General features: G+C 44.2%; 59 protein-coding genes, 1 tRNA gene and 1 pseudogene (1 of these 61 running past the window's edge). 19 read left to right on the forward strand and 42 right to left on the reverse strand.

Going from position 1 to position 57,671, the window contains the following annotated elements; genetic code table 11:
- Positions 1–7,289: 7,289 nt before the first annotated feature.
- The 10 genes from HMPREF9447_RS08270 to HMPREF9447_RS08315 all read right to left on the reverse strand — a co-directional run bounded on the left by HMPREF9447_RS08270 (position 7,290) and on the right by HMPREF9447_RS08315 (position 20,818).
- The gene (locus HMPREF9447_RS08270; RefSeq protein ID WP_009129251.1) at positions 7,290–8,396 is read right to left on the reverse strand and encodes a DUF2971 domain-containing protein; all 1,107 of its coding nucleotides are present in this window, start codon (positions 8,394–8,396) and stop codon (positions 7,290–7,292) included.
- A 110-nt stretch (positions 8,397–8,506) separates the two neighbouring features.
- Positions 8,507–9,700: a metallophosphoesterase family protein gene (locus HMPREF9447_RS08275; RefSeq protein WP_009129252.1), complete on the reverse strand. Its 1,194-nt coding sequence runs from the start codon at positions 9,698–9,700 to the stop codon at positions 8,507–8,509.
- Between the two features lie 2 nt (positions 9,701–9,702).
- Positions 9,703–10,734, reverse strand: coding sequence for a hypothetical protein (locus tag HMPREF9447_RS08280; RefSeq protein ID WP_009129253.1), 1,032 nt, complete (start codon positions 10,732–10,734; stop codon positions 9,703–9,705).
- 11 nt (positions 10,735–10,745) lie between these two features.
- Entirely contained in the window at positions 10,746–11,453 is a 708-nt protein-coding gene (locus tag HMPREF9447_RS08285) for a hypothetical protein (protein WP_009129254.1), read from the reverse strand.
- A gap of 3 nt (positions 11,454–11,456) precedes the next feature.
- Positions 11,457–11,666, reverse strand: a complete 210-nt coding sequence (locus HMPREF9447_RS08290) for a hypothetical protein (protein WP_009129255.1) — start codon at positions 11,664–11,666, stop codon at positions 11,457–11,459.
- Positions 11,666–11,941, reverse strand: coding sequence for a hypothetical protein (locus HMPREF9447_RS08295; RefSeq protein ID WP_009129256.1), 276 nt, complete (start codon positions 11,939–11,941; stop codon positions 11,666–11,668). The genes HMPREF9447_RS08290 and HMPREF9447_RS08295 overlap by 1 nt, the downstream gene beginning before the upstream one ends.
- Before the next feature lie 11 nt (positions 11,942–11,952).
- Positions 11,953–14,421, reverse strand: a complete 2,469-nt coding sequence (locus HMPREF9447_RS08300) for a hypothetical protein (protein WP_009129257.1) — start codon at positions 14,419–14,421, stop codon at positions 11,953–11,955.
- Between the two features lies 1 nt (position 14,422).
- Positions 14,423–15,334: a hypothetical protein gene (locus HMPREF9447_RS08305; RefSeq protein WP_009129258.1), complete on the reverse strand. Its 912-nt coding sequence runs from the start codon at positions 15,332–15,334 to the stop codon at positions 14,423–14,425.
- Positions 15,318–17,561, reverse strand: a complete 2,244-nt coding sequence (locus tag HMPREF9447_RS08310) for a hypothetical protein (RefSeq protein WP_009129259.1) — start codon at positions 17,559–17,561, stop codon at positions 15,318–15,320. Before HMPREF9447_RS08310 ends, HMPREF9447_RS08305 begins: the two co-directional genes overlap by 17 nt.
- A complete protein-coding gene (locus tag HMPREF9447_RS08315) occupies positions 17,558–20,818 on the reverse strand; it encodes a phage tail tape measure protein (RefSeq protein WP_009129260.1) in 3,261 nt (1,086 codons plus the stop codon). The genes HMPREF9447_RS08310 and HMPREF9447_RS08315 overlap by 4 nt, the downstream gene beginning before the upstream one ends.
- A gap of 37 nt (positions 20,819–20,855) precedes the next feature.
- Here HMPREF9447_RS08315 and HMPREF9447_RS28420 point away from each other — a divergent pair, with 37 nt between their 5' ends.
- Positions 20,856–21,023 carry a hypothetical protein gene (locus HMPREF9447_RS28420; protein ID WP_009129261.1) on the forward strand — a complete coding sequence of 56 codons (168 nt, stop codon included), beginning with the start codon at positions 20,856–20,858 and terminating at the stop codon, positions 21,021–21,023.
- 11 nt (positions 21,024–21,034) lie between these two features.
- On the opposite strand, the gene HMPREF9447_RS08320 is transcribed toward HMPREF9447_RS28420, so the two are convergent.
- The 9 genes and pseudogenes from HMPREF9447_RS08320 to HMPREF9447_RS08355 all read right to left on the reverse strand — a co-directional run bounded on the left by HMPREF9447_RS08320 (position 21,035) and on the right by HMPREF9447_RS08355 (position 25,448).
- A complete protein-coding gene (locus HMPREF9447_RS08320; RefSeq protein ID WP_052315179.1) occupies positions 21,035–21,298 on the reverse strand; it encodes a hypothetical protein in 264 nt (87 codons plus the stop codon).
- A 26-nt stretch (positions 21,299–21,324) separates the two neighbouring features.
- Complete coding sequence (locus tag HMPREF9447_RS08325; RefSeq protein ID WP_044137919.1) at positions 21,325–21,633, reverse strand: hypothetical protein; 309 nt, start codon at positions 21,631–21,633, stop codon at positions 21,325–21,327.
- A gap of 4 nt (positions 21,634–21,637) precedes the next feature.
- Positions 21,638–22,102 carry a phage tail tube protein gene (locus HMPREF9447_RS08330; protein ID WP_009129263.1) on the reverse strand — a complete coding sequence of 155 codons (465 nt, stop codon included), beginning with the start codon at positions 22,100–22,102 and terminating at the stop codon, positions 21,638–21,640.
- Positions 22,103–22,116: 14 nt separating this feature from the next.
- Positions 22,117–22,431, reverse strand: coding sequence for a hypothetical protein (locus HMPREF9447_RS08335; protein WP_244267594.1), 315 nt, complete (start codon positions 22,429–22,431; stop codon positions 22,117–22,119).
- Positions 22,391–22,837 carry a hypothetical protein gene (locus HMPREF9447_RS08340; RefSeq protein WP_009129264.1) on the reverse strand — a complete coding sequence of 149 codons (447 nt, stop codon included), beginning with the start codon at positions 22,835–22,837 and terminating at the stop codon, positions 22,391–22,393. The genes HMPREF9447_RS08335 and HMPREF9447_RS08340 overlap by 41 nt, the downstream gene beginning before the upstream one ends.
- Positions 22,838–22,877: 40 nt before the next feature.
- Complete coding sequence (locus HMPREF9447_RS08345; protein WP_009129265.1) at positions 22,878–23,273, reverse strand: hypothetical protein; 396 nt, start codon at positions 23,271–23,273, stop codon at positions 22,878–22,880.
- Positions 23,274–23,284: 11 nt separating this feature from the next.
- Positions 23,285–24,232: pseudogene (locus HMPREF9447_RS08350) on the reverse strand (hypothetical protein); the annotation flags it as partial.
- A gap of 47 nt (positions 24,233–24,279) precedes the next feature.
- Entirely contained in the window at positions 24,280–24,411 is a 132-nt protein-coding gene (locus HMPREF9447_RS29240; protein WP_262482423.1) for a hypothetical protein, read from the reverse strand.
- A gap of 5 nt (positions 24,412–24,416) precedes the next feature.
- On the reverse strand, positions 24,417–25,448 hold the full coding sequence (locus tag HMPREF9447_RS08355) for a head maturation protease, ClpP-related (protein WP_009129268.1): 1,032 nt from the start codon (positions 25,446–25,448) through the stop codon (positions 24,417–24,419).
- 178 nt (positions 25,449–25,626) lie between these two features.
- Here HMPREF9447_RS08355 and HMPREF9447_RS08360 point away from each other — a divergent pair, with 178 nt between their 5' ends.
- Genes HMPREF9447_RS08360 through HMPREF9447_RS08390 form a run of 7 tightly spaced genes read left to right on the forward strand, consistent with a single transcriptional unit; the run spans position 25,627 to position 31,326 of the window.
- A complete protein-coding gene (locus HMPREF9447_RS08360) occupies positions 25,627–26,070 on the forward strand; it encodes a YfeC-like transcriptional regulator (RefSeq protein ID WP_009129269.1) in 444 nt (147 codons plus the stop codon).
- Positions 26,067–27,596 (forward strand): hypothetical protein, encoded by a 1,530-nt coding sequence (locus HMPREF9447_RS08365; protein ID WP_009129270.1) that lies wholly within the window; start codon positions 26,067–26,069, stop codon positions 27,594–27,596. Before HMPREF9447_RS08360 ends, HMPREF9447_RS08365 begins: the two co-directional genes overlap by 4 nt.
- 34 nt (positions 27,597–27,630) lie before the next feature.
- Positions 27,631–28,056 (forward strand): DUF1320 domain-containing protein, encoded by a 426-nt coding sequence (locus HMPREF9447_RS08370; RefSeq protein WP_009129271.1) that lies wholly within the window; start codon positions 27,631–27,633, stop codon positions 28,054–28,056.
- On the forward strand, positions 28,053–29,414 hold the full coding sequence (locus tag HMPREF9447_RS08375; protein WP_009129272.1) for a phage portal protein family protein: 1,362 nt from the start codon (positions 28,053–28,055) through the stop codon (positions 29,412–29,414). Before HMPREF9447_RS08370 ends, HMPREF9447_RS08375 begins: the two co-directional genes overlap by 4 nt.
- Positions 29,415–29,470: 56 nt before the next feature.
- Positions 29,471–30,283 carry a phage head morphogenesis protein gene (locus HMPREF9447_RS08380; RefSeq protein ID WP_009129273.1) on the forward strand — a complete coding sequence of 271 codons (813 nt, stop codon included), beginning with the start codon at positions 29,471–29,473 and terminating at the stop codon, positions 30,281–30,283.
- On the forward strand, positions 30,280–30,849 hold the full coding sequence (locus HMPREF9447_RS08385; RefSeq protein WP_009129274.1) for a phage virion morphogenesis protein: 570 nt from the start codon (positions 30,280–30,282) through the stop codon (positions 30,847–30,849). Before HMPREF9447_RS08380 ends, HMPREF9447_RS08385 begins: the two co-directional genes overlap by 4 nt.
- A gap of 18 nt (positions 30,850–30,867) precedes the next feature.
- On the forward strand, positions 30,868–31,326 hold the full coding sequence (locus HMPREF9447_RS08390) for a hypothetical protein (protein WP_009129275.1): 459 nt from the start codon (positions 30,868–30,870) through the stop codon (positions 31,324–31,326).
- Here HMPREF9447_RS08390 and HMPREF9447_RS08395 read toward each other — a convergent pair.
- Entirely contained in the window at positions 31,308–31,547 is a 240-nt protein-coding gene (locus tag HMPREF9447_RS08395; protein WP_009129276.1) for a hypothetical protein, read from the reverse strand. The genes HMPREF9447_RS08390 and HMPREF9447_RS08395 overlap by 19 nt on opposite strands.
- 173 nt (positions 31,548–31,720) lie before the next feature.
- Between HMPREF9447_RS08395 and HMPREF9447_RS08400 the strand changes: the two genes are divergently transcribed.
- The 4 genes from HMPREF9447_RS08400 (at position 31,721) to HMPREF9447_RS29245 (ending at position 33,126) form a co-directional block, all read left to right on the forward strand.
- Positions 31,721–32,209 carry an HU family DNA-binding protein gene (locus HMPREF9447_RS08400; RefSeq protein ID WP_009129277.1) on the forward strand — a complete coding sequence of 163 codons (489 nt, stop codon included), beginning with the start codon at positions 31,721–31,723 and terminating at the stop codon, positions 32,207–32,209.
- A gap of 121 nt (positions 32,210–32,330) precedes the next feature.
- Positions 32,331–32,561: a DUF4248 domain-containing protein gene (locus HMPREF9447_RS08405; protein ID WP_044137923.1), complete on the forward strand. Its 231-nt coding sequence runs from the start codon at positions 32,331–32,333 to the stop codon at positions 32,559–32,561.
- A 186-nt stretch (positions 32,562–32,747) separates the two neighbouring features.
- Positions 32,748–32,903 (forward strand): hypothetical protein, encoded by a 156-nt coding sequence (locus tag HMPREF9447_RS28425; RefSeq protein WP_009129279.1) that lies wholly within the window; start codon positions 32,748–32,750, stop codon positions 32,901–32,903.
- 88 nt (positions 32,904–32,991) lie between these two features.
- Complete coding sequence (locus HMPREF9447_RS29245; protein WP_009129280.1) at positions 32,992–33,126, forward strand: hypothetical protein; 135 nt, start codon at positions 32,992–32,994, stop codon at positions 33,124–33,126.
- A gap of 87 nt (positions 33,127–33,213) precedes the next feature.
- On the opposite strand, the gene HMPREF9447_RS08410 is transcribed toward HMPREF9447_RS29245, so the two are convergent.
- From HMPREF9447_RS08410 to HMPREF9447_RS08490, 17 genes are all read right to left on the reverse strand, one after another.
- Positions 33,214–33,636 (reverse strand): hypothetical protein, encoded by a 423-nt coding sequence (locus HMPREF9447_RS08410; protein ID WP_009129281.1) that lies wholly within the window; start codon positions 33,634–33,636, stop codon positions 33,214–33,216.
- 264 nt (positions 33,637–33,900) lie between these two features.
- Positions 33,901–34,818, reverse strand: coding sequence for a radical SAM protein (locus HMPREF9447_RS08415; protein WP_009129282.1), 918 nt, complete (start codon positions 34,816–34,818; stop codon positions 33,901–33,903).
- A 22-nt stretch (positions 34,819–34,840) separates the two neighbouring features.
- A complete protein-coding gene (locus HMPREF9447_RS08420) occupies positions 34,841–36,904 on the reverse strand; it encodes a DNA cytosine methyltransferase (RefSeq protein WP_009129283.1) in 2,064 nt (687 codons plus the stop codon).
- 284 nt (positions 36,905–37,188) lie between these two features.
- Complete coding sequence (locus tag HMPREF9447_RS08425; protein WP_009129284.1) at positions 37,189–37,455, reverse strand: hypothetical protein; 267 nt, start codon at positions 37,453–37,455, stop codon at positions 37,189–37,191.
- Positions 37,452–37,712 (reverse strand): hypothetical protein, encoded by a 261-nt coding sequence (locus HMPREF9447_RS08430; RefSeq protein WP_009129285.1) that lies wholly within the window; start codon positions 37,710–37,712, stop codon positions 37,452–37,454. The genes HMPREF9447_RS08425 and HMPREF9447_RS08430 overlap by 4 nt, the downstream gene beginning before the upstream one ends.
- Positions 37,709–37,915, reverse strand: a complete 207-nt coding sequence (locus HMPREF9447_RS08435; RefSeq protein ID WP_244267595.1) for a hypothetical protein — start codon at positions 37,913–37,915, stop codon at positions 37,709–37,711. Before HMPREF9447_RS08435 ends, HMPREF9447_RS08430 begins: the two co-directional genes overlap by 4 nt.
- 1 nt (position 37,916) lies before the next feature.
- The gene (locus HMPREF9447_RS08440; protein ID WP_009129287.1) at positions 37,917–38,441 is read right to left on the reverse strand and encodes a host-nuclease inhibitor Gam family protein; all 525 of its coding nucleotides are present in this window, start codon (positions 38,439–38,441) and stop codon (positions 37,917–37,919) included.
- A gap of 20 nt (positions 38,442–38,461) precedes the next feature.
- Positions 38,462–38,758: a hypothetical protein gene (locus HMPREF9447_RS08445; RefSeq protein WP_044138091.1), complete on the reverse strand. Its 297-nt coding sequence runs from the start codon at positions 38,756–38,758 to the stop codon at positions 38,462–38,464.
- A gap of 14 nt (positions 38,759–38,772) precedes the next feature.
- Complete coding sequence (locus tag HMPREF9447_RS08450; RefSeq protein ID WP_009129289.1) at positions 38,773–39,360, reverse strand: helix-turn-helix domain-containing protein; 588 nt, start codon at positions 39,358–39,360, stop codon at positions 38,773–38,775.
- Between the two features lie 7 nt (positions 39,361–39,367).
- Entirely contained in the window at positions 39,368–39,832 is a 465-nt protein-coding gene (locus tag HMPREF9447_RS08455; protein ID WP_009129290.1) for a hypothetical protein, read from the reverse strand.
- Between the two features lie 23 nt (positions 39,833–39,855).
- Positions 39,856–40,515, reverse strand: coding sequence for a hypothetical protein (locus HMPREF9447_RS08460; protein WP_009129291.1), 660 nt, complete (start codon positions 40,513–40,515; stop codon positions 39,856–39,858).
- Positions 40,512–41,405 (reverse strand): AAA family ATPase, encoded by an 894-nt coding sequence (locus tag HMPREF9447_RS08465; RefSeq protein WP_009129292.1) that lies wholly within the window; start codon positions 41,403–41,405, stop codon positions 40,512–40,514. The genes HMPREF9447_RS08460 and HMPREF9447_RS08465 overlap by 4 nt, the downstream gene beginning before the upstream one ends.
- A gap of 36 nt (positions 41,406–41,441) precedes the next feature.
- A complete protein-coding gene (locus tag HMPREF9447_RS08470) occupies positions 41,442–43,565 on the reverse strand; it encodes a hypothetical protein (RefSeq protein WP_009129293.1) in 2,124 nt (707 codons plus the stop codon).
- Between the two features lie 117 nt (positions 43,566–43,682).
- Positions 43,683–43,868, reverse strand: a complete 186-nt coding sequence (locus HMPREF9447_RS08475) for a hypothetical protein (protein WP_009129294.1) — start codon at positions 43,866–43,868, stop codon at positions 43,683–43,685.
- Positions 43,869–43,881: 13 nt separating this feature from the next.
- Positions 43,882–44,088 carry a hypothetical protein gene (locus tag HMPREF9447_RS08480; protein WP_009129295.1) on the reverse strand — a complete coding sequence of 69 codons (207 nt, stop codon included), beginning with the start codon at positions 44,086–44,088 and terminating at the stop codon, positions 43,882–43,884.
- Between the two features lie 54 nt (positions 44,089–44,142).
- Positions 44,143–44,322 (reverse strand): hypothetical protein, encoded by a 180-nt coding sequence (locus HMPREF9447_RS08485; RefSeq protein ID WP_009129296.1) that lies wholly within the window; start codon positions 44,320–44,322, stop codon positions 44,143–44,145.
- Positions 44,323–44,333: 11 nt separating this feature from the next.
- The gene (locus HMPREF9447_RS08490; protein ID WP_009129297.1) at positions 44,334–44,552 is read right to left on the reverse strand and encodes a hypothetical protein; all 219 of its coding nucleotides are present in this window, start codon (positions 44,550–44,552) and stop codon (positions 44,334–44,336) included.
- Between the two features lie 133 nt (positions 44,553–44,685).
- On the opposite strand from HMPREF9447_RS08490, the gene HMPREF9447_RS08495 reads away from it, so the two are divergent.
- The gene (locus HMPREF9447_RS08495; RefSeq protein ID WP_009129298.1) at positions 44,686–45,495 is read left to right on the forward strand and encodes a S24 family peptidase; all 810 of its coding nucleotides are present in this window, start codon (positions 44,686–44,688) and stop codon (positions 45,493–45,495) included.
- 115 nt (positions 45,496–45,610) lie between these two features.
- Positions 45,611–46,174, forward strand: coding sequence for a hypothetical protein (locus tag HMPREF9447_RS08500; RefSeq protein ID WP_009129299.1), 564 nt, complete (start codon positions 45,611–45,613; stop codon positions 46,172–46,174).
- On the opposite strand, the gene HMPREF9447_RS08505 is transcribed toward HMPREF9447_RS08500, so the two are convergent.
- Both HMPREF9447_RS08505 and HMPREF9447_RS08510 read right to left on the reverse strand, forming a co-directional pair.
- Positions 46,171–46,443 carry a hypothetical protein gene (locus HMPREF9447_RS08505; RefSeq protein WP_009129300.1) on the reverse strand — a complete coding sequence of 91 codons (273 nt, stop codon included), beginning with the start codon at positions 46,441–46,443 and terminating at the stop codon, positions 46,171–46,173. The genes HMPREF9447_RS08500 and HMPREF9447_RS08505 overlap by 4 nt on opposite strands.
- 150 nt (positions 46,444–46,593) lie before the next feature.
- Positions 46,594–46,666: transfer RNA gene (locus HMPREF9447_RS08510), tRNA-Met, on the reverse strand.
- Positions 46,667–47,138: 472 nt separating this feature from the next.
- On the opposite strand from HMPREF9447_RS08510, the gene HMPREF9447_RS08515 reads away from it, so the two are divergent.
- The 3 genes from HMPREF9447_RS08515 to HMPREF9447_RS08520 all read left to right on the forward strand — a co-directional run bounded on the left by HMPREF9447_RS08515 (position 47,139) and on the right by HMPREF9447_RS08520 (position 48,563).
- On the forward strand, positions 47,139–47,348 hold the full coding sequence (locus HMPREF9447_RS08515; protein WP_009129301.1) for a hypothetical protein: 210 nt from the start codon (positions 47,139–47,141) through the stop codon (positions 47,346–47,348).
- 430 nt (positions 47,349–47,778) lie between these two features.
- Complete coding sequence (locus tag HMPREF9447_RS29250) at positions 47,779–47,904, forward strand: hypothetical protein (RefSeq protein WP_009129302.1); 126 nt, start codon at positions 47,779–47,781, stop codon at positions 47,902–47,904.
- Complete coding sequence (locus HMPREF9447_RS08520; RefSeq protein ID WP_009129303.1) at positions 47,892–48,563, forward strand: DUF6266 family protein; 672 nt, start codon at positions 47,892–47,894, stop codon at positions 48,561–48,563. The genes HMPREF9447_RS29250 and HMPREF9447_RS08520 overlap by 13 nt, the downstream gene beginning before the upstream one ends.
- A 141-nt stretch (positions 48,564–48,704) precedes the next feature.
- On the opposite strand, the gene HMPREF9447_RS08525 is transcribed toward HMPREF9447_RS08520, so the two are convergent.
- From HMPREF9447_RS08525 to HMPREF9447_RS08535, 3 genes are all read right to left on the reverse strand, one after another.
- Positions 48,705–50,069, reverse strand: coding sequence for an efflux transporter outer membrane subunit (locus tag HMPREF9447_RS08525; RefSeq protein WP_009129304.1), 1,365 nt, complete (start codon positions 50,067–50,069; stop codon positions 48,705–48,707).
- 135 nt (positions 50,070–50,204) lie between these two features.
- Complete coding sequence (locus tag HMPREF9447_RS08530; RefSeq protein ID WP_009129306.1) at positions 50,205–53,384, reverse strand: efflux RND transporter permease subunit; 3,180 nt, start codon at positions 53,382–53,384, stop codon at positions 50,205–50,207.
- Between the two features lie 14 nt (positions 53,385–53,398).
- Positions 53,399–54,505, reverse strand: a complete 1,107-nt coding sequence (locus HMPREF9447_RS08535) for an efflux RND transporter periplasmic adaptor subunit (RefSeq protein WP_009129307.1) — start codon at positions 54,503–54,505, stop codon at positions 53,399–53,401.
- A 223-nt stretch (positions 54,506–54,728) separates the two neighbouring features.
- Between HMPREF9447_RS08535 and HMPREF9447_RS08540 the strand changes: the two genes are divergently transcribed.
- On the forward strand, positions 54,729–55,640 hold the full coding sequence (locus HMPREF9447_RS08540; RefSeq protein ID WP_009129308.1) for a helix-turn-helix domain-containing protein: 912 nt from the start codon (positions 54,729–54,731) through the stop codon (positions 55,638–55,640).
- 85 nt (positions 55,641–55,725) lie between these two features.
- On the forward strand, positions 55,726–57,671 hold the 5' portion of the coding sequence (locus HMPREF9447_RS08545) for a patatin-like phospholipase family protein (protein WP_009129309.1). It continues 91 nt past the right edge of the window; only the first 1,946 of its 2,037 coding nucleotides appear in the window; the start codon lies at positions 55,726–55,728; the stop codon falls past the right edge of the window.

Raw genomic sequence — 57,671 nt, forward strand, 5'->3', positions numbered from 1 at the left:
TTTTTTTATACCCAAGATTAATCATTTGACTGAGTAATCTTGCTCTTGTACTACTTGTATTGTTTATGTAAATTATTCAAAGATCGCTTCTTTTGGAATTGCTTTTCTTTTCAGAAAGCGGATGCAAAGGTAAGAACTTTTAAGTATATCCTCCAAATATTTTCGGAAGTTTTTTTCTTTTTTCTTTTGCTCGTCGTCTCTCTTTGCGAAAGGGAGGTAAAAGGAAAAGAGAAAGGAGTTCTTAACAGCACCGGTTTCTTAATCAAAAAGTCAATCATCGATTGCAGTCCTTTCGGAAAGCGGGTGCAAAGGTAAGAACTTTATTGCATAACTTCCAAATGTTTCCGGAAGTTTTTTTTCTTTTTTCTTTTCCGAAAGCGTAACTCTTGGTTAAAAGAGCAGCAAAAGGAAAGAAAAACGTTAGAGTTCTTACGCCGTTTCTGTCAGAATGTCAATTGCAAGGCTTACCATCTCTTGGAAAGCGGATGCAAAAGTAGTCGATATTATGATTCGCTCCAAATATATCTACCATTTTTTCACTATATTTCGGAAACTAATTTGTAATACGCTGAGTGATAAGGATGTTGTAGAACATAATTTTAAGGAGGAACGTGGGCGGGCACAAGACACTACACATTATATATATACATGCGCGCGTAGAAAATTAAAACCGCAAAACATTCTGCACCACTTCTACAAATCAAATTGCAGGAATTTTGCACGGGTTAACACAAAACGAAATGTGATTTTTCATTCATTTTTAAGTAATCTCTAAACAGTATTCAAAAGGCTTAAAACCGCAAAACATTCTGCACCACTTCTACAAATCAAATTGCAGGAATTTTGCACGGGTTAACACAAAACGAAATGTGATTTTTCATTCATTTTTAAGTAATCTCTAAACAGTATTCAAAAGGCTTAAAACCGCAAAACATTCTGCACCACTTCTACAAATCAAATTGCAGGAATTTTGCACGGGTTAACACAAAACGAAATGTGATTTTTCATTCATTTTTAAGTAATCTCTAAACAGTATTCAAAAGGCTTAAAACCGCAAAACATTCTGCACCACTTCTACAAATCAAATTGCAGGAATTTTGCACGGGTTAACACAAAACGAAATGTGATTTTTCATTCATTTTTAAGTAATCTCTAAACAGTATTCAAAAGGCTTAAAACCGCAAAACATTCTGCACCACTTCTACAAATCAAATTGCAGGAATTTTGCACGGGTTAACACAAAACGAAATGTGATTTTTCATTCATTTTTAAGTAATCTCTAAACAGTATTCAAAAGGCTTAAAACCGCAAAACATTCTGCACCACTTCTACAAATCAAATTGCAGGAATTTTGCACGGGTTAACACAAAACGAAATGTGATTTTTCATTCATTTTTAAGTAATCTCTAAACAGTATTCAAAAGGCTTAAAACCGCAAAACATTCTGCACCACTTCTACAAATCAAATTGCAGGAATTTTGCACGGGTTAACACAAAACGAAATGTGATTTTTCATTCATTTTTAAGTAATCTCTAAACAGTATTCAAAAGGCTTAAAACCGCAAAACATTCTGCACCACTTCTACAAATCAAATTGCAGGAATTTTGCACGGGTTAACACAAAACGAAATGTGATTTTTCATTCATTTTTAAGTAATCTCTAAACAGTATTCAAAAGGCTTAAAACCGCAAAACATTCTGCACCACTTCTACAAATCAAATTGCAGGAATTTTGCACGGGTTAACACAAAACGAAATGTGATTTTTCATTCATTTTTAAGTAATCTCTAAACAGTATTCAAAAGGCTTAAAACCGCAAAACATTCTGCACCACTTCTACAAATCAAATTGCAGGAATTTTGCACGGGTTAACACAAAACGAAATGTGATTTTTCATTCATTTTTAAGTAATCTCTAAACAGTATTCAAAAGGCTTAAAACCGCAAAACATTCTGCACCACTTCTACAAATCAAATTGCAGGAATTTTGCACGGGTTAACACAAAACGAAATGTGATTTTTCATTCATTTTTAAGTAATCTCTAAACAGTATTCAAAAGGCTTAAAACCGCAAAACATTCTGCACCACTTCTACAAATCAAATTGCAGGAATTTTGCACGGGTTAACACAAAACGAAATGTGATTTTTCATTCATTTTTAAGTAATCTCTAAACAGTATTCAAAAGGCTTAAAACCGCAAAACATTCTGCACCACTTCTACAAATCAAATTGCAGGAATTTTGCACGGGTTAACACAAAACGAAATGTGATTTTTCATTCATTTTTAAGTAATCTCTAAACAGTATTCAAAAGGCTTAAAACCGCAAAACATTCTGCACCACTTCTACAAATCAAATTGCAGGAATTTTGCACGGGTTAACACAAAACGAAATGTGATTTTTCATTCATTTTTAAGTAATCTCTAAACAGTATTCAAAAGGCTTAAAACCGCAAAACATTCTGCACCACTTCTACAAATCAAATTGCAGGAATTTTGCACGGGTTAACACAAAACGAAATGTGATTTTTCATTCATTTTTAAGTAATCTCTAAACAGTATTCAAAAGGCTTAAAACCGCAAAACATTCTGCACCACTTCTACAAATCAAATTGCAGGAATTTTGCACGGGTTAACACAAAACGAAATGTGATTTTTCATTCATTTTTAAGTAATCTCTAAACAGTATTCAAAAGGCTTAAAACCGCAAAACATTCTGCACCACTTCTACAAATCAAATTGCAGGAATTTTGCACGGGTTAACACAAAACGAAATGTGATTTTTCATTCATTTTTAAGTAATCTCTAAACAGTATTCAAAAGGCTTAAAACCGCAAAACATTCTGCACCACTTCTACAAATCAAATTGCAGGAATTTTGCACGGGTTAACACAAAACGAAATGTGATTTTTCATTCATTTTTAAGTAATCTCTAAACAGTATTCAAAAGGCTTAAAACCGCAAAACATTCTGCACCACTTCTACAAATCAAATTGCAGGAATTTTGCACGGGTTAACACAAAACGAAATGTGATTTTTCATTCATTTTTAAGTAATCTCTAAACAGTATTCAAAAGGCTTAAAACCGCAAAACATTCTGCACCACTTCTACAAATCAAATTGCAGGAATTTTGCACGGGTTAACACAAAACGAAATGTGATTTTTCATTCATTTTTAAGTAATCTCTAAACAGTATTCAAAAGGCTTAAAACCGCAAAACATTCTGCACCACTTCTACAAATCAAATTGCAGGAATTTTGCACGGGTTAACACAAAACGAAATGTGATTTTTCATTCATTTTTAAGTAATCTCTAAACAGTATTCAAAAGGCTTAAAACCGCAAAACATTCTGCACCACTTCTACAAATCAAATTGCAGGAATTTTGCACGGGTTAACACAAAACGAAATGTGATTTTTCATTCATTTTTAAGTAATCTCTAAACAGTATTCAAAAGGCTTAAAACCGCAAAACATTCTGCACCACTTCTACAAATCAAATTGCAGGAATTTTGCACGGGTTAACACAAAACGAAATGTGATTTTTCATTCATTTTTAAGTAATCTCTAAACAGTATTCAAAAGGCTTAAAACCGCAAAACATTCTGCACCACTTCTACAAATCAAATTGCAGGAATTTTGCACGGGTTAACACAAAACGAAATGTGATTTTTCATTCATTTTTAAGTAATCTCTAAACAGTATTCAAAAGGCTTAAAACCGCAAAACATTCTGCACCACTTCTACAAATCAAATTGCAGGAATTTTGCACGGGTTAACACAAAACGAAATGTGATTTTTCATTCATTTTTAAGTAATCTCTAAACAGTATTCAAAAGGCTTAAAACCGCAAAACATTCTGCACCACTTCTACAAATCAAATTGCAGGAATTTTGCACGGGTTAACACAAAACGAAATGTGATTTTTCATTCATTTTTAAGTAATCTCTAAACAGTATTCAAAAGGCTTAAAACCGCAAAACATTCTGCACCACTTCTACAAATCAAATTGCAGGAATTTTGCACGGGTTAACACAAAACGAAATGTGATTTTTCATTCATTTTTAAGTAATCTCTAAACAGTATTCAAAAGGCTTAAAACCGCAAAACATTCTGCACCACTTCTACAAATCAAATTGCAGGAATTTTGCACGGGTTAACACAAAACGAAATGTGATTTTTCATTCATTTTTAAGTAATCTCTAAACAGTATTCAAAAGGCTTAAAACCGCAAAACATTCTGCACCACTTCTACAAATCAAATTGCAGGAATTTTGCACGGGTTAACACAAAACGAAATGTGATTTTTCATTCATTTTTAAGTAATCTCTAAACAGTATTCAAAAGGCTTAAAACCGCAAAACATTCTGCACCACTTCTACAAATCAAATTGCAGGAATTTTGCACGGGTTAACACAAAACGAAATGTGATTTTTCATTCATTTTTAAGTAATCTCTAAACAGTATTCAAAAGGCTTAAAACCGCAAAACATTCTGCACCACTTCTACAAATCAAATTGCAGGAATTTTGCACGGGTTAACACAAAACGAAATGTGATTTTTCATTCATTTTTAAGTAATCTCTAAACAGTATTCAAAAGGCTTAAAACCGCAAAACATTCTGCACCACTTCTACAAATCAAATTGCAGGAATTTTGCACGGGTTAACACAAAACGAAATGTGATTTTTCATTCATTTTTAAGTAATCTCTAAACAGTATTCAAAAGGCTTAAAACCGCAAAACATTCTGCACCACTTCTACAAATCAAATTGCAGGAATTTTGCACGGGTTAACACAAAACGAAATGTGATTTTTCATTCATTTTTAAGTAATCTCTAAACAGTATTCAAAAGGCTTAAAACCGCAAAACATTCTGCACCACTTCTACAAATCAAATTGCAGGAATTTTGCACGGGTTAACACAAAACGAAATGTGATTTTTCATTCATTTTTAAGTAATCTCTAAACAGTATTCAAAAGGCTTAAAACCGCAAAACATTCTGCACCACTTCTACAAATCAAATTGCAGGAATTTTGCACGGGTTAACACAAAACGAAATGTGATTTTTCATTCATTTTTAAGTAATCTCTAAACAGTATTCAAAAGGCTTAAAACCGCAAAACATTCTGCACCACTTCTACAAATCAAATTGCAGGAATTTTGCACGGGTTAACACAAAACGAAATGTGATTTTTCATTCATTTTTAAGTAATCTCTAAACAGTATTCAAAAGGCTTAAAACCGCAAAACATTCTGCACCACTTCTACAAATCAAATTGCAGGAATTTTGCACGGGTTAACACAAAACGAAATGTGATTTTTCATTCATTTTTAAGTAATCTCTAAACAGTATTCAAAAGGCTTAAAACCGCAAAACATTCTGCACCACTTCTACAAATCAAATTGCAGGAATTTTGCACGGGTTAACACAAAACGAAATGTGATTTTTCATTCATTTTTAAGTAATCTCTAAACAGTATTCAAAAGGCTTAAAACCGCAAAACATTCTGCACCACTTCTACAAATCAAATTGCAGGAATTTTGCACGGGTTAACACAAAACGAAATGTGATTTTTCATTCATTTTTAAGTAATCTCTAAACAGTATTCAAAAGGCTTAAAACCGCAAAACATTCTGCACCACTTCTACAAATCAAATTGCAGGAATTTTGCACGGGTTAACACAAAACGAAATGTGATTTTTCATTCATTTTTAAGTAATCTCTAAACAGTATTCAAAAGGCTTAAAACCGCAAAACATTCTGCACCACTTCTACAAATCAAATTGCAGGAATTTTGCACGGGTTAACACAAAACGAAATGTGATTTTTCATTCATTTTTAAGTAATCTCTAAACAGTATTCAAAAGGCTTAAAACCGCAAAACATTCTGCACCACTTCTACAAATCAAATTGCAGGAATTTTGCACGGGTTAACACAAAACGAAATGTGATTTTTCATTCATTTTTAAGTAATCTCTAAACAGTATTCAAAAGGCTTAAAACCGCAAAACATTCTGCACCACTTCTACAAATCAAATTGCAGGAATTTTGCACGGGTTAACACAAAACGAAATGTGATTTTTCATTCATTTTTAAGTAATCTCTAAACAGTATTCAAAAGGCTTAAAACCGCAAAACATTCTGCACCACTTCTACAAATCAAATTGCAGGAATTTTGCACGGGTTAACACAAAACGAAATGTGATTTTTCATTCATTTTTAAGTAATCTCTAAACAGTATTCAAAAGGCTTAAAACCGCAAAACATTCTGCACCACTTCTACAAATCAAATTGCAGGAATTTTGCACGGGTTAACACAAAACGAAATGTGATTTTTCATTCATTTTTAAGTAATCTCTAAACAGTATTCAAAAGGCTTAAAACCGCAAAACATTCTGCACCACTTCTACAAATCAAATTGCAGGAATTTTGCACGGGTTAACACAAAACGAAATGTGATTTTTCATTCATTTTTAAGTAATCTCTAAACAGTATTCAAAAGGCTTAAAACCGCAAAACATTCTGCACCACTTCTACAAATCAAATTGCAGGAATTTTGCACGGGTTAACACAAAACGAAATGTGATTTTTCATTCATTTTTAAGTAATCTCTAAACAGTATTCAAAAGGCTTAAAACCGCAAAACATTCTGCACCACTTCTACAAATCAAATTGCAGGAATTTTGCACGGGTTAACACAAAACGAAATGTGATTTTTCATTCATTTTTAAGTAATCTCTAAACAGTATTCAAAAGGCTTAAAACCGCAAAACATTCTGCACCACTTCTACAAATCAAATTGCAGGAATTTTGCACGGGTTAACACAAAACGAAATGTGATTTTTCATTCATTTTTAAGTAATCTCTAAACAGTATTCAAAAGGCTTAAAACCGCAAAACATTCTGCACCACTTCTACAAATCAAATTGCAGGAATTTTGCACGGGTTAACACAAAACGAAATGTGATTTTTCATTCATTTTTAAGTAATCTCTAAACAGTATTCAAAAGGCTTAAAACCGCAAAACATTCTGCACCACTTCTACAAATCAAATTGCAGGAATTTTGCACGGGTTAACACAAAACGAAATGTGATTTTTCATTCATTTTTAAGTAATCTCTAAACAGTATTCAAAAGGCTTTTAAAACTGTCCTATTTAATACAGAATTTCTAACTTTGTATAAATCTTAGGAGTATTTTGTACACAATAAGAAGGTATCAGATAATAATTTCTGTTTAATAGAGTATTACTCTTCCATTCCTATACTTGTTATACACCATCTTTTACTATTTATTAGAAGGATTATACTGAATCTTTTTAATAATCATTGAATATACATTTTTAGAATTGAGAACCATTTTATAATAATCTACTTTTTCTCCCACAATACTCATTATGTTTCTTTGGTCACTATCAGAGCATCTATATCCAAAATAGATGGCTTCTATTTTCGAACAGTCATCTAATTTAAGCTGAAGAAAATCTCCGTTATGGGAACTATCATAACTAACTAACCTAATTTCATGTTCTCCTGACCATTGATTTGATTTAGTGGTGAAAAGCTCGTTAGTAGTCATATTTGAACGATTCACACTCACTATTTCTTTTTGAGGAACATAGCATATTCTTCTTAAATAATGATGTTTGAATGTTCCATCGTCTGACTTTTTAATAAAGTGTTTAGACAATCTGTATTTAATACAATATCCTTTATGGTCATCAGCATAATGAGACCACATAATAATATTACGAACCAGCTTATTATCTGAAGTGAGCATATTATTTCCAACGAATGAGCGTATTCTATAAAAATTGAAGGACTCAGAAAATGTAGGTATATGACTTTCTCCTTTACATGTGTTTTTCAAATTTTCTTCCGATGCCCATAGCGTAAATAAGCTATCAAATGGGTCATTCATTTGTGATGGATGAGTAACTGTAATAGAGTTTGCTATAAGATCAGATAGGGCATATACGCTTACACGCCGAAAGGAGTAAACAATTCCTCCATTCTCTATATTATTAAATCCAGAGCTAAGCTGAGATAAATAATATTGGCTCTTTTGATAATACAATAAAGACTTGTCATAATCTTTACATTTAGCATATATTTCTCCAGCCAATCTATACATGTGAGAAATTTCCGAATGGCCTAATAGACCGTCATCATTCAATAAATCTTCAGCCGAATTAATACATTGCTTACGAGTTTCGAAACGAGAAATAGCTTTATCTATATGTACCTGTGCATTATTAAAATCTCCTTCTAAATTTGATTTTTCAGCCTTTTGGAATGCTAAAGCAAAAGAATCTTCAGATTCTTTTGCACTCACTTTTCCATTTTTACAAGCATTCTCATACTTACTTTCTCCAGGTAACTGTGTATTTGTCATAAGTTAAATGATTAGTATCGCTTCAAATTTACACACAAATACATTCAATCTACTATAATTTTGGAAATAATCTTCATTATTTAGGTTCACCACAGTAATAGTAGAACGTTTTACTTCACAAACGGATATTCAATCACATTTCTATCCGTACCAGAATCGGTAATATGCGCACCGATACGTTCAACAACAGTCTTTTTATTTTCAAAATCAACCATTACCTTATTTATACAGTAAGCCGTTTCATCGGCTTCACTTCGCGGTAAGTCCGACCGGACATATTGAGCCGGTCGGTCCTCATCAATGATGAGCTGCAATTGACTCGGATAAAGTGGTAAATACTCACACACATCCCAATGTGTATGCCCCCCAATATGAAATAGGAACTTGCAGGGAGATATTCCAGAGAAATCCACATCCAGTGTCATCTTTGTGCCAAGAGTATCACCGCAATAATATTCTCCTGAAACAGTACCGCCATTCAAATAGGCATCAAGTATCATTGGCAACAAATGCGGCAGACAAGCAAATTCTGGTATAGCAGTTAAAGCACCTTCATGTTCATACCAATTAGGCGCTTTTTCCGAAATAAATTTTCCGGTTCCATTATTACGAAAAGCAGATGCCGGTTGATGGTGCGCAAGAATAAGATAGTAGCTTGGCGGAGTACTCTTTAGCAAATCAACAAACCAATCTATCTGCTGCTGTGAATATACAACCGAATACCGCGATGTGGCCGGAGAGCCAACAGTCACGTACTCGTATTCGTCAAATGCTATTATTCGAATGGTAGCATACGGCATCGTTACATCCTTATACCAATAGCTTGAGGTCTGCGAACCCATAGTCACATACTTTTCGCAGAATGGAGCAATATATGTATTCCTGGCACCAATCTGGTCACCCCCGAAGTCATCAGCTACATCATGATTACCCAGCATCAGCAAGAAGGGTTTATCACTCGCAAGAATGGTAGATTTCATTTCACCGGTAAGCTGCAAGTCGCCGGTTATAATAGTAAAGGGAATATCGGCATCCTGGCCCATCAATTCGATACACTTAGTTATTCCAGGGTTGAACTTATGCGTATCTGATATATGCAGAAAGGTAAATGTACCACCACTACCATACGCTTGATTAATAAATTGAGTTAACGTCATGCCGTTCACATCCGCATTTGCCGGAATCATCCCCACAGCTTCACGTAACGGACCTACATTCGCCAGATAAACAGCATCCGACACCGTCACAGGCAGTGGCATGATGCTGTTCTTCTCATCCTTTAATTGCACTATCTTCTTGTTCATAATTACCCAGCTATACAGAGTTTAAAACCATTGTAAATCTTAAGAAAGCTCCTGTCGCTAATGCCGACATTCCAATAGTCAATACCTTCCTGTTTCGTTGAAATAATATCCTTATCGTCTACAATCAGTTTCGTCACATAATCCACATTATCCATGTAGACAGTACCATCCACCTCGATCAACAGCTTAGACACCTTAGATACCGGGAATGATTTACAGCACGATTTTTTAACGCTATATTGCACACTGATGTAGTTGCTCATAAAGAATATAACTGGTACGATAGGCGAATAATTAGCTTTCAAAAGATTTCCTACAAAAACAGATTCCTTTCCTCCATACTGTACTACATTTCCTTCGTAGTACATCTTCGTTAATGTAAGATTTCCGCCCTGCGCTAAATTAGAAGAATAATTTAGTACTCCGGCAACTTCAGTCGTTATAACGCCATTCTGCACTATGACGTTCGTCAAGTTATCACAGTCAAACATTTCATCAAGCGAATATAATTTAGCCACCACTCCGCCGTCACCTAATTTATATCCCAAGAAATCCAATTTCGGGGTAGTGCCCAACAAAGCAACGTGAGCATCGTATTCATCTTGGGTGGCCGAAGCAGTACCCTTCAATATAACACCGCCATCAGCAACCACCCTGTCGCAATACTCCTGAATAACACGTGACACACCACCGGAATAATATGTTGCAGAAACGGTAATTTCAGCAAAAACAGATGTGTCATAGGTTGAAGTTGCACGAATGACAATCGGAGACTGATTTGCATTTTCCTTTATACTCAGAATACCGGCAGTACTGATATCTGCATACTCATTACCGGACTGGATACTCCACGTCACATCCCTCTGAGTTGTGGAGACTGGCAGATAAGTAACAGTGTAAACGGAGGATATGCCATAAGGCGTAAGATCACCATTAATATTAAGACCTACCACTCCGACTGTTTCAATCGGTGTAGGCTTTACGGATAAATGCTCACCCAAATTGGACGACGCGTAGATTGCTATACCAGACATATTATTTAGCTTTAAAAGTTATATACATTATCATTTATTACATCATATTCAAGACTGCCGGTTACTCCTGCCTGATTCAATACCTGGACGAAGTGGTCGGAAACTTTAGCGACATCAAACCCGTCGGTTGTGTAATTCATCACATCATCGCCAGTTGAATCGGGAAAGTGAAATCCATCCTCTTCTACTGAGATAAGACTTGCTATCTTGTTGACTATTTCACTGGCCAACATGTTGGTTGTTACAGAACCGTTCTTCAGAATAAGAGAAACAAAATGCTTTGAGACTTGTGCTGCATCCAGCCCTGAGGATGTGTAATTCATCACATCCTTTCCGGTCAAGTCCGGGAAATGATATCCATCTTCCTCGACAGAGACAAGAGTAGAAATCTTTCCTACAATATCCTTAGCCAACACATCAACAGTAACAGAACCGGCACTCAAAATGAGAGAAACCAGATGCCGGGAAACCTTGGCAGCATCCAAGCCCTCAGCAGTATAATTCATCACATCCTTTCCAGTTGAATCGGAAAAATGAAAACCACCTTCTTCGACAGATGTCACCATCCCGGCAAGAAGTCCGAAAAAAGTCTTCAATGTTTTACTCTCGCCAATCAATTGCTGGATGACGCTAACCATCTGGTTAAACTCTTTCGCCGACAAACGTCCTTGGGAGTTCTTACCTTCATTCTCAACTTTAGTGCCTATATTCAGTTCCATAGTTTATTCTCCAAATATTAAAGAAAACGCATAAGGGAATCCCTTACTTTCCTGTTCAACCTTTCCACCTGGAGCGGAAAGCGCGTGCATTATCAAGTTTGTTTCAAGCATACTTGTATCAGCCATATCACTTTCGATACGGCTGATAACAGCGCGAGTAGTATTACCTTGCTCATCCGTTGTACGGCTCAAAACAAACTTGATATACCCCATTAGTTACAATTCAACTGATTAATAATTTCACGCTTCACAGCAGCTATAAGCCGCGAGTTCTTCACTACAAGTTCAAGAGCCTTGCAGTAGCGTTCCGGAACTTCCACTGCATCTTCCGAATAGTAGATAGTTTTTGCTAAGTCTTCAAACCCAATATCCAGAAGGATGCTGCCGTTGTACATCATTTCATTGCCGACTGTTTCGGCTGCATCAAAAGTTTGCTTTCCACCTTCGAATGAAGTCTGAGCTTCGATTTGTCTAAAATTGATTTTCATATTCTTATAAATTATGTTGCTGAATAACTTTTCGTTAAAACCCCGTTATAATAAAATTTAATTCCATCCGGAGATATTTCCACGGACTTCGGGGGAGCCTCCATGTCTTGTGAAGTAATAAATATATGTTCATATCCAATACTTATCTCCGATTTTATACCGCGAACATTTCCCTTTAATACCATTACGCCTCCCCATGTGTTACTTACAAATTCTGCTCTAAGGTTTAATAAAGCTCCTAACGATTCATTTTTTCCTATTTCAATTTCGCGAGGAGTAATACTCGTAGATAGCACATATTCCCCATCGGTAAACTGCGCTGATAATTCCGAAAATGTACCACTGACACCACTCAATGTTCCATTGAATACACCATTAGTGGCGGTAATCTTATTTAGCGTCAGGTTGCCCTCAGTATCCACCACAAACGTATCATTCGCAACAATATTACCATTGAACCGAATCTGGTCAGCATTTATGACCGCATTACTTTGAAAACTCTTATCCGGAAGCTGTGTCACGAACAAATCTATATAGGCTTTCCTCACATAACCATTATTGTCAGCCAAACTTGAAAACATCTCTGTTAAGCCATCCTTTGTGATAATACCGGACATCTTTGTCATGTCTACATGCCCATCTTTATCATACACGATTTCCTTTCCGTACAATGCCGAGAAGTCTGCTGTGGTTATTAATCCGGAGGTATTGATATTAGTGATTTTTTCACCAGATGCATCAAAATGTATTCCTTGAGCCAATAAGGTTAGAGATTCCTTCGTCGCCTGAATGACTGTCGTATTCTCAGTTGCCGCACTCTTAGCACCCTGTGCAATACCCAATGCTTCCGCTGCTGATTTAGCTGCATTAGAAGCATCATTTATACCCTGTTGCGCAAGGTCTTTTGCCTTTTTTATTCCCTCATTAGAGTCGGTTACGGCTATTACAATCTGATCGCCCAAGTTCTCAAGATAAGCCGTCGTGGCACTCGATGAAGGCCCCCAATGAGAAATACTGAATGCCGCTCCCTTAGCCTTAGCCGTCTTGCAGACAAGAGAATCATTCTTATAAATGGTGGTACCATCGTTATAAGTGGCATTTACCCAGAGGTCACCGATATCATATTCCGAATCTTTTGTCGGTCGCTCCACAAATACCCGGCGTTTCCCGTCTGCTGTATCCTGGGCCTTGGCTGCATCTTCCAGAGCTTTCAACGTCAGGTGGTCAGTAATTTCATTCCAGGCGCCTGATTCAAACCTATATCCCTTACCGGTAAGACGATTATAAAACATATCCTGGTCATGCATAGCCTTTAACTCAGGTGTATTCCATTCCGAGGCCGGTATATTACTTAGCGTCGGAGCATAATCGAAAAACCACAAGGTATATTCCTTATCCGTCTGCTCTTTAACAAGATTAATACGATCTTGCATATCCTCCAATACCGTATCAATGTCCTTGCCTGTTGCTATGGAGATAAGTTTCGCCTTGATGATACTTTCTTCCGGATTCAGGTCTATATTAGGCTGCGGCAGATGATAATCGCTGATTCCTTCGTATACTCGTATATAAGGGCCTCCGGTGGTTATGGCATCACTACAGATGGCGCCCTGTCTACTTTTGTCAGACTTGTTGCCCAGGTGTACAATCTCGTCACCGGCCAGAGGAGCATCACTACCAGCACCACAATTGGACTTGCTCAAATCAATATAATCCGTTCCTACGCCTACTACAAGTCTCCAATAGTAGTGATTTCCTAATACTCCTCCGACTTTTTTATCAAGATTGAAAGTCTCGCAGATCGCTCGGTCATCTGCTTGGAATAAACATTTCACTTCACGACCGTCCGCGTCTGTCGACTTGAAATGGCATCGGTATGCAGAACCAATATCTTCCACCGATGTACAATAGATTCCGCCACCCGGTGTTACCCACTGCTTGCCTCCCACATAGTAAGAGCGTTGTACTTGTATCTCGTCGGCTGTCAACTTGCGGCGAATGTTTACGAAGTCAATATCCAGATGATAATTTCCGGCTTCATCTTTATAGATGCCGAAGCCGGTGGAACCCTTTGCAAAATTCTGAGACACTATATCACGTAGCAGGGTAATTTCTTCAAGCGTAGCCATTCCTTTAACGTTGATACCTTCGAGGAAGGTCATCAACTTTTCAACCGTTTCAGCCACATCTCGAAGGAGATATCGCTTATCGAGCGTTGAAGTACCGCCAAGCTCATCCAGTTTACAATGATAGATTTCATTGGCACTTTCGTCAGGCATATCGGGATCGACTTTCAGAATGTACGCCTTTCCTTCTGTTGCTATTATCTGCCCCGGATATGGCACATCTTCGCCCTTGGCATTTGCAGCGTACACCTTTGCGTTTTCGTATAAATCTATTGCACTGGATGAGTCCAGAGGCTTAGGATTTGTCCGTTTGATTGACCCGGTATACGGGCTTCCTGTATTGATTACTCCCATATCAAGATATAGTTATAGTTCCGTTATTAGTTACATCGTTCACAATTGCCGACTTGATATACCACACATTATATTTTTTTGCTGTACTTCCATTAGCTCCTTTAACCATTACGGGGTCCGCAGCTTTCAACGTACCATCTCCCGGTATCAGATCGGCAATATATCCTTCTATTTTAATCCTTGAAAGATTAGCACCCTCCGGGAAACAGATTGCAAGAAGCTTCCAGTCGGTAGCCTCGAAGCTATAATTTCCGGCGCCAGTGTAAAGACCACTGTATTTCAATGCCCGTACTTGTTCTGACGTTGTGGGTATTGCACTAACCACTCCTGCAAACCATTTACGGTATACATCCACAGTAAGAGAGTTTTTTAATGTCGTTTCCGGGATTGACTCGTCATCACTCGCCGCATAGACAACAGTAGCCTGATAGGTCTCTGTTTGTGTATAATTACCAGTTAGCTTGCGGACAGCCGTTTGCACGCCATTCGCCTCTGCGGAGAATTCAAGAGGCTTTTTTTCGTCGTTCTCAAAAAATGCCTTTATCATTGCTCCATTTCCGTTCCTGGTTGCAGTGTAGGTCAATTGCCCCTTCGTTGTGCCATATTCCACTTTATTGCCGGTGGACGATTGCCCTTCAAATGTTGCTGGGACAGGCTTAAACAACAACGTTTTGACAAACTGAGTAAATGTCATGCCCATAGGCAACCGTTGTCCGGTTTCGATGTGTCCGGTCTTGGCGGCATTGGACGTTATATTTGTTTCCAGAACCGCACTACCAGTAACACCAGTAGAACCACCACCTCCCAAAACACTAATAACCGTGCCGGAAGAAGACTGCCCGGATTCGCGCAAACGCTTGCTTCTCGCTACGCTTTTCCGTTCTGTTACAACTACGTTATACTGTTTCTTCATACTCTACTCCTTCATAATTATCAGGTTCCACTTCCACCATCTTCATCTCGCTTTCCCCAGCTATTAAGTTTTGTACATCACTCAGTAAGACATAAGTACCCGGTTCGCTGCGATCCGTATAAGTGCTTATGTCTGACAACAGTTTCACAGTACCGGACAGCACATTCATACGGCGATGGTAATTACTGTATATCGTTCCAATCAGCAACTTTTCCAGAGACATTGTCGTATCTTGCCGGGTGAACTCATATACAGGTGCAAGCGTGGAACTCCGCAGTAACACGCCAAGCCCCCTGTCATTGGTTTCTCGGAGACCGCATCCGATTACCGTATTCAGCTCCAGTTTTTCACGCGCCGAACGGTTCAACCAGGATGTATAACTGATGTCTTTCGAATCAATGTTGTTTTTATACCCATCCAGAAGTTCAATTTCCGGCATCTGGTAAAGCAACCAACGGGCATGCCGCTCGTCTTCAGCAGACAGCGGAGAATAATCGTCTTTTAAGCCCAGTGAGCCTACCCCCGCGTCTTTATATATTCCCGACTTGATTTTTATTTCCAGCGTGTGACCGAATAAATTAGGAGGAAGATCCATATACATGGCGCCTGTCTTTGTTGCCGTCATTATATTCTCCAAGTGTATGTCACCTGTCACTCCCATAGTCATTACTGCGTCATGTGTACAACAATCTTTCCAGCCTCCATCCCAGCCTTGCGTTGCATCGCCTGTATTTAAAAAAGAGATTACACACCTCCCGGGCTTTCCTGTAACTTCATTCACACCATAGTCTTCTTTCCACCAATTTCCTCCGCAAGGATTGGTTCCCCAGACATTGACATAAGAATATGCGATTTTTCCATCCCGGTCCAACAAGCGTATTTCCACAGGCACATACAAAGCACGTACATTATTCTGCCAGTATTCATATTCTTCCTTGCTATTATAGGTTCCGGCATCCTTAAACGGGTTGTAGCGTCCATCCAACATTAATGACAGCTTTATTTTCAATGACAAATTGGAACGGTAGTTCATTGATGGCACTGCAATCCCGCAAGTGGTTGGTATCAGTATCTTTATCTTTTTGCTAAAAGTCATCAGATCGGTTCCTATGCCCAAACCGTTTTGCAAGATACAGACACTCTCTTCTTTCGTATCGGTCTGGGCACGCCAGGCAATCCCCAGACTTTCATCTCCGGAAGCCAAGGGATTTATCTTATAAATCCTGGCATTAGCATTTAAGGTAAGCCCAGAAGCGACTTCATTATTCGTATAAAGTCCAAAGCTAAAACTTAAATCCGGTCCGAATAAAGCGTCATAAGTGCTCTCATACACCACTCCGGTGGATTCCTTTGTAAACGATCTGATATCTATGTCCTTTTTAAACAAGTCAGTACGCTCATAAGGGCTGAAACTCACGTCTACATTCTTATATACATTATCCACGCCCAAAACCGCATCTGTTCCCTGCCACTCTATTAATTGAGGTTCAAACACTGTTTGAAAAGCATTCAAATCATACAGATAGAGACCGCCACAACGCTGTAACAATCGCAGAGCGAACGGGCGTAATATTTCATCCAGCACTTCACGTTGCGTCATGGGTTCCTCTTCCTCATCGTAGAAATTATCACTATAAAGACACAGTTCCCTGAAGGTATTGCTGTCTGACGGAATATCAGGCATCGACGTTGAAACGTAACAAGATATGCCTCCGGTCATGTAAGCCGCAGAAAGACGGGCACTTTTTATACAATCTGTCAGCAAGTCTTCCAGCGTGCGGGCGCCTGTTCCTGAAAAGTTGATGCGTTCCAGCATGGCGAAATCGCTGAAGGTCATGCTCACTTCATATTCCTTTTCATAAGAGAAAGGTTCTTCGTATAATTCGGTATCCATGGTACCGCACCAGTACAATACCCCGTTGCGATACACTTCAAGCAGTACACTGCCCACTTCCATGGTATACAGGTCTATATATTGCCGGTCAACTTTGCTCACCACCGTCAGTGTAGCACAACTCGCCTGTACGGGTTCCTGTTTATCCACTTCCTTCCACTCTATCACCAACGGTTTTTCCGCAGGAAAATGGAACTCACCCACCGCAGGATAGGGCATATCTGTTTCCTGCAATAACCGGACTTTCCAACGCACACCGTCACGGCTGAGAAATTCGCCTTGATATCGAAGAGCACGCGTTTCCTGAACGCTTTTCTGTATACCTATTTTCATCTTGTACGACTGTTAAAGTTATCCACTTTATTCAATATTCCCTTCAATGTACGGCCATCGATGACAAACTCTACACGTCCACCACTCATCCCATCGACAGGTTGTATCAGTTGCTTCAGTTTGTTAAGTGGCGCCACCACTTCCGGATTGTTGCTCGCTCCGGCGTATTCGCCGAACAGACCTAATGTGGGACCATAGGCAAGACCGCCATTGGCGAATTTGGGAATGCTGGCCAGTGCTGCCAAGACGCTCGCCACGGCAGCAATAGCTAATACAGGACCTACAATAGGAATGCTCGATACAGCTGCTGCCGCACCAGTAGCTGCCACAGCTGTATTAGTAGTTGCTTGTCCTGCTTGTGTACCAATCAATGCCATGATTTGGGGAATGGCTGTTGCAATGGCCTGCATGCAATTGGCTCCCCATTCCAACCATTGTCCGGCTGCACCTCCTACCGCATTACCCAAAGCCCCCATTGCACCACCCATTGCACTCAGTGATTCAATAGTCGCAGCATTCTTTTGCCGGGCAGTATCCAAGGCGTTATTCCAAGCCTCCATATCCGAAAGAGGCTTATTCATGTCCATTTTCGGAATTTTAAATCCGTCCATCGCACCACCTTTTCCGATGGATGATTTCATAGCATCCTGTATAGGTGATGTGGCAGCTCCTCCTGCCTCCACCGGTTTCAGTGTATAGCGTGCCTCGAAGTTTGCATGTTTCAGGCGTTCCTTGATTTCGGAAATCTGGTCTTCCAATGCAACGATATCGGAAGTGAACGTCAACTGTTTCTCAATCGGAGCTTTTTCTTGCCGCTCCTTCAGTTCACTCAGTTGTTGTTCCAAAGCTTTCAGGCTTCCTGAAGAAATAGCGATATCGTTTTTGGTATCTCCTCCCTTACCGCCGCCGTTCCCCAGCCCCAGTGATTTTCCTAACGCATCCTTGCGTGCTTTCAATTGTTTGTTATATTCCGACAGACGATTGATTTCAGCCGTTTCTGTTGAAGCCAGTGATTTTAGTTTACTTTCTGCTTCTTCGATGGCAGCACCCAACTCGTTATATGACATTTTAGCTATATCCATAGCTTTAGCCACATGGCCTGTGGAGGAACTGCCGCTTCCGACCGCACTGCTTCCGCCATCTGCCGGCAAAACTCCTTTACCGCCGCCGAACATGGTCTGTGCATCCGCTATTTCTTTTTTATAGTCATCGTTTGCCCGGCGTACTTCACGCACCTGCCGATAAATGTATTCGGCGATGGGGCTCATGGTGTGGGAACCGAACTGGTCGCGATAGATGGTATCGGTCTGTTTCATTATCTCCCGTGCTTCCTGCGGGATGTCTTTGCCGCTGCGTACGGCGGCACGTATCTGCGCCCATGCTTTACCGGCCTGGGCGGCGGTAATCTTTCCGGCACCTTCGCCAATGCCGCCGTACAGGCGTTCGCGGATGTTCTTCAGTGCTTCCCCTTCGGTGCCGGCATAGGTTTCGGCTGCGCCGGAGGTGGCTTTCTCCATGGCACGGGCGCGGGCGGTGTTCAGTATGGCTTCGCTCAGCTTGTTGTAGGCTACCTGCGCTGTTTCTACACTGTTGATTTCTACCCCTATTTGTTTCAGGTAAGTACCATATTTTGCGAGGATGTCATTCTTTGCCTTTTGCCATTCTTCCGAACCGGCCTTAGCACGGTTCAGAGGTTCAAACAAAGCATCCAACGACAGGCGCTCTTTGGCTACTTCGGTATTCATCTCACCCAGCGTGTCATTCAGACGCTTCTGTGATTCGGCAGCCTTACCGGAAGATGAGAATATTTTGTATAATCCTACAGCCAATGCGGCTGCGGCAGAAGCAGCTATCAGATACGGACTGGCGGCAATGGCGATATTAAGCAAACGGGCAGCACCAGTCGTACTGCTTATGGCGGCACGAGCCGTCAACACTTGCATCTGGTAGATGTAGAGTGACCGGCGAGCAGTGGTGAGAGAGGTGCTGAAAGCCATAGTAGTGGCAGAGGCTGCTCGGCTGACGAACGTACACTTCAGGATACTGTCCTTCATGACCTTCATTGTCTGGTAAAACCGGATGCCGTTTGTTGTAGCAATACCCATATCTGCCGCTAAAGAGACGAAGGGACCCGCGCTGCTGGCCACACCTCCGGCAAGGTCGGTAAATGAGGCCATCAGGTTACGAAGTCTCTGGTTTGTGGCGTCTCCCGAGCTGTTCATCTCTCCAAATGCCTGCTCTATGGTACCGGTGCTGTCGGCCATTTCTCTGATATTCTGGCTGAACTTCTCTTTTTGCTCTCCCGTCAGTGAAGTAAGCAGGCGCAATGCTTCGGCACTGCCGAAGAGGTTGCCATAGATGGTTTCTTTCAGTTGCCCTGTACGTGCGGAGTATTCTGTGATGGTAGTGTCGAGCGTACGAAGAAAGTTTTCCAGTCCGCCTGCCTGCTTGATGCTGGCGGCATTGAAACTGATTCCCATGGCTTCGGCTGCTTTGCCGGCTTCGCTGCTGGGCTTGATGAGTGATGTAAGTACGGCAGCAAGCTGGGTACTTACTTCGGCGGTATTACCGGTTACGCCGGTTGTGGTGGCAAATACGGCCATCAGTTCGTCAATGCTGATGCCCAATTGAGAAGCACTGCCGCTGACGCGGGGAAGAGCTGCGGCCAGTTGTTCAAACGAGGTCACACCATTTTTGGCTGTTTTCTGTATTTTGTCCTGAATGTCTCCGGCAGTTTCCCACTCCAGACCATAGTTCTTGATAATGGTGGAGGTGACGGTGACAGTCTGCCCCAGGTCAGCAAGGCCACCCACAGCAGCTTTGCTGCTCTGTTCCAGGAAAGCTATCCAATTATCTTCGGGCACACCGTTGGATATGACTTGGTAGAGACCTCCGGCAAGCTCTTCGCGCGCCAGGGGGATGACCATACTCAGTTCTTTCACCTGGGCGGTTAGCTCCCTGAAGCCGGCCTCGTCTTGCCCGGCCATGGTGTTGACTGCACGCATGGATTTGTTGAAGCTGTCATAACGGCCGGCCAATCCTTGAATACCGTTGCTGAGCTGTTCAATGCCGTTGACCAGCATATCCCAGTTCAAATTTTGCATGGCCATCTTCTGTATTTCGTCCGATGCTTCTTTGGCGGTTTGCGTCACACGCTTCACCGCATCGTCAAATGTCTGAGCGTCGACCGTCAGATTATGGAACGTATCTTTACCGTCAGTCGTTATTTTTAACTTAAACTCTACCTCGTTTGCCATTTTTTTTATATCTTTGCATTAAGAAATCATCACTTGCATGAAAAGAGATTTTATCCGTTTTTTAATCGCAGCTATCCTATCTTTCCTGATTTTCTATCAGGGAGAAAATGCATGGTTCATAATCAGGCTCCTTGGAGGATTCTGTTTCTGGATTGCCCTATATTATGGAGGTAAGCTGGTTATGCGTCCTTTAGGAGTCATATAATCTCTGTCTGTTTACTTCAGCCCTGCCCTGTTTTTCAGTTCCTCAAACCTCTCCCTCGTACTTTCCGCCGCCGATACCGTAGCTTTCCGCTCTGCATCCCATTCAAACCTGCACACATCCGTCACCTTCAATGTCTTCTTGCTATACGGCTGCAATACGCAGCACGCCAGGAACCGGGTACGTTCCCAAGGTTCACGCATCTGCGTACGTTCCCAGTTGCGGTATATACTATAAAATTCGTGGGGAGTACAGTGGCAGAAATCCGTCAGACTCATCCCTATACTCCCCACGGCTATACCCGTCAGTTCGTTGATGTCCGCGGGGCTACCTTCTTTTTTTTTGAGTCTCCGGCATCCTGCTGCATGGTTTCTACGAAATCCGTCAGTTTATCCATTTCCAAACCGTCGGCAAACTTGTCGATGTCCAGGTCGAAAGGGATATTGTCTGCATTGCAGGCGCTCGCCACGCAACAGTACAGGAAGACCACCATCAGGCTTACTTCTGTAGTCATCTCGCTTACCTCCATGCCCGTTTCTTGCTTGAAGCGGCGCATAGCCCCCATGGTCATGCGCATGGGGTACTCTTTGTTATATACGGTAATCTTCTTCATCGCGTCAGCCCTCCACAGTTGAACCGTCCACTTTGTCTTCGGTGATAGTCACTGCTCCGGTATTATCAAAAGTCACACTGTAAGTGGTGTCATCTCCTGCCGGGGCGGATTCTTCCAATGAAGAAATAATGAAGTTACCACTCATGTAAGGTGCAGCATCACCGCCACGGGCAAAGCCTTTCAGCTCTACTGTTCCGCCTACTTTCCATTTGGCGAGCAGGTCTTTCATACCGCTCTCCTCTTCGCCGTAAAAGCGGAGTCCTTCACACTTAACCTGGACACTGAGTCCGGTCACGGTCTTTTCCTTGAACAATCCGGCATTAGCAGCCGATTCGGTTGAAACGGGCTTCACCGCACGATCTTTTGTCTCACTATTATAAGTTGTGGTGTGACTGGTACAATGTCCGCACGCCTTGCCGGTAATTGACATCAACAGGTCACTACCGTTTACATATCCTTGTTTTGCCATAATCTCTATATTATTTAAGTACGTTTTAATCGCCGTTTAATTACTATTAGAATAAGGGTGGCAACGGCCAGCCGTCCTATCCATATTTGAAACCATTGCCATCCGGTGGGCTCATGCACCACCTGCGGAGGAGGTTCTTCCACTTCTTCACCTGTTTCGTTGCGGATGCGGGTCAGTTCTTCCGTTAGCGATATCACTTGCCGTGCCAGGCTGTCGCAGGTGGAAGTGATTATCAATGTATCTCCCTTTCCACGCATCACGCTTGCGGTGGCTTGTCCGCTGCTGGCGCTATATCCCGCGCCCTCCGGCAGTGCGGCCAGTTGAGCCATCGGCAACTTCGTCCGCGCTTCGCTGGCCGGAACCGGGAGGAGGGTCAGAACGGATCGCCGGACGTTTTGCAGGCTGTCGTTTAGAAAACGGGTGGTTGTCACCGTCGGCACCGGACTTTTGCAACTCGTTACGGATAGGGCAATCGTTCCAGTGACGACAAGTAGTAGCGCGAGCCACCGTGCGATCAAGTCGGGCGATAGCCCTGTAGAGTTTTCTGTTTTCATTGATAGAATTTAATAGGTCCGAACGGAGGTTCTGAATGTTATCCATGTAGGCAGCATCAATATCTCCACCGTTGCGGGCTTTTGAAAGTCGGCGATTGAAGAACCAACCGACGGCTGTTCCAATTGCTGCACCCAGTCCTGCTGGAAAGAGGCTGCCTAATATCTGCATCAAAAAGTCCATTCGTCTTTTAATTATTAACTATTAATTATTAATTTGCCTGTCAAAGCAGATTCCAGCCTGCGACTACGTCCTCCATGACGGCAGGTTCTCCGTTTTCTACTTGGGAGATGGCGGCTGCAAAAGCGCACATCGTGGCCTTTTCCCTGACGTCAGGAACATGGTTGGTGGGTACTTGCATTTCCGTACATACCCGCCGGATATATCCTGACGTGTTGTTCTCAATAGGTGGTGCCCAACGATTGATGAAGTCGGCAATCGTACGGCATCCGTTTACCCTGCGGTAATTCTGTAGCAGCTTTATCAAAGCCCGATAGCCATAGGCCATAGTTTTGAACTGACAGAATGATTTATCCTGCGAGGGGCGGACCTCCCCCTGCCACAAGGTACGTGACAGGCGGATGTTGCCCGGATTGTTATTTATCAGTCCCCGGCTCATTATCCTTCCACTACCGATTTGAACGCACCGTCAGCACGCCAATCCAGCGCGATGAACTCTTCGCCGAAACCAATCTGTGTATCTGCTTTCATCAGCATTTTGAAGAAGTAGAGTTCACTGGCGTTCGCCCACTTGTCAATCTGGATCACATTTTCGTCATTCTGAAGGTTGACGGCGGCAAACAGGTTGCCGTTCATGCCACTGTCGCAGAGGGTAGCCACAATCAAGCCTTGCGGCCATTGGGTCAGCACCTCGAACGGAATGCCTTTATATCGTTCCTGGTTGATGTCCGTAGGGGCAGCTCCCTTGTTGGCGAGCTGCGTCAATTCGTCATCATACTGGTCAAAGTCTTCCACGCTCATCAAGATGCGCAGGTTCGCATTGTTACGCATAGTCACGGGGATTTGTGTGCGCAGTTCCTTCAGACGTTGCAGCATGGTGGTGCCGACGGTTTTCACTTTCACCACGTCCGGATTCTTGGCGGCTTGCGTCAGGATACCGTTCATAAGGTAAGCGTCATCCGAACCTTCCTTGTATTCGCCGTTGATGTACTGGTAACCCAGTTCGTTTCCCACTTGCTTCAGCAGTTCATCCAGCAACAAGTTCTGGATGTTCGGAGGGAGCTGGCGGAACACAAGGTCGTCCGTAGGCTGGTAAACCCTCCAGATGTGCTCAAAAGCACGGGGGTTGAAGAGGGTGAAAGCCATCATGTCTTTTGGAACAAGCGTCTGTTCGCTGTAGGTAAAGTCACCCTTACTGTCTTCCTTGGTAGGGTCTTCCTTTCGTTTTTGCAACATACTGCCCGTCTTCACACGGGGAATGCTGGTGGAACTGTTGATGCCGGGGATGACCATGATAAGCCCTCTGCCTACCAGTTCGTTGCCGGTAGTGGCGATGGTTAATACATGTTCCTGTACTTCGCCACCATATTTGGTGGTATTCAATCCTAAAAGTGCCATTGTCTTTTAATTCTTTAATTGTTAAATATTAATTTGCGCACCGCGCACTACATTTTAATCTTCTGCCGTCCGCGTATCTGCGGGGCACTGCCTGCACTGCGCACGCTGCTTCCTACATTCTTGCCGAAGTAGGAAGAACCGCCCAGTTTGGCGTTCTTGGGATTTTTCACCGGTACCATACGCATTACTTTTTACGGTTCTCGCGGATTTCACGCTGTCTTTTCTCCCATTCACTTTCACCGCTTTGCGGTTCCGGTTTGCCCAATTTGTCCTTCAGCAGCACCTTTGGTTTTAGTGCTTTCAAGGCGCTCATTCCGTCTGTAAAATTTGCTTTCAGAATGTTCTTGTAGGTGTCCTTCTGGTCGGCACCGATACGTCCATCCGTCACGGCATCCGATACGGTGGCTTCAATCCGTTCTTCCTCCTGCTGTTGCAATTGCTGTTTCAACTCGCTGTTCTCCTTTTCCAGGTCATCGGCTTTGTCGGCTTTCCCGGCTGTTTCGCCAAGCATGGCCATCACCGCCGCCTCGTCGGCACAGTTGGCGAAGCGGGGAATCTTTTTAAAATCTTCCAGTTTCATTTTATCAGGGTTTTGTGGCTGTTGCTCCAGCTCCAGCCGATTAGTAAATATGCGGTATATATCGTCCGTGGTGCTCTCTGCGGGCACGGCTTCCACATCATAGATAGCGTTAATAAGTCCCAGCCCGAGGGCTTCGTCGGCTTTCAGCCAATGGTCCGTGCCGTCGAAATAGGCACTCTTCACCTCTTCCTTGTCCTTGCCACAGCGTTCGCTGATGATTTCGGCAATGGTGTCTTCAAGGCTTTCGATGGTGGATATCATGTCCTGCAAGTCCTTCTTGTTGCCGTAGCAACCGCCGGAGACATTGTGCAGCATCATGCGGGCATACCGGCTCATTTCCACACGCCGACCACACAAGGCTATGACACCGGCTATGCTGGCGGCGATGCCGTCAATATAGATAGTGACATTGCTCTTGCATTGGCGGATGGCGTTGAAGATGGCAATGCCGGGATAAACATCGCCGCCAATGGAATTGATGCGGATATTCAGGTTCTCATAGGCGCCATCCAGGTACATCAGTTCGTTCACGATGTCCCGGCTGGCTATCTTGCCCTCGCCACCTTCGTCACTGATTTCTCCGTAGAGCAGCAGGCAGGCGGTCTGTTCGTTCAGTATGGATTTAAAAACAGTCATGCGGTTTCTTGCTTTATTTGCCGCAAAGCTATGTCTATAAGGATAGCCACACAAAAAAGTGTGTAACCCTTACGGACAAGTGTATAGAGGCTGTGCCGTTCTTGGTAAGCACTCCGCGATTTTTTCCCGGTCACACACGGGATGATGAACTTTGCGTAAATTCTAATTACTGATAGTTATGGCAGATTTAACCACGCAACAGAAAAAAGACTACGCCCGTACGCTCTATTTGAAAGATAACCTGACGCAACAGGAAATAGCGGACAAAGTAGGTGTAGCCCGCAAAACCGTTAACCGCTGGATTGCTGCGGAGAAATGGGAAGAGATGAAGGTGGGCATGACGCTGACTCGCGAACAACAGGTAGCCAGCCTGCACCGGCAGGTGGCGGAAATCAACCGCGTCATCAGTGAACGCCCGGAAGGCCAGCGCTATGCCACGGCTGCCGAGGCAGACACCCTGAACAAACTGGCAACAGCCATTAAAAAAATGGAAACGGATATCGGTATTGCGGATATCATTAGCGTAGGCATGAAGTTCATCAACTGGCTGCGCCCGTTCGACCTGGATAAAAGCAAAGAGTTTCTTCGTTTGTGGGACGCTTTTATAAAGGATAGCTTATGACACAGACACAGAAAGACAGGGACGCGCTCCGCGAATGGGCGGTGTTCTATGAAGCCGGACTTCGCCGCCAGAATTCGGACGTGAACCTGACGCAGGCGCAGATAGCAAAAGACCGTGCACGCTTGGAAGCCGATCCGATAGAATGGATAAAGTTCTTCTTTTCGGATTACTGCAAGTTCGAGTTTGCTGACTTCCATATAAAGGCCATTCGCCGTTGTATTAAGCACGAGGAATGGTTTGAGGTACTTTCGTGGGCACGTGGTTTGGCAAAGAGCACAACGGTAATGTTCATCATCATGTACCTGGCACTCACAAAAAAGAAGTTCAACGTGATGATGGCTTCTGCCACGCAGGACAGTGCCACACGCCTGCTCGACCCATACAAGAAGCAATTCGAGGAAAATGCCTTAATACGTGCCTATTACGGAGTTCAGGTCAACCTGGGTAACTGGTGTGCCGAGGAATTCATAGCCAAATGTGGCTGCTCGTTTCGTGCCGTGGGGGCGGGTAATGCGCCCCGTGGTAGCAGGAACGGCGCCATTCGTCCGGACGTGTTGCTAGTGGATGACTTCGACACGGACGAAGCCGTGCGCAATCCGGACACTATAGACAAGAACTGGAGATGGTGGGAAAGTGCATTGTACGGAACACGTGATACGGCGGTTAAGACACTTGTCATATTCTGCGGCAACATCATTGCACGTGATTGTTGTGTAGTACGTGCCGGGCAGATGGCAAAGCACTGGGATATAGTGAACATACGCGATGAAAACGGGCATAGCACTTGGCCCTCAAAGAATACGGAGGAACTTATTGATATCGCTTTAAGTAATATCAGCACCGCCGCCCAGCAGACGGAATATTTCAATAACCCGGTGACGGAAGGGGAAGTCTTCAAGGAACTGACCTACGGCAAAGTACCTGACCTGAAGAAATTTCAGTTTCTCGTGATTTACGGAGACCCTGCCCCCGGTGAAAGCAAGAATAAAAACAGCAGCACAAAAAGCTGTATCCTCATGGGATTAATCGGGCAGAAAGTTTATGTCATTAATGTTCGCCTGGATCATGGTCTGAATGCTGACTTCATTGATTGGTATGTGCAGTTGCTGGAGTATGTGGGCGGCAAAGTACCCGTGTATTGCTACATGGAAAACAACAAGTTGCAAGACCCATTCTTCCAACAGGTATTCAAGCCTCTGGTAGGCAAAGTACGCCGCGAACGAAATATCCAGCTGTATATCCAGCCCGACGAAGCCCGCAAAACGGATAAAGGCACCCGCATAGAAGCCAACCTCGAACCACTGAACCGGGAAGGCAATCTTATCCTCAACGAAGCCGAGAAAAACAATCCGCACATGAAGCGTCTGGACGACCAGTTCCGGCTCTTCACCCTGCGTCTGAAATTCCCCGCCGACGGGCCGGACTGTGTGGAAGGCGGCCTGCGTATCCTGAAAAAGAAAGTACAACAACTGGAACCGGTGACCGTGATGCACTACAATGCTCGCCGGAACCCTAAACGACTGTGACAAGCAAATTAATAATTAAAAATTAATAATTAAAATGAGCCAGTTTATTCAATCCGAAGATTACGACGCCAGCATTCACAGCGAGATACTGGGCAGGCTGACCCGTGACGACGATGCCGTTGTCGAAATCTGTGAAGACCGTGCCATCGCCGAGATGCGCGGATATCTCAGTGCCCGATACGATGTGGACGCTATATTCTCTGCCGAAGGCAAAGAGCGAAACCAGCTTATCCTGATGATGGCGATAGATATTGCCGTATATCACCTGTTCTGCATCCACAATCCGCAGAAGATGTCGCAGATACGTAAAGACCGCTACGACAGGGCGGTGGAATGGCTGAAACAAGTAGCGGCTTTCAAGGTCACCATAGACGGCGCACCGAAACTGCCGGAAGATATACAGAAGCAAAACAGCCCCTGGCTGATGAGTAGTAACCCTAAACGCACCAATCACTTATGAGTATATTCAGTAAGTTCCCTTCATTCAGGAACAAAGCCTCCAAAGGCAAGCAGCGTATCACCGAAGGCAGCAATGTTACCCGTCCGGGTGCAACCATCATACTGACCCAGGCCCAACGTTTCGGCATCGGACTGGACGATTACATGCAAGGCATCCGGAGCATGGAGAACGTAGACTTCACCCAGCGTGTTAAAATCTACGACATCTACAGCGAGAGTCTGATGGACCCGCACCTGTTCTCAGTGGTGCAGAAACGAAAAAGCGGCGTACTGGGCCGCAAGATTGAATTCAGGCGTAACGGCATACCCGACGACAAGGTGAACGAACAGATTTCCTCACCCTGGTTCCTCCGCTTCCTCGGCGACGCACTGGATGCCGAATACTGGGGTTTCACGTTGGTACAGTTCTATATCAATAAGAAAGGTTGGATAGATTATTATCTCGTACCCCGCAAACATGTAGACCCTGTGCTGCGCATTATCAAAACCCGTCAGAACGACATTAACGGCGAAAACTTTGATGAATATCCCGACCTGTTGATGATACAGGGCAAGGAGCCGCTGGGTATCCTGGCACGCACTGCGCCCTACGTCATCTACAAGCGTGGCACCATAGGAGACTGGGCGCAATTCTCTGAGATATTCGGTATGCCGGTACGTAAATACATCTACGATGCTGCCGACCCGGAAGCACTGACTGCCACGATGGACGCTGCCAGGAATCAAGGAGGCGGCTCCACCTATTTCTGCCCTGAAGGTTCCAACCTGGACTTTGTGGAAACCGGAAACACAACCGGAAGCAGTGAATTATACAGCACTTTCGTAGACCGTTGCAACGCAGAATTGAGCAAGGCCGTACTGGGCAACACCCTTACCACCGAAGCCAGCGAAACAGGTACGCAAGCACTGGGCACCGTACATAATAAAGTAGAACAGGAGCTTGTAGAACAAGACGCACTCGGCATCCTGAACTTGCTGAACTATGACATGACCGACCAGTTCGCAGCATTGGGTGTAAACACCCAAGGGGGAGAATTCGTCTATGTGGAAGAAGCGGACCTGGAACAGGTAAAGGTAAAAGCGGAACTGCTGGAGAAAGCCGTCAATGTATTCAACCTTCCGCTGGATGACGACTACCTGTACGAACAACTGAACATCGAACGTCCTGACAACTACGAGCAACTGAAGGCGGAAATGGAAGAGAAAAAGAAAGCGGATAATCCATTCGCTCAAATGATGCAATCTTCTACCGGTAAGGATGTTCCATTTGACAAAGGCAAGGACCCGCAGCAACCTCAGAACCGTGCCAACTCTTTTTTCGCGGACGCCCCGCACAACAACGGGGCTTTAGACTGGTAGTCAACAATCTCTATTATGAAAACCAGCAGCTCCCTGATCCGGATGAGATTGATTACATGTCCGGTACCGCCACACCCTTGCAATGCAAAGCCGACGACAATGACAGCATCTCCGCCCTCATCTTTGATGACAAAGCCCTGCAACGAGCCTTGAAGCACATCTATGAGAAAGATTTCCACCCCATGACGGAGATTGAAGAAAACCTTTTCAACGAGACTTTCCGCATTTTCAGCGAAGCCACCGACGAAGGTATCAGCACATCATCCGCCGAAATCCCCGTAGAGTTCCGCCGGAAGATAGACCAGAGCAACGCCGTCTTCTCCGCTTTCAAGGTGCATCGCATGCAGAACGATATCGCCACCCGGATGTATGATTCAAACGGTGATTTAAAACCGTTTAAACAGTGGAAAGAAGACGTGCACCCGATGCTGGACCACCACGTGGGGCACTGGCTGAAAACAGAATACGACACCGCCGTCATCCGTGCACGCCAGGCGGCCGACTGGCAACGTTTCGAGCAATACGCCGACATCCTGCCAAATCTGGAATGGATGCCCAGCACCAGTGCCAATCCCGGCCTTGACCACATCGATTTCTGGGGAACCATTCTGCCGATAAACCACCCCTTCTGGAGTGTCCACCGCCCGGGTGACCGCTGGAACTGCAAATGTTCCCTCTCCGCCACCGACGAACCGCCCACAGGGGCACCGCAAAGAAGTACCGCCCCGAAAGACCAACCAGCGCCGGGACTGGATAATAATCCGGGAGTGGACGGCAAACTGTTCAGTGATACACATCCGTATATAGCCAATGCGTATGAGGATGCAAAGGACGCAGTGAAACTGTTTTTTAAAGATAAGAAGCCATGAACATTCAGGAATTTAACCGTATCATCTTGAAAAAGCAGAAGCAACTGTCCGACCTGATGCACCGCAAGATGCCCGTACTGGCAGGCAACCTCGCCAAACGGCATATAGAAGAAGACTTCCGTAAGGGCGGATTCACCCACAACGGATTCCACAAATGGCAGGAAACCAAGAGGCAGAAAAGCGGAGGAAAGGGTGCCGGTTCCCGATATGGCCCGCTGCTCTCTGGCAGGAAATATCTTTCCGGAAGCATTGAATATGCACCGGGAGATGCGCAAGTCACTGTCTTCACCCGGGTTCCTTATGCGGCAATACACAACCGGGGCGGCGTATTGCATCCCTCTGTCACACCAAAGATGAGAAAATTCGCCTGGGCACAGCATTATCGGGAAGCCGGAAAAGACAAGAAGAAAGATACCTTTTGGAAACGCCTGGCGTTAACGAAGAAGGAGAAACTCACCGTCACCATCCCGCAACGCCAGTTCATGCCCGCCACGCCCGGACCTGAGCTCACAAAGAAAGTAAGTGGCAAGTTTGAACAGGAAATAGGAAAGATTATCAATTCATAAATCAATAATTAAACGAATATGGAACAACTATTTAACGACATCCAGAAGCAAATCGCCGAAAAAATGGGCGACACCGTCTCCCTCACCGACGAAGACTACGGCCAATTGGAAGCGCTCATCAACGGCGAAGACCAGTATCCGGTAACTTTCCCTTGTGTCCTTATCAGTATCCCCGAAACCATCTGGGAGAACCTGAAGGGTAATCTCCAGCATGGCAAGACCACCGTCACCGTCCGCCTTGCCTTCGACTGTTACGACGACACCCACTACGGCAGCACCCAGGAACAGCATGCCGCCGAACGCATGCATCTGGCCGCACGCCTGAACAGAGCGTTGCACGGATGGCAGTTCGATGGCTGCGCCACCGTATTAGTACGCCGTGCCAGCCGCCAGTTCTCTCTGCCGGGTGGCATCAAAGTCTACGAAATGGAATATACGACTACCGAAGCCGATGAAAGTCAGAACAACGAAAGTTGACGCTTCAGGTCTTCCTGTTGCCGGATGACGCGCGGATCGGCCGAGGCGTTGATAATGTTATAGAAAGTCTTTTCGCAGATGGGATATACGGGCCAGATGTACCGGCGAAGTATCTCCCGGTTGCTGAGTCCGCTGCGCTCATGCTCTTCATAAATGCGGAGTATTTCGCCAACCTTATGCGCATAACTCCGACCTACTATTTTTATTCGATTCTTTTTCATACCCCTGAAAACTGATTGATTACCCTGATACAAAAGTAATCGTAATAACATATTAATGCAACAAATAACATCAAAAAGCGTGTACTACCACAGCGGATAACGAGTTTACACCACCTTTGCCCCCGTCTTTTTCGCGAAACGACGCAGTAATTTTAATTTTAAATTCACGAAGTATGAGTGTAAACTATTCCCTGGCTCACATGAGCTCCAAACCGGGCGACGATGCCGCCCCGAAACTATTCTACGCCAAGGCACAAGCCAGCGGCGAAGTCACCATGGACGAAATGGCGGAGGAAATCTCCTATGCCACTTCATTGACGGACGGTGATGTGCTGAATGCCATCCGCGCCCTGATTAAACAGGTGAACAAAAATCTGGCGGCGGGCAAGATTGTCCGTCTGGAAACTTTCGGCAGTTTCCAGATACAGCTATGTAGCGAAGGTGCCGAAACGGTGAAAGGCTTTACCGCCTCCAACATCACCGGTGCCACCATCCAGTTCCGACCGGGCAAACCCATCAAGGCGGCGACCCGTGCGGGCGACGGAGGGCTGACGTTTAAACGCGTCGCCAAGAAAGGCGAAGCGCCGTTGCCTGCCGATCCGGACGACAATGGTGGTTCGGGCAGTGGAGAGGGCGGTCTGGAAGAAGACCCGCTGGGCTAAAAAACTACCTATAGGTAGTTAGCCCTCTACCCAGTAGTAGTGAATGAACCACCCGGTAGTAGTTATAAAATTACTACCGGGTATTTTTTTTGACCATTAAAAGAAGAAAGGAAAATGCACAATGAATGAAGAAAAGAAACATCCCGGAGTAATCTACCTGAGCGACCTGGCACAGCAATACTTTCCGGACAGTACGCCGCGAAGTGCGGTGAGCCAGTTGCACCGCTGGATTGCGCTGAATACGGAACTGACCAGACGGCTGGAAGAACTTTATTATAAACCTCGGCAAAGGGCGTTGACACCGCTGCAACATGAGGCGGTGATTGATTGCCTGGGAGAGCCGGGGGAATGACCGGATCGTTTTCCTGATGCCGGGAAGACGATAAGGAGATATTCATAAGACACACCCCAATACAAAAGCCACTGTACAACCACTGTACAGCGGCTTTTGCCATTCATTACTTATGTTAATTCAAGAGCAAACGTTGTTTCACTTAACATGATTATTTATCTTTATGTAAATAAATAACAAACTATTATGGAAAATTTGGATTTTATAGCTTCAGTAAGTGCCATCATTGGGGGAATAGATGCTCTAATAAATATTCTCAAAATCATATATAATCGCTTTCGCTCAAAAAAAAAACACTACCGTGTTAAAATCCCCAAAAATAAACAACTTTTTCACCCATAAAAAATACTAATAAAAACGGGACACATTTTTATTTTGACATTAATAATATTAGTATATTTGTCAATCATAAACTTAAAAAAAATATATTATGGCAACAAATGAACAAAAAGAGAGAAATGGTTCAAATCCTGAACCAAATCCGAAACCTATTCCTCAACCCAAACCTACTAAACCACTTCTTCCTGACACTCAACCTAAACCAGGGAAACCTCTCAATGATTAAAAAATAAGGCATTCCATGATGGAATGCCTTATTTTTTAATCACCGCTATTCATTATTACTTAATTTCTTTTTTAAGTTGCTTTCTGCCTATTCAATACATACAGATAATTTTTTAAATTCTTCTGAATCTATTGAGATAGCGTCTCCATTCATTATATATTTATCAGCTTCAATCACATATATTTTCCGCAAATTGGTTATTTCTCTAATGTAATCAAAGTATGTCTCTATCTGGTATTTTATTGATGATACTTTGGTGTTTTTCTTAGGAGTCATTACATAAATCAATATTCCGAAGTTGCTTCCTGTCAGGAAATGAGCTGCTTTTAGCATACCTCCAATAAATGTTTTTCTACTTGTTGCGTTTTCCGATTCCAATATTATATATTCATTGTCTCTTTTGAGCACATAATCTGGACGATATCCACTCTCTGCATCTTCTCCCTGCAAGAAAACATCATATCCCTTGCATTCATGTTTTAGTAATTTAAAATCTTGATCGCTGATCATAATTCGTTCAATTCGTAAATAATTCCCAAATGTAACAATTAATTCTAAGTTAGCACATTTATGATTAATTTTTTTATTTGTTATAAGGGTTTATACTTTCTAATTATCTCGCCTTTGACAAATTCATACTTATGACTTATCCAATCGCTAATTCTATCAAATAGGTAAGTGATGAAAATGATAGGAAGCACGGGTATAGTGCAGATTAAATATATAGAAAACAGTATATGATATTTATATCTTTTCTTCATGTCTTCATAGTTATTAATAAAAATACTCACTACAAACAAACCCTTTTCGCGGGGTAAAGTCTCTAAATTCACAACTTCTAAAAATCCACTTCTTATCAGCCCATCCGGCTAAATCCTTTTGCCATTGAGGGACAATTTGATGCGGATTATTTAAATCCCGGTAAGGCTGGCAATGTGGCAAGAACCGCCCGCCTTTTATTCTCCAATGATTGACACGCTCGAATGATTCTTTAAAGTCATTCAATAGAATACAATAAAAGAAGTATTCGCCCTTATAACCATGCTTATCAATCAAAGCCGTAGCCCGTTCACATTCTGCGATTTGTCCCGGTGTATCACAACCGAATCGTATGCGCTTTATCCATTTCACCTTTGCAAGCAACAGGGCTATATCATCCGTTACCAGCCGGGCGTCTAATCCCTGATTAAAGTCAACCCGCACGCCCATGGAGATTATTTTTTCAATCTGCTGTAACCCGTACTCGGATGCAAGTACGTTGTTATCCATCAGGATAATGTTTTTTCTTCCGTCGATGGCTACCTCTTCAATGTCCATGTAAGGAGCAATTGGTCCTTCCTTTTTTGGAACCACACACCATTTACATTTATTGGGGCATCCACGAGTGAGAAAGCCGTAAGCCGTCTTGTCATCAAGATTGTAAAGCGAATAGTCGGGCTGTAACCGGTCTATCTCAATAGGGAGTGTTTTATCTACATCGATGCCGGTTCCTCCTGTCTCCAGTTCGTCAGTATTGATGTAATATCCGTAATTAGAAGTGAAGCTAAATACTTTGGCAGCATAGACTTTATTGTAATGGCACAACGGATTATACCATTCCACATTGTCATCTCTTTCCTTATGATAGCTACTTATCTTCATTAATGCCAGATTAGGATAATTGCTGTCAACTGCTAATATTCCAATGTTCATTTCTTTCTTGTATTACTCTAATTTATGCTGCCACTTTTCTTAATTCACGTAGCTTTCTGCTGACAGCTTCGCAGAGAACTCGTGCCATTGTCACTTCTACTGCATTCCCTATGAACTTCTTCTGGTCCGCTTGTGTACCGATTAACTTGTAATCTTCTGGGAACCCCATGATTCGCTTCAGTTCGACTATCTTTAACATCCGCATCAGTACGTCTGTTATCTGATAGATGGCCATGAACTCCTTTATCTTTTTAGTCATTGGGCTATCCGTTTCGTACACCTCAATATATATGTTTCCATATGGGTCAATCACCAAGAAATCAGGTGGTGTATTGAGGCTGATAATCGTGTTCAAGCTCACGATGCTTGGCGGACGTTTATCCATTCGGGCAATAAGGGTGAAACATGGATCATTAACCGAACTACCCGAAGAAGTAAACTGCGGGTTCATTAGGTAGTGCCACTTCCGATTAGCGGTGATTACTGGAGCAGGTTCTTCAACATGGCTACCAATATTTCCAAAGTTAGTGTTCATGACCCACGGACGACAACTAACAAGGTTATATTTCGGGTTAGAAGTCAATGCACTTAAAGGTCGGTTCATTCCTGCGGGTCTACTCTGCCCAAACTGCTGATCCATAAATTGGCAGGAAACAAGACGCTGTTTGGGATTAGCCAGTATAGCCGGTGCAGGATTATTTATATCTGAATGTTGCCCACCACCAGAATAGTAATTCATAAAGAATGGACTGACAAGTGATAATCTATCCTTGGTTAATAATGTCGGGCATGGAGCTTCTATATCCTTCCCTGCATCGTTGAAATTATACGAGCAAAGAAACTTCGGATTCACGTAATTAAACCTGTCTTTCGTTGGCACTGTTGGGCATGGCTTATCTACCTGACTCACATTGTCACCATTCCCGTAATATGCAGCGAGGAACTTTGCATTTACTAAAGAGTGATTATCCTTGCATTTGATAGTATGTGCCGGACCATCAACAGGAATATTCTTACTTTCCGGATGTCCACTGAAATACTTAGAGATAAATCGGCAGCCAACTTTTGCAAATCGGTTATTGGTAGTAAGTACTCCACATGGATCATCCATTGACTTACAAGTATCTTCTGGCCGACAAGTATTATATCTCGAAAGGAAGTTTGCCTGTACCATGCCTAACCGACCTTGGCAGCTAACTGTTGGACAGGGGGCATCAATTCCAGGAGGAATATGTTTTCCAGTCTTTCCGTTTATGGAGTTATATTTCAGCAGCCATTTATCTTTACCACCTGCAACAAACTTAATTAGCCCGGCATATATACGTTCAAGCGTCTTTTCGGAAAGAGGTTTCTTTCGAGTGAAGATACTTGTACCTTCATCCTCAAAGTCCAGCACATCTTTTACAGGTTTCCACTTTAGAAGACTCCCGAACATGTCTTGCTTACCTTCTTTGCAATGGGTAGGTTCAGGAAATACAATTGGAAGGCCCTGCTTGGCAAAGATGCCGAAAAATCGTTTACGAGAGGTGTAGGCTCCATAGTCAGCAGCATTCAATATGCGGTGTTCGAAGTCATAACCATAAGATTTCACGCTGCGTGTCCAACGGGTATAATCTTCTCCTTTATGCATGGAAATAGGTTTTCCGTTTTCATCCATTGGTCCCCATGACATAAATTCCTCAACGTTTTCAATCTGAATGTAATCAGGGCAAATAGCCTCAATATACCGGAAAAGATGTTCAGCCAGCGTCCGGCTGTCGGCATCCCTTGACTGACCGCCTTTTGCCTTCGAGAAGTTAGTACACTCCAACGATGCCCAGAGAACTATAAGTGCATCTGGGTATTGCTTCTTGCATTTACCAATATGCGCCACAAGCCCAGAAAGTTCCAGAGTGCGTATATCTTCTGTGAAGTGTAGTGCATCCGGGTGATTGGCTGCATGGCTGGCGATGGCATTTGCATCGTGGTTAACACAGGCAATTACTTTGGCGCATTGTTCTCCGTTTATTTTTGCAGATTCTACGCCGGTAGATGTTCCCCCGGCTCCACAGAATAAGTCAATATATAATAGGTTTATTTCACTCATTTCTGTTTAGTTTTAAGCAAAACGGTGGCGGCTTCTTGCATTCAATCTTTCTGTATCAAGACTGGAATACGTCCTGCCACAATGACCGCCTAATACAGATTGCTACCGTTTGCTATTTATTTTGAGTATTATAAATGCCGGTCTTTCCCGGCTGTCATCCTTTGGTTTTGTGAAAACCTTAACACTGGTGCAGGCACACAAGGTATCCTCTTAATGCGGGCAATGACACCGTTTAACCCGCCCCGTTTCTTTCTCATTAAAGTTTTGGCTTCTCATATTAAAGGTTAAAACAAAAATACATCCTCCACCGTCAGCGGTTTATTCGTCTTCTGCTCGTACATCCGGGCTTTCAGCCGTTCGCACAAAATGTAGACAAATGATCCGGCATCGGGATTATTCATACTGACCAATATGGCAGTCAGCCCCATTGTCTTGGCACCGATTTCGGTAAGTTCACACGGCTTGCCGTAATAGGTCCAATAGTATTGCACTTGCCCCAGATAACTGTCTTCCACCTGTATTATCAAGGCTTTCGGTTCGCGGTATATCATGGCTGCACATCCTCCCTGAAATAAGGTTTAACTTCGCCATCAGGCACCCATTCCACGGTGACAATCCCTTTCACTTGTCCGGTTCCCCCACATTTTGGACAAGGCATTTTCACCCGTTCATTAATAATATCCGGATCAAGATAATACCCGTTACCCTTGCAATATCCACAAGCATATCCGGTGTAATACCCAACCGTCTCTTTTCCTGTTCCGAATTGGGGTGCCATAATTTGCACCCCGTTCCATTTCTCACTCATACTTTCTTCTCCCTATAAGTCCAACCATTCAACCTGTACACTTCTCGCCGTGCCTCTTCCCGGGTCTGGTACTCGCAGACTTTGGTACCGATGGTTGATAGCTTTGGGGGATAGCTGTCGCCTTGACGGTACATGGTTTCGTGATACACCGCCCAGCGCCATCTTAGCGGACGGTAAGTGTACTGCTGGTGTATCGCTTTCATGTCACTGCGCAACTGCATCGCTTTCTTTTTTCGGCTCCACGAAAAAGGACTCTTCCTGCACCACTTGTACGCCAATCTTCGGGAACATGCCTGCAACGTCTTCATTGTCACGATCGGCCAGCAGTCCCTGCTTGTCCAGTTCTTCCGATGTGCGGATATACGAAGGGAGAAGTTCTTTGCAAAGGTTGGTTACCGCCGCCCAGGTGAAGCCCTTCAGGTTCTTCAACTTCGGTGTGCCGGTGCGGAAACCGAACACGCCATGGGCACTCTCTACGCTCTTCTTCTTAGAGAATAGTTCATCCTTGTTCTCCACCGCATACGCCTGCATCAGGTCGAAAGCCTCGCTCTTCTTTGTCTCCAGTTCCGCCAATTGCTCGGCATACTTTTCACGGATACGCGTCATCTCAATATCCATCTTTGAGGTAAGGTTCTGTACTTTGGCATCGGCTGCCGCAAAGTCTGCGAATGCCTGTTCTGCCTGTTCGCGGTTGATGCCGCTGACTACTGTTTTCTTGGTTCTTGCCATAATTCCTTTTAATTTATTGGTTAATAATTAATCTTCTCTCTGTTTTCCCTGTTTTGGCGCTGCTGCATCTCCTTGTACCTTTTCGCTTTCTTCGGTTCTTCCAGCGTTTCCATCTCCCGGTCCAGACGGTCATAGCGCACCAGTTCCGCCCGGTAGGCATCCAGCAGACGGTCGTATTCGGCAGGTTTCAGCTTGTCGGTACCGTCCATCAGGCGTTCCTGAAGGTCGCAGATACGGTCGGCACTGGCTTCCAGTTGGCTGGCAAGTTCCTGACGGCGGTCGGGAACCTCTGTAATAGTGCGGATATAGTCTCTCATGATGATACCTCCTTTCATTTCAGATTACGGAAGTTCTGCACCTTCGGACTGCTTTCAAGTTCGCTCTTGCTGTAATACACCCGCCCCGCCTTGCGATAGCCGGTAATAAATCCCTTGCGCCGCCAGGAGTTCAGCGTCTCACGGCTGCAACCGACCCATTTTGCAGTCTCTTCCTGGCTGATGAAGTCCGCCCGGTTCGTGTCCGGTTTCTTCTGGTATTCGGCACGCTGGCGGCGTTCCTTGCAAAGCTCGTCCACAATCCCCTCCAGCAGGTTCATCCGCCGCATCAATGCCCGATATTCCTGATAAGACACCGTTTGCCGTTCCTTCTTCTGTACGGGCGCCAGTTCTACCGGGTATTTGTCCGCATCCGGTATCAAATCCTTCAATTCCATTCCGCCTGCGGCATAGCGTGCGGCATCACGCAGGGCATAGAAGTACTGTTCGTCCTTCTTCTCCTCTCCCACCGATAATACGAACTCTTTGAAGAGTTGCGTTTCCGTGCGTCTCTTCTCCAGTACTTCCGCCTGGGCCACACTGATCCGGTCGCCCTTCTTGCGGAGAATGGTTGCGGCACGGTTGATTTCTTCTTGTTTTCTCATGATCTGATTATTTTTTTGTTTTTCGTTCTTCACGTCTCATAAATGCCTCCAGTTGCTTCTTCGTTTCCTGTAGCTCCCAGAGCGCCATCCGCGTCACGTCCTTGCGGGCCTTGGTATATTTCCGTGCCCAGACGTTGAGTTTCGCCACGTTCATCTGGTATTCCTCTTCATTGTCACTGGTGAAGCCCTGATTCAACTGAGGTATCAGGAACGAGAGGCGGTAGATATCGCGGAATACCATTTGCGCTTCCCTGCGTTGCATCTCCCTGGCTTTGTCATCCATCGGGTTCAACTTCTCCAGCAACTGCTGTGCTTCCCGTAGCGTCAAATCCTTACTGCTCTGTGTCCGTCCACCGGTGAAAGAATAGATGCAGTCATGGCGGGCTTCATCATTCATGCGGAGCGTCCGGAACGTGGCATGCAGGGCTTTCATTTGCCCCGGCGTAATGAGTTTATCCTTGATTGTCTTCATCGCTAATCACTTATCACTAACCATTAATCATCGTATTCCTCTCCACGGCACTTCGCCGCCTCTTTCGGCCAGATATCATAGTATCCCTTCGGTCCGATAAACCGTCCCTTGGAGAACGCCCGATACCCCTCAACGTATATCTTCAGCGAAGCATCAAACGCTACTTTCTTCGCACTACGCCCGTCCGGATTCTTACCGCTGGCATGACTGATGAAGATAAGCAACTTGTTGCGGTGCTGTTCCTTGAACCTGATATACTGTGCATAGGTCATCTGCGTATATTGGAAACTGTCTATCACGACGAAATCGGGAGCTTTCTGACGTTTCAGGCGAAGGCTTAACTGATCCAGCGGTTCCGCATCCAGCAGCAGGAAGCGGCGGTTCACTTCCTGCATGTTGAAGCGCTTCAACGTGTTCTGCATCGTCAGGCAGGCACCCTCTTCCAGACTGTCATAGGCCACGCGCCCGAAACGGCACAACTCCTTGCAAAGCTGCATCACGAAAGAGGTTTTCCCGTTCCCTGTGTTACCCCATACCATCCACACACCCCGGCGTTCCGGTGTGCCGAAAGCTTCCTGCCAGGCACCTTCGAAAGCCAGCGTCTCGAACTTCATACTCAACAGTTCCCGCACCCCTTTAGCGTTGCGCTGGAAAGTCTTTGCATCATTCACTGTCTCGCTCATGCCTGTTCTCCTTTCATCCTCTTGGCTTCCAGAATACGCTTGCAGGCATGCACCACGCGCTTCACACGGCGAAGGTCGTACTCGCCCTGTGCCGCTTCGCGCTGCACCCGCTTTATTTCCGCCATGTCCGTCAGTCCGTTTGCCTGGCAGATGGCATATACATCCTGTTCGGTAGCTACATTCACGTCGAAGAACTTACGGCCGATACGGCTGTTAATCTCTTTATAACCCTTCTTATTGTAGCGAAGGCCATTCTCTACACGGCGTTTGATATAATCGGTAGAGAGGAACACGATGCCTGCCTTATTCTCCAGACGATTATAAATGCTGATGAAGTAGCTGAACACACTGTCCGTCAGCTTGTCGCCTTCATCAAAGATGATGAGCGGGTTCTGAAGGAAGGCAATCATAGAAATGGCATATTCCAGAATATCCCGCAGGTTCGTCCCGTCCACAGGAGCGCCCACCTGCTTGGCGATTTCGCGCACGAAGTCACTCTTCTTCATATCCTCCGAGCAAAGGATATAGAACACGTTCCGATGCGTGCGGCGGTATTCGATAGCAGCGGTGGTCTTACCACAACCAGCATCGCCCACCACCCAAGTGGTGTTTTTGTAAGCCTGTGCGTCCGTCATGGCGAAGGTGATACGATTGAAAGCATCGCTCTCGGTCAGCGTCCAGCGTTCCAGACTGTAGCCGATTTGTGCGGCTATACGGCTGAACATATCGTCACTGATACTGGTATACTTGGAGTTACATATCTGCGAAACTGTGGCAGCACTAACACCGTTCAGGCTCTCGCTGGCGCGGTTCTGCGAAGGGTAGTTGCTGCAATACTCCATCAGTGCATCACGAATGGCATCCTTGTCTTGTTTACTTAGTTCTTTCATTATTTGAAGGGTATTTAATTGATTATTGAATACTGGTTAATTGGTGCCGAAGAAGGATTGATACATCTCCACATCGGTCATGCCGGAAGTCTGTTTGGTATATTCGCCAACAGAAGCAAGTCCGGCAGGCTCTTCTTCCGGTTCGTCCCTGTAGGTTCCCGGTCCCACACCTTCGGGGTACTGCACCGGAGCGGCCAGTTCTTCATTGGCATATTCTTCACGTTGACGCTCCATGCTTTTCTGGGATTCACCCACCGGAATAGGCATCACAAGTTTCATATAGGCTTCGTTCATGCACTCTTCGAGTAGAAGCTCTTCACAGGCGATGTAATGTCCAACGAGGGCACGCTTGTTGGCATGTATCTGGGCGAAAAGTCGGGTACTTTCTTCTTCCGTACGGTCTGCCGTGGCGCGATGGATGACAACCTTCGGCGTGGCGGTGGCAGCATATTTCAATGCACCTTTGGCGCCCACTTCCCACAGTTCCACGGCAGTCATATCTTGGGGGTCGTAACGGTAACGGAAACTGTTGCCGATGTTCTGCATGTGGAAGTTCATGTCTACCAGCCCGTCTTCACCGTATACCATGTAGCGGTATTCCTGCTTGTTACGCTCGAAGATGAAGCCGTGCTTGTTATACTTCACGCTATCCTTGCTCAGGAGCATGAAGAGTTCCTGCACCCCGAAGTCGTCCAACGGTTCGGCTTTCGGACTGCTGAGTGTGGTGTACATCTCCATACGGGTCATGCCTGTTTCAGAAGTGGGGTGCAGCATCTCGTTCCATTCCCGGCGACACGCCAGGTATTGTTCCTTCATTTCTTCCAAGGTGGGAAGCTGGGCGATGTTCTTCATTATCAGGTCCACGTTCACGTGGCTGTTCTCCTTGGTTGCGGTGATGTTCTGCCCGGTGTAGTTATAGAGCTTGTGCATCACCTGCATCTGGAAGCGTCCGAAAGCGCTTTCAATGGTTTTAGACTGGCCGTTGTGCGGCATGGTAGTCTTGTGCAGGTGGCAGATTCTCTTAAAGAAGTATTGCGCTTCCGGCTTCTTATGCCCGCCTTGGTTATCGGTCACAATCTCGTAAGGTTTCACCTTCCATGTTTCCAGTGCCATACGGTAGGCATTATACTGGGTGAGGAAGTTTTCAACGCCGAAAGAATATCCCAGAAAGACTTCCGTACAAGCATCCATCACTTCATACACGTCGATGGTACGCGCCACCATGCGTTTCTGTTTCTTATCGTAATCCTTGTAATAGAGATTCAACTTCGTTCCGTCACCATACCACAACGTGTTCGGCATATCCGGAAGCTTGGTGTCGAACTGGGGCATAAACTCGTTTTTGAAGGCAATCTCACCTTGAACAACGCCATACCACCACAGTTTGATACTGGTCTTATACAGATAATTAATGACTGTCTGAGGAGATGCGATTGGTTTCAGTTTATCCTCTTCGCAGGTAGCACGTTCGTTCCGTTCAGCTACAATCTCATTAAATTTATCGAATATCTGCTGGTCGGTATATACCGGGAACTTGCTCCGTTTGAGTTTCAACAACAAACGACCTTCCTTCGGCCCAACCTTGCGGGCGGACTGGTTACCGGCATTGCCATTGATAAGCACCTGGTACCCGTATTTCTTGTAAGCGGCATACTTCTCCATCAGGCGGGCTTTCGGAAGCGTGTGTTGATACCGTTCACGCAGGCTTTCGCACAAGGCTATGACTTTTTTGCGTATCTCCTTGTTGTCTTGAAAGCCACATTTACCTTGCGAATCACGCATGCTCACCTCCAGTGCCATCATGGCATTCAATACCTTGGCGTTCAATACGTATTCCGCCTGGCGGTCCAGAGAAATCTTCGGAGTATATCTTTTGTAGAAATCAACAGCTTTGCTGTCGCTTTTTAATCGGCTGTCCATAGGTACTACTTGGTGTTTTTTAATCTTGTCTTTAGCCTTGGGATTCTTAGTGTCATAGTTATTGCGAATAGGTTCCGGCAACTTCTCGTAAATAATCAATGCTTCCCGGCTCCTACATCCACGCCTTGCAACGACAAATTTCCCATTGTTGACATATTTGTCATAAGTAGCCGGACTGACGATTCCGCCAAGAACCAACTCATTACGTGTCACACACAGTGTCTTTCCAAACATTTCCATAATCAGAAACTTTATTTATCAATTTGTGCAAGCCCCGGCATCAAACCGGGGAGCCAGCCACTTCCTTTTCCAAGAGCTAATTTATATTAGGAAGTTCCAGACCTGCTATCGCAACTTCTACACTGCTTCCGTGTCTTTCTTATCCGGTGTAAACATGGATATCGCCACCACGCATGCCAACACTACAATCACAAACGCACTGCGTGTATCCGCATCCGTAGCGTCCACGTTACTTCCCAGCCAAAGCCCGTAAATCAGACCTACGACAATGGCTATTTTCTGAATTCGTCTCCAAGTTTTCATATTTGTTTTTAGTTTAAGAGTTCTTTAAAATCAGTTCGTCTAAGTCATAGAAAGCAGTGATGTCTGTAGGCAACAGGATGGATTCCTGTGAATCCTCGTCATAGGCCACGTCTATACACACCTTGTCATTTTCCACGCTCAGAAGAGCGTTGTGGTTCGCCATCAGTTCCCGTAATTCCTGCAGAAAGGCTACTTCTTTTTCCGTTAATTTTCTATCCATATCACCTTAATTCTTTAATTGTTAATTCAAAAAGGAAGCAATGAAAATCATTAATCAGATTACGATCTGATAATTGTCCCAGCATTCCAAACCATACTTACTTGGGTTATAGAAGAGTTTTTTGTAAAGTAGAATACCGAATAAACGGTATTCTACTTTGGTACCAATCACAGGATTATTGCCCACTAAATTTGCGCAGCCCGATATTATCGGCTCAATTGTCTTTGTCATCATATCCATACCATTTATAAGGTTACTACTTTCTCATACGGATTCTCCACCAGTTTAACCTCATATAACTTTCCACCATGATTCAGGGCATAAGCCCGGATGATCTTAGCCGAAGGGCTATTGGTTTCATAATTCAAAGCCGAACGTACCGTTCGTGTAGTCACTTCAAACTTTGTTGCGATCTCTTCTTGCAACTCAGTGCTTGCTTCAATGAATCTTTTCTTTTCTGCCATTGTATTTCTGTTTTTTGAGTTAATTCGTTATATTTGGGGCGTCTTTCATATTGGAAGACTTTGCAAATATCGAAAGATGTTTCGAGATAAACAAATAAAAATCGAATTATTTCACGATTTACATAATTAAGCTATGCCTAAAAACGAAACTATCCACGAGAGAATAACTCAACTTGTTAATAAATACGGGAATGGGAAAAATACAGTATTCGCCTCATTAATAGGGAGTAACGAGGCAAATGTACGTGGATATAGAACGTCTACAATGCCCAAATTTGATTTCTTGGAAAAAATCGCAAGAAATATCGATGTAAATTTAGACTGGCTCCTAACAGGGCGAGGCTCTATGGAGAAAAAACAGTCGATTGCTTCTAACGAGAATCAGATTATTACGCAAGATGATGACTTTATCGCTATACCATTAGTAGATATTTCGGTTGCAGCAGGGTGTTCCGGATGTGATAATCCTGACTACATAGAAGTAGTAGACAGAATAAAGATGCCCTCATCCATGGTACACGATGGTCACAAATATTTTTGTGTCCATATCAAAGGAGAAAGTATGTCTCCTACATTATTGGATAGTTCTTATGTTGTTGTCAGGCTCTTGGAACGTTCTGAGTGGCAAGATATGCCTGACCGGCATGTTTACGTTGTAAGTGATCGTGATGGACGTTCATATATTAAGCGGATTAAAAACAGGTTCAACAAAAACGGCTTCATTGTATGCATGTCGGATAATATAGATAAGGTTAATTATCCAAACTTTAACTTGGAAGAGCAAGAAATAAACTCAATCCTCCATGCAGAATGGTATTTCAGTGCTAAAATGCCCAATCTCAACGAAACATATTACGACAAAGTGAACCAATTAGAAGATGATATGGATGTCATAAAACGTCAAATGGCTCAGATTGTTAAAAGCATCAATGTAGTCAAATGATTATGCCACTACTTCTAAGAGATCATCGGCTGAGAAAATGTAATCGTATTACTAATCGAGTTGCCCAGCAAATAATATTCAAACGACAATTAATAGCTACTTAAATAATATACAAATGAAAAAGATTTTAATTACTATCTTACTATTATGTGCTATAAGTGAGTTTACACAAGCACAGACTGTAATAACAAAATTTAAATGTTATCTACTATCTCCTGATATGGATTTAAGTAGATCAGACAAAGTTACTGTTGGCGATACAAAAATTGGCTATATCCCCAAAAACAAAGAAATACAGGTTCTGGCATTAGATACAATAAAGTATATCTTTTATAAAGTGCAATATAAAAATAAAGTCGGATATATTCACAAGGATGTTGTAGTTGACAAGTCTCTCATGATATCAATCGATCCTAATATCAGAAGTGAATATAAAAAATACGTAGCAGAAAGCTCTGTAGTTATAGGTATGAACAAATATGAGTTACAAGCATCTATTGGAAATCCATTGGATGTTAATCGGACAGTTACTGCAGATCATGTCAGTGAACAATGGTGTTATGGTGATGTAGTCACCCACTACTATACTATTGGCTTCACTTTGCACTCCATTTCAAACACTAAGAACAATAAGTATATTTATATTGAAGATGGAATAGTTACAGCTTATCAAGATTAATCAGCCAGATACATTTTGAGTTCGGCAACTGTATATCTTAATTTAACATTCCCTGTTTGTTGTACAGAGAGTACAGATTTCAATGTAGTCAAAAGTGTTGCTTCTATTACAGAATTATCAACCTTCTTTCCGATGTCAATAGCCCCATTTATATAGGTTATGATAGCGTTAACTCCAAGCTTACTAAATTGGTCTACTTCTTCTTGTGTATACACCACGATATAACACTTGCGAAGTTCTTCTATAGTCATCCTTTTCAAACCTATCATAAGTTTGTTCTTTAGTAATGCTCCCGGCACAATCACCGGGAGCGTTTGTTTCCATCAACAATCAATCAACAACCTTAATCTCCGTCCGTTTTATCCCTCAGTCGGAGTCCTGATTAACGGGAACGTTACCAACACCTTCAATAAACTTTGTGGCAGGAACAAGGCTCGAACTTGTGACCTCATGGGTATGAACCATGCGAGCTACCTACTGCTCTATCCTGCGATATTTAGCGCCGCGCACACGTTTATACCGCTAAGATATCACTTATTCCGCTAATAGATACTACAAATCAATCACTTATACAAACGTCACAACTTTAATACCTCCCAAATACACTATACTATCCCCCTATAAATATTTATTAAAACGCCATAAAACACTACTTCAAAAGAAACATCATGCCAAAAACACACTTTTTTTTGAGGTGAAATCGTAAGTCCATTTAAGGCTAAAGTAAACGATATGGACATTATCGTAAGTCCATTTAAGTAAGTCCATTGGTAAGCCCATTCTGTCTTTTAACTCTTTCTCATTTCTAAATCACCAATATAGATTTCTTTGTTTATCTATTCTAGATCATGCAAACAAGAGTTCTCTTTAAACGCTCTAAACAGCATATCATTTTATAGAAAATACTTCTATATAATACTTATTTGGAATATCTTTGCATTAGAAACTTCTAAATAGCAACAATATGACTAAAGTAATTCACGTCCATCTCATATTTGAGAAGAAAGACTATTATTTCGGCAGTATCAGTGCCATCTATACTGTCCTAAACGAAGCTCAAATAGGCATAAAACAAAGTTCGTTGCTCCATGCCGGTCTATACGATGGTGGCATCAAAGCCACCCGCAGAGCCATTATTAGGCAATCTCATCTTATTCGTAGTACACAGGAGTAACCTACCCATTCTACAAAGAAAAGGGGCTGAATTGCGCCTCAAATAGCATCAATTCAGCCCTCGTCTTATCCCGATGTAACATTTAACCGTTTAAAAGCTCATCATATTCCATTCAAGTGTACCACTCATGTCCCATAATGTAACAAGTCGATTTGTATCTGGCGTTATAGATTAATCCCCCTCAAGCCCTTTATACATCGGAGTTTCAATATAGTTTCATTCCTTCGTTGTTTACATACAATTCGTTCTGTGCCCCTTAAAAAGGAAAAAACTCCTGAAGATATGCAGGTATAAGCATAATCGGATATGGTATATAACAAATTCGGTATAAACTCGGTACAGATTCGGTTCAAATTCGGTTAAGACTACTATTTTAATAGTTTAAACCGAATTTGCTACATAGAAAGTTAGAATTTAGAAAGGAAAAGGTATGGAAGAAAAAGATAAGAAAGAAATGGCAAGAGAAGAAGAAAAAAAAGAAAAAGATGTATTCTCCCGGTTATTTATAATAGCTTTGCAATCAGAAATAAAATACAAAGCACTATGGCAAAAATAAAAGAAGATATTTTCAGCGGCTTTTCAGGAAAATTGGGAAACGTGGTAGGATGCAAAGGAAAAAACGGATATTACCTCCGTACAAGACCCGAAAAATACAGGGATGCAAAAAGCAAAGGACAAATGCGGCAGCGAAGTAAATTCATGCTGGCCAATGAACTATTGAAAAACTTCACTCCATTGTTGCGCGTCGGATACCGGAATTGTGACGGAAAACGTTCGGGCTTCACTGCTGCAATGTCATACGTCATGGCGAATGCCATAAACCAAGGCGAACAAGGAGCAAGCATTGATTATGAAAAGGTGAAAATTGCACAAGGCACACTGACCACTGCAACAGATCCCAAAGTGGAGTTGGAAAAAAGCAAAGCCATCTTCACATGGAAGGACAATAGCGGTCGGGGTGACGCACAGCCGGAAGACAACGTGATGACATTAGCGTACAACAGGATGAAAGGGCAGGCTGTTTATCAGATCCACAGCGCACAACGCAGCGACGGTTATTGCGAACTCCCCCTACCAGAAGAGTGGCAGAAAGAGGATCTCACAATATACATAGCTTTAGAAAATGAAGAGAGAATGTGCGTATCGAACAGCGAATGCCTATGGAATGGCGTATGCACAGAAAAGAAAAGTTACGATATACAACACTTCGACTAATAAACAAAAAACGTCTCAAAAAAAACGGTAAGCATGCAGTTCGGAGAACTTGTAAAAACAAAAGCGGGCTGCCACAGAATCACTTCCCCGGCAGCCCCTCTTCATCGAAGTAAAAAAAACAGAGAGAGAGTATGATGTAGTTTATTCCTGACCTCCCCCCAAAGCACGGTATAGGTTAATTAAACTTTGTATCTCAGTAAAGCGGTTGGCCGTCTGTGACAGTTGTGCACTGAGCAACGACTGCCGGGCGGTGAGTACTTCCAGATAGGTTGTATTGCCATGCTCCATCAACAAAGAAGTGCTTCGCAGAGCTGTTTGCAGAGAAGTAATCTGTTTATCCAGTAAGAGGCTTTTTCCTTGACTGGTCTGATAAGCAATCAAAGCGTCATTCACCTCGCTGCCTGCATTGAGCAATGTTTGCTGGAAACCAAGTGCGGCTTCCTCCTGCTGTGCACGGGCAATGCGATACTGGGCAGCCACCTGTCCGCGGTTGAAGAGCGGTTGCGTCAGCGAACCTACCGCCGATGCCAGGAACTTGCCCGGATTGAGAATCATGGAACCGGCAGAATTCGTCCATCCGGCACTCCCACTCAGCGTAATGGAAGGATAGAAAGCAGAACGTGCCATGTTGGTGCCATAAAACGCCGTCTCCAGCGTCCGCTCGGCTGAGCGGACATCGGGACGACAGGAAAGCATCCGAACAGGAATCCCTATAGAAAAGTCTGCGGGGAACTGTTGCCCTGCCAGCGTGCCGCGCTTGTAGTTGCGGGGTGTCTCTGCCAACAATAAGGCAAGGCTATTCTCCACCTGATTTATCTGTTGTTGTAAATCGAGAACGGAACTCTGCACCTGATAATAGGCGGCTTCCATCTGCGATACAGCCGATTCATTCGCCATTCCGGCATTCATCAAAGCACGGGTGGATGCTACAGTTTCTTTCCATGCCTCCTCCGTCTGCCGGGAGATATCGAGTTGCTCATCCAGCATCAACAATGTATAATAAGTATTGGCTATCCCTGCTATCAACTGAGTACGAACGGCCTGACGGTAGTCCTCACTTTGAGCATAAAGTGCCTTCGCTTGCTTCTTGGCATTGCGCATACGACCGAAGACGTCCAACTCCCAACTGGCAGTGACAGGCAACGAATACGTCTGCGTGGCCTTGTGCGTATCGAAACTACTCACTGTTCCCTGCGGGGAAAGAGCAAATGCGGGAAGAAAGGCAAGTTTGGCAGACATCAGTGTTGCCTGAGCTTCTTCCACACGAAGCTGGGCAGACTGATAGTCGGTATTGTTTTGCAATCCCTGCTCAATGAGGGATTGTAAATGCGGATCGGTGAAGAGTTCCTGCCAGTCCATATTGCCCAGGCTGGCAGTATCTTCGGCCACCACTTCCCCACCGTAAAGGTCATCGGGGACAGAAGCAGCAGGCTCGTATTTAGTATAGATGCCACAGCCACTCAGCGACAGACTAATAGCAACTAACATGATTATATTTTTCTTCATTCTTCAATATCTTTAATATGTTTCTTGGAATTGATTTTATCTATAATGTACACCAGAAGACCGGCAATGCAATAAGCTATCACCTGCTCTAACCAAAATATATCACCTTGATACATCATTCATTCCTCCTTTCATTTATTTACGTTCGCGTTCAGCTTCGCTCTTTTCTTTCTCCAAAAGCACTTGCACATCTGGTTCCTCCTCCATCGGCGGACGGATTTTTTCCTGCAAGAATTCAAATATGATGTAGAAGACCGGGACAACAAAAAGTAATGCCAATGTACCTACAACCATACCACCTACGACACCCGTACCCAGAGAACTGTTGCCATTGGCACCTGCACCGGAAGAGAACATCAGCGGAAGCATACCGAAAATCATGGTCAACACCGTCATCAGGATGGGACGCAAACGAACCTGTGCAGCAGAGTAAGCAGATTCCACAATACCCATTCCTTTGCGGCGACGCTCTATGGCGTACTCCGTAATCAGAATAGCCGTCTTAGCAAGCAAGCCAATCAACATAATCACACCTGTTTGTAGGTAGATGTTGTTTTCCAGTCCGAGTATTTTTGCGAAAAGGAATGACCCCATCAATCCGAACGGTACGGAGAAGATAACAGCAAACGGTATGAGGAAACTCTCATAAAGACATGCCAGAATCAAATAGATAAGGAATATACAAATGGCATAGATGAAAACCGTCTGTGCTCCACCGCTACTTGCTTCTTCACGCGCCATACCACCATATTCGTATCCGTAGCCTGCCGGCAAGGATTGAGCCGCTACCTCTTCAATTACTTTCTGCACTTCACCGGAAGAATAACCATCTGCCGGATTCACATTGGCTGTGATGGTGCTGTAGAGATTGAAACGGTTCGCAGTTTCTGGTCCCAGTACTTGCGTCAGCGTCACAAATTGACTCACCGGAGCCATCTCCGTACCATTGCGCACAAACATATTGTTAAGTGACTGTTCATCCAGACGGTATTCGGGCGAGGCTTGCATCATCACACGATATACCTTACCGTACTGGTTGTAGTTGGAAATATATGCACCACCGCAATAACTACCCAACGCATCGAGCACCGCACTTGGCGAAACTCCTGCACGCTTACACTTGGCCGCATCCACTTCTACCGACACCTGCGGGAAGTTGATAGCATAAGATGTATAAGCCATAGCCACCTCCGGACGTTGGTTCAGCGCACTAAGGAACTGTATGGCTGCATCATAGAATGTAGCCAAATCTCCACCCGTCATATCCTGAAGGTTCAGTTCAAGGGAGTTACCCATACCGTAACCCGGAATCATGGCGGGCTGGAAACTGAATATCTGTGCTTCTTTTATATTCTGGAATTGCGCATTGAGGCGCGAAACCACAGCATCCGAGTTATGCTCCTTACCTTTTCGTTCGTTCCAGTCTTTCAGGCGGACAATAATCGTACCATAAGAAGTTCCCTGGCCGGATATAAGTCCGTATCCGGCTACGCGGGCATAGTGCTCAATTTCGGGTGTATCCTGCAAGATATTTTCCAACCGGTCCATCACTTTCGTGGTTTCATCAAGCGTACTTCCCGGTGAAATGCTGACATTCACCATGATGACACCCTGGTCTTCCTGCGGCACAAGCCCTGTCTTGGTGGTGCTCATCAAATAAATCAGCAATGCAACGGCAGCAACTAGTGAAGTCCATACCATCCAGCGGTGGCGGATAAAGAACATCACACCTTTCTTATATTTACCCAGCACGGCGTTGAACGAAGCATTGTAGGCAGCACGCACTCGTCCGTTAATGCTTTTAGCACTCTTGGTCCCGTCCGATGGACGCATCATGATGGCGCACAAAGCGGGACACAGCGTCAGAGCCGAAATCATGGAGATACCCACGGCAGTTGCCATTGTGATGCCGAATTGCGTATAGAACACACCCGAGGTACCTCCCATGAATGTTACGGGAATAAACACAGCCATGAACACACAGGTACAGGAGACAATAGCCATCGTTACATCGCCCATAGCATCTTTAGTGGCGAGATAAGGTGATTTATACCCGGCATCAAACTTAGATTGCACGGCTTCCACCACTACAATGGCGTCGTCCACCACCGTACCGATGGCAAGTACCAAGGCAAACAGCGTCAGGATGTTCAAACTGAATCCCGCAGCCACCAGGCAGGCAAACGTACCCACCAACGACACGATGATGGAGATGGACGGGATAAGTGTACTCTTGAAGTCCTGCAAGAAGAAGTATACCACCAAGATTACCAGAATGATGGCAATAACCAGCGTCTCCACCACATTGTGTATGGAGGCGAAGAGGAAGTCGTTCGAGCTCATCATCGTGACGAACTCAGTTCCTTCCGGAAGGTTTTTCTCCATCCGCTCTATCTGGGCGGTAATCTCTTTGTTGACAGCAGTAGCATTGGAACCTGCCGTCTGGAATATCATATAGAGAACGGCAGGCTTACTGTCCATCTCACTACGGAAACTATAAGTCATTGTGCCCAGTTCCACGTCTGCCACATCTTTCAGGCGAAGTACAGAACCGTCTTCACGCGAACGGACAACGGTGTTCTGGAATTCTTCCACACTCTTCAGGCGTCCGCGATATTTCATCGTAAACTGGAAGACATTTTTCGAGCTCTCGCCCAGTGAACCGGTGGGGGCTTCAATGTTCTGCTCGCCTAACACGCCGGTTATATCCGAGGGCACCAGCCCATATTGTGCCATCCGTTCCGGTTTCAGCCAGATACGCATACTATACGTATCGCCCAACTCCATAACATCTCCCACTCCCTCGATACGTTTTATCTGGGGAATGACGTTAATGTCCAGATAATTGGCAAGAAAAGTCTGGTCGTAGCGACCATCGGTACAAACCAAAGCGCCAATCTGCAAGAAACTGGTCTGGCGTTTCATCGTGCTTACACCTACTTTCGTAACTTCTGCCGGAAGTAATCCCTGCGCTTTAGCCACACGGTTCTGCACATTGACTGCCGCCATATCGGGGTCCGTGCCCTGCTTGAAGTAAACTTGTATAATGGCCAAGCCCGCATTAGAGGCGCTGGAAGTGATGTACATCATATCTTCCACACCATTGATGCTCTCTTCCAACGGCATAATGACACTGTTCATTACTGCCTCGGCATCGGCACCCGTATAGCTGGCGGACACGTATACCGTGGGAGGTGCAATGTCGGGATACTGCTCCACCGGCAGGGTGAAGAGCGAAATAAGCCCTATGACCAGAATCAGTACGGAGATGGAGATAGCCATCACCGGCCGTTTAATAAACATATTTCCTTTCATAATCAGTCTCCTTCTTATTTAACTTGTGTACCCTCGCGCACCAGTCCGGCACCTTGTGATACAATCTCATCACCGGCTTTCAATCCGTCCAGCACTACATATTCGCGTCCGTTGCTGATTCCGGCTACGGTAATCAGGGTGGAGACAGCTTTACCATCCACTACCTTATATACAATAGTCTTATCCTGCATCCGCACAGTGGCTGTCTGCGGAATGGCAATACAATCTTTATAGATGCTCGGCACTACTACCGTGCCCGATGCTCCGCTATGAAGCAAACGAGATCCGTTGGGAAACACCACGCGTGCCACTACAGTACCCGTCTGTCGGTCGATGACCCCACTGATGGATTCGATAATACCTTTCTTATTATATACTGAATTGTCATTCAGTATAAGTTCCACTTCCGGCATGTTTTTCAAAGCTTCGTCCATGTCGCCATACTGGCGGGTCAGAGCAAGCAACTGATTCTCGGTCATGGAGAAATAGACATACATATCCGAGTTATCACTGACCGTAGTGAGCGGATAGGGCATGCCGGCACTTACCAACGCGCCTACACGATAGGGCAATGCGCCTACTACTCCGTCACAGGGACTTTTCACCTCGGTATAGGAAAAGTTGTTGCGGGCGCTTATTTCCTGGGCCTCAGCTTGTGCCAGTTGGGCTTTGGCAGTGAGATAAGAATTCTCAGCTGTCTTCAGGCTGAATTCCGAAACCACTTTCTGTGCATACAATTCCCGGTTGCTCTTGTAGGTCAACTCGGCAGTTGCCAATGCAGCGCGTGCAGCCTCCACATTAGCAGTGGCGGTTTTGAGTGCAGCCCTGTAAGGAACCTGGTCGATGATGAAAAGCGGCTGTCCCCGGCGCACCTTCTGGCCCTCAGTTACACAAAGTTTCTCAATTGTACCCGATACCTGCGGATAGATATCAATATCCTGCCGCCCGCGTATGCTCGCCGAATAGGAAGAAGAAAGTTCCTTATCCGCCGCCTCTACCTGCATTACTGCATAAGAAGAAGATTTCACTTCTGCATCCGGTGCTTGCTTGCAAGATGCCATCCACACTGTACAACCGACAATCCCTATCAGCCGTATCCATTTTTTGTTCACTGTAATCATACTTACTCTTTTTATCTTTTGTTAAATCCTGGACAAAAGTAGGAGAAAGGAACAAAGCAACAGTGACCAATTTCCCTCCATGAATGTCCCATTTTCGCCATTTATGATTTTTATAGCTAACTATTTGTCAACAAACGACATATCAAACAATTATGAAGGAGAATAGAACATCCTGTTTTCCCCATTATTCACCAACTTTGCAAAAAGTAAAAAAGAAAAGAATATGGAAAAACAGAACATTAAAACTGTGGATATAGAAGATTTTAAGACCAGTCAACATGTCCTTGACTATGTAGACGATGACTTTGCAATAGTCAACAGTCTGGATGGGATTCCTTATAGTGAGGATACGGTAAGATTGGGATGCTTCCTCATTGCCGTTTGCATAGAAGGGTGCATTCAACTGGACATCAACTGCCGGACATACAAGTTACAGGCGGGAGACTTGCTACTCGGCCTTCCCAATACCATCATCAACCATATGCTGCTGAGTCCTAAACATAAGATAAGACTTGCAGGGTTCTCTACCCGATTCCTGCAACGCATCATCAAAATGGAAAAGGATATATGGGACACCGCCGTCCACATTCACAACAATCCGGTGAAGTCTATTGGCGAAGATAGGGATTCGCCCATTTTCACATTCTATCGCGATTTAATCGTTGCAAAAATAAATGATGAACCGCATTGTTATCATAGGGAAGTGATACAACATATCTTTGCCGCCCTCTTTTGTGAAATGCTGGGACAACTCAACAAGGAAATTACCTCCTCCGATACACCAGTCCGTCCGAAAGAAGGCATCAAACAGTCTGATTACATCCTGTGGAAATTCATGGAATTGCTGTCGAAAGACAATGGCATGCATCGTTCAGTGACTTATTTTGCTGACGCACTTTGCTATACGCCTAAGCATTTCTCGAAAGTCATTAAACAGGCGTGCGGCAGAAATCCGCTGGATTTAATTAATGAAACGGCCATAGAACATATCAAGTATCGGCTGAAGCGTTCGGATAAGTCCATCAAGGAAATTGCGGAAGAGTTCAATTTCCCCAATCAATCTTTCTTCGGGAAATACGTAAAGGTGCATCTGGGAACATCGCCGATAAACTACAGGAATACTAAAGAGGAGTGATATGGAGAAGAATATTGCATTTCAGCAAATCCATCAGCTTCTTTATTTGTTACTATTCTAAACGAACAGTAACAAAACCCCGATTATGAAATCCAAATCTTTATTCTTATTAATAATAGCACTACTTTCCAGCTTCACGCTCGGAGCGCAAAACCGCAAGAAAGTAGGAGTCGTATTGAGTGGCGGTGGTGCCAAAGGAGTAGCACACATCGGAGCTTTGAAGGTGATAGAAGAAGCAGGTATTCCGATTGATTATATAGTGGGAACAAGCATGGGTGCCATTGTGGGTGGGTTATACGCCATCGGATATACCCCGCAGCAACTGGACAGTATGGTCAATGTGCAGGACTGGAAATATTTATTGTCCGATGCCTCCAATCCGGAAACCACATTGCTGAGCGAGAAACTGAGGGAAGAGCATTATCTGCTGTCTGTGCCGATTGCAGGAAAATCAGCACATGTATCGGATGCAGGGATTATAAAAGGAAGGAACATATCACGGTTACTTTCAGAGTTGACAGTGGGTTATCATGACTCCATCTCCTTCAACCGCCTGCCTATTCCGTTCGCTTGCGTATCAGATAACATCGTGAATGGCAGTAAAGTCGTTTTCCATAAAGGAATCCTGGCAACTGCCATGCGTGCCAGTATGTCCATTCCGGGGGTGTTTGCACCTGTCTATCTCGATGGCATGGTGCTGGTGGACGGCGGGCTGACGGACAATTATCCCGTAGACATCGCCCGAGAAATGGGAGCGGAAATCATTATCGGCGTTGATGTGCAAAATCCACTGATGAAGGCAGATGAACTGACAAGTTTGTCGAGTGTGCTGGGACAGATTATTAATCTGGTGGGAGAAGAAAGTTACCGGAAGAATGTGAAGGACAGCAATATACATATACAAGTAGATGTAGACGGATACTCAGCGGCAAGTTTCAATCACGCGGCAATAGACACCTTGATGCGCCGGGGAAAAGAGGCGGCGATGAAGGACTGGGATAAACTGATTGCCCTGAAAAAGGAAATAGGCATCAGTACGAACTATCGGGCGGAATATCCCGGCCCGTTCAAGATACCGGCACCTGCAATGCTGGATACGATACCGTCCGTAGCACAGATTGCTCCGCATGTGAAGCCTGTGAATACCATAAATATAGGAGGCAGATTCGATAATGAAGAATTGGCAGTGCTATTGCTGAATGCAAGGGCATATCTCGGAAAGCAAAAGAAATCGCAATTAAGCGCCACTACTCGACTGGGAAAGCGGACGTTCGGACGGCTGGAATACATATATTCACCACGTGAAAACTGGAATATAAACACGGGGTATCAGATAGGGTACAATGACTTCAATCTCTACGGAGAAGGAAAGCGGTTGATGAACCTGACTTACGTGCATCACTCACTCTGGATGGGATTTACGAAGAGTTGGTATAAGCTACTCGTAAATGCAGGTATCCATTTCGAGAAATATAATTATCATGATTGGCCATCGGGACCGGATGTCGTTCTGACGAAATCGAGCGACAAGGCCTTGCTCAGTTATCAGGCCAGCATCATGTACAACAGCCTGAATAATCAGCGATTCTCTACAAGTGGTATGGAATGGGAAGCGGCGTACAGGCTTTACACGGATAATATGGTAACCTATGGCTCAGATAGTCCCGTATCAGTATTTCAGACACATTGGAGCGGGTATTTCTCTCCGAACAAGATTTTCACCATTATGCCGTCAGTGTATGGCAGGGTAGTCGGAAAGAATACGCAATCTCTGGCAATATCAAACTTTGTAGGCGGAAATGTGCCGGGACGGTATATGGAGCAACAGATTCCTTTCACCGGTATCAATCATATAGAAATGAGCCCGGACGCTTTGTTGACGGGAATGCTGGGAGTGAGGGCAAGAACTTACAAGAATCAATACATCGTTGTCCGTGGCAGTTACGGACGGGCGGCGGATAAAATAGAGAACCTATTCGGCGGAACAAATACTCATGCACTGGCAGGCGGCAGCATAGGCTACTGCTACAA

The sequence above is a fragment of the Bacteroides oleiciplenus YIT 12058 genome, from assembly GCF_000315485.1.
GTDB classification, from domain to species: Bacteria; Bacteroidota; Bacteroidia; order Bacteroidales; family Bacteroidaceae; genus Bacteroides; species Bacteroides oleiciplenus.

Coding starts and splice junctions, on each gene's coding strand:
- HMPREF9447_RS08415 (WP_009129282.1), bottom strand. CDS start 34,818: ATGAACATTGGAATATTAGCAGTTGACAGCAATTATCCTAATCTGGCA.
- HMPREF9447_RS08335 (WP_244267594.1), bottom strand. CDS start 22,431: ATGGCTCAACTGGCCGCACTGCCGGAGGGCGCGGGATATAGCGCCAGC.
- HMPREF9447_RS08360 (WP_009129269.1), top strand. CDS start 25,627: ATGGCAGATTTAACCACGCAACAGAAAAAAGACTACGCCCGTACGCTC.
- HMPREF9447_RS08320 (WP_052315179.1), bottom strand. CDS start 21,298: ATGAGTCTGACGGATTTCTGCCACTGTACTCCCCACGAATTTTATAGT.
- HMPREF9447_RS08490 (WP_009129297.1), bottom strand. CDS start 44,552: ATGGCAGAAAAGAAAAGATTCATTGAAGCAAGCACTGAGTTGCAAGAA.
- HMPREF9447_RS08280 (WP_009129253.1), bottom strand. CDS start 10,734: ATGTCTGGTATAGCAATCTACGCGTCGTCCAATTTGGGTGAGCATTTA.
- HMPREF9447_RS08540 (WP_009129308.1), top strand. CDS start 54,729: ATGGAAAAACAGAACATTAAAACTGTGGATATAGAAGATTTTAAGACC.
- HMPREF9447_RS08525 (WP_009129304.1), bottom strand. CDS start 50,069: ATGAAGAAAAATATAATCATGTTAGTTGCTATTAGTCTGTCGCTGAGT.
- HMPREF9447_RS08365 (WP_009129270.1), top strand. CDS start 26,067: ATGACACAGACACAGAAAGACAGGGACGCGCTCCGCGAATGGGCGGTG.
- HMPREF9447_RS08355 (WP_009129268.1), bottom strand. CDS start 25,448: ATGACTGTTTTTAAATCCATACTGAACGAACAGACCGCCTGCCTGCTG.
- HMPREF9447_RS08395 (WP_009129276.1), bottom strand. CDS start 31,547: ATGAAAAAGAATCGAATAAAAATAGTAGGTCGGAGTTATGCGCATAAG.
- HMPREF9447_RS08480 (WP_009129295.1), bottom strand. CDS start 44,088: ATGGATAGAAAATTAACGGAAAAAGAAGTAGCCTTTCTGCAGGAATTA.
- HMPREF9447_RS08440 (WP_009129287.1), bottom strand. CDS start 38,441: ATGGCAAGAACCAAGAAAACAGTAGTCAGCGGCATCAACCGCGAACAG.
- HMPREF9447_RS08340 (WP_009129264.1), bottom strand. CDS start 22,837: ATGGACTTTTTGATGCAGATATTAGGCAGCCTCTTTCCAGCAGGACTG.
- HMPREF9447_RS29240 (WP_262482423.1), bottom strand. CDS start 24,411: ATGGTACCGGTGAAAAATCCCAAGAACGCCAAACTGGGCGGTTCTTCC.
- HMPREF9447_RS28420 (WP_009129261.1), top strand. CDS start 20,856: ATGAAAAGAGATTTTATCCGTTTTTTAATCGCAGCTATCCTATCTTTC.
- HMPREF9447_RS08405 (WP_044137923.1), top strand. CDS start 32,331: ATGAATGAAGAAAAGAAACATCCCGGAGTAATCTACCTGAGCGACCTG.
- HMPREF9447_RS08530 (WP_009129306.1), bottom strand. CDS start 53,384: ATGAAAGGAAATATGTTTATTAAACGGCCGGTGATGGCTATCTCCATC.
- HMPREF9447_RS08345 (WP_009129265.1), bottom strand. CDS start 23,273: ATGAGCCGGGGACTGATAAATAACAATCCGGGCAACATCCGCCTGTCA.
- HMPREF9447_RS08375 (WP_009129272.1), top strand. CDS start 28,053: ATGAGTATATTCAGTAAGTTCCCTTCATTCAGGAACAAAGCCTCCAAA.
- HMPREF9447_RS08495 (WP_009129298.1), top strand. CDS start 44,686: ATGCCTAAAAACGAAACTATCCACGAGAGAATAACTCAACTTGTTAAT.
- HMPREF9447_RS08370 (WP_009129271.1), top strand. CDS start 27,631: ATGAGCCAGTTTATTCAATCCGAAGATTACGACGCCAGCATTCACAGC.
- HMPREF9447_RS08380 (WP_009129273.1), top strand. CDS start 29,471: ATGTCCGGTACCGCCACACCCTTGCAATGCAAAGCCGACGACAATGAC.
- HMPREF9447_RS08425 (WP_009129284.1), bottom strand. CDS start 37,455: ATGATATACCGCGAACCGAAAGCCTTGATAATACAGGTGGAAGACAGT.
- HMPREF9447_RS08460 (WP_009129291.1), bottom strand. CDS start 40,515: ATGAGCGAGACAGTGAATGATGCAAAGACTTTCCAGCGCAACGCTAAA.
- HMPREF9447_RS08300 (WP_009129257.1), bottom strand. CDS start 14,421: ATGGGAGTAATCAATACAGGAAGCCCGTATACCGGGTCAATCAAACGG.
- HMPREF9447_RS08450 (WP_009129289.1), bottom strand. CDS start 39,360: ATGAGAAAACAAGAAGAAATCAACCGTGCCGCAACCATTCTCCGCAAG.
- HMPREF9447_RS08455 (WP_009129290.1), bottom strand. CDS start 39,832: ATGAAGACAATCAAGGATAAACTCATTACGCCGGGGCAAATGAAAGCC.
- HMPREF9447_RS08290 (WP_009129255.1), bottom strand. CDS start 11,666: ATGGGGTATATCAAGTTTGTTTTGAGCCGTACAACGGATGAGCAAGGT.
- HMPREF9447_RS08295 (WP_009129256.1), bottom strand. CDS start 11,941: ATGAAAATCAATTTTAGACAAATCGAAGCTCAGACTTCATTCGAAGGT.
- HMPREF9447_RS08330 (WP_009129263.1), bottom strand. CDS start 22,102: ATGGCAAAACAAGGATATGTAAACGGTAGTGACCTGTTGATGTCAATT.
- HMPREF9447_RS08485 (WP_009129296.1), bottom strand. CDS start 44,322: ATGATGACAAAGACAATTGAGCCGATAATATCGGGCTGCGCAAATTTA.
- HMPREF9447_RS08270 (WP_009129251.1), bottom strand. CDS start 8,396: ATGACAAATACACAGTTACCTGGAGAAAGTAAGTATGAGAATGCTTGT.
- HMPREF9447_RS08420 (WP_009129283.1), bottom strand. CDS start 36,904: ATGAGTGAAATAAACCTATTATATATTGACTTATTCTGTGGAGCCGGG.
- HMPREF9447_RS08515 (WP_009129301.1), top strand. CDS start 47,139: ATGACTAAAGTAATTCACGTCCATCTCATATTTGAGAAGAAAGACTAT.
- HMPREF9447_RS08275 (WP_009129252.1), bottom strand. CDS start 9,700: ATGAACAAGAAGATAGTGCAATTAAAGGATGAGAAGAACAGCATCATG.
- HMPREF9447_RS08305 (WP_009129258.1), bottom strand. CDS start 15,334: ATGAAGAAACAGTATAACGTAGTTGTAACAGAACGGAAAAGCGTAGCG.
- HMPREF9447_RS08445 (WP_044138091.1), bottom strand. CDS start 38,758: ATGAGAGACTATATCCGCACTATTACAGAGGTTCCCGACCGCCGTCAG.
- HMPREF9447_RS08385 (WP_009129274.1), top strand. CDS start 30,280: ATGAACATTCAGGAATTTAACCGTATCATCTTGAAAAAGCAGAAGCAA.
- HMPREF9447_RS08500 (WP_009129299.1), top strand. CDS start 45,611: ATGAAAAAGATTTTAATTACTATCTTACTATTATGTGCTATAAGTGAG.
- HMPREF9447_RS08465 (WP_009129292.1), bottom strand. CDS start 41,405: ATGAAAGAACTAAGTAAACAAGACAAGGATGCCATTCGTGATGCACTG.
- HMPREF9447_RS29245 (WP_009129280.1), top strand. CDS start 32,992: ATGGCAACAAATGAACAAAAAGAGAGAAATGGTTCAAATCCTGAACCA.
- HMPREF9447_RS08390 (WP_009129275.1), top strand. CDS start 30,868: ATGGAACAACTATTTAACGACATCCAGAAGCAAATCGCCGAAAAAATG.
- HMPREF9447_RS08400 (WP_009129277.1), top strand. CDS start 31,721: ATGAGTGTAAACTATTCCCTGGCTCACATGAGCTCCAAACCGGGCGAC.
- HMPREF9447_RS08285 (WP_009129254.1), bottom strand. CDS start 11,453: ATGGAACTGAATATAGGCACTAAAGTTGAGAATGAAGGTAAGAACTCC.
- HMPREF9447_RS08325 (WP_044137919.1), bottom strand. CDS start 21,633: ATGAAGAAGATTACCGTATATAACAAAGAGTACCCCATGCGCATGACC.
- HMPREF9447_RS08310 (WP_009129259.1), bottom strand. CDS start 17,561: ATGAAAATAGGTATACAGAAAAGCGTTCAGGAAACGCGTGCTCTTCGA.
- HMPREF9447_RS08435 (WP_244267595.1), bottom strand. CDS start 37,915: ATGAAAGCGATACACCAGCAGTACACTTACCGTCCGCTAAGATGGCGC.
- HMPREF9447_RS08505 (WP_009129300.1), bottom strand. CDS start 46,443: ATGATAGGTTTGAAAAGGATGACTATAGAAGAACTTCGCAAGTGTTAT.
- HMPREF9447_RS08535 (WP_009129307.1), bottom strand. CDS start 54,505: ATGATTACAGTGAACAAAAAATGGATACGGCTGATAGGGATTGTCGGT.
- HMPREF9447_RS08410 (WP_009129281.1), bottom strand. CDS start 33,636: ATGATCAGCGATCAAGATTTTAAATTACTAAAACATGAATGCAAGGGA.
- HMPREF9447_RS08430 (WP_009129285.1), bottom strand. CDS start 37,712: ATGAGTGAGAAATGGAACGGGGTGCAAATTATGGCACCCCAATTCGGA.
- HMPREF9447_RS08470 (WP_009129293.1), bottom strand. CDS start 43,565: ATGGAAATGTTTGGAAAGACACTGTGTGTGACACGTAATGAGTTGGTT.
- HMPREF9447_RS08315 (WP_009129260.1), bottom strand. CDS start 20,818: ATGGCAAACGAGGTAGAGTTTAAGTTAAAAATAACGACTGACGGTAAA.
- HMPREF9447_RS08520 (WP_009129303.1), top strand. CDS start 47,892: ATGGCAAAAATAAAAGAAGATATTTTCAGCGGCTTTTCAGGAAAATTG.
- HMPREF9447_RS08475 (WP_009129294.1), bottom strand. CDS start 43,868: ATGAAAACTTGGAGACGAATTCAGAAAATAGCCATTGTCGTAGGTCTG.
- HMPREF9447_RS29250 (WP_009129302.1), top strand. CDS start 47,779: ATGGAAGAAAAAGATAAGAAAGAAATGGCAAGAGAAGAAGAAAAAAAA.
- HMPREF9447_RS28425 (WP_009129279.1), top strand. CDS start 32,748: ATGGAAAATTTGGATTTTATAGCTTCAGTAAGTGCCATCATTGGGGGA.